Here is a 57,671-nt window from a genome sequence, read left to right as displayed (position 1 = left end):
ATAAGATTTTAGGACTGTTAGTAATACCACTTAATAAAATGTGCCTTAATAGATTATAATCACCAAAAACAGATAAGACACTGTAAATAATTTTTGCTAATCTAAAGTGAGTAATCAAATCCAAGAGCTCTTATTTCTCGATTTTAAGAGGAGTTTTAGAAAATCTTTCCGAAATTTGATTTAAAATTAATGTTAACCAACTTATGCAACTTGAAACAATCGAACTAACGTCTATTGTGCCAATTTTGGCCAAGACACATGCGGCTTCGGCAGAAATTCGAAGACTTAGCGATCAACAAAAAAAGGATATTCTCTATCGTTTGGCAGAGGTATTGGTTGCCAATACTCAACAAATTATTACAGAAAATGCCAAAGATTTGTTCCGCATGGACCCCGCAGACCCCAAGTACGATCGTTTGATGCTTACCGAAAAACGTATTGCTGATTTGGCCGAAAGTATGAAGGATGTCGCTAATCTAAACGACCCTACAGGCGAATTACTTTTGTCTAAAGAATTACAAAATGGCTTAAAAATTAAAAAAATAGCAGTTCCAATGGGCGTTGTTGGGGTAATTTTTGAATCTCGCCCGAACGTAACCGTTGATGTAACTGCACTTTGTATTCGCTCGGGTAATGCCGTAGTGTTGCGTGGTGGTTCGGATGCTTTCGATACCAATACGTATTTGATAAGTCTTATTCATGAAGTTTTACGTGAATTTGGTGTCAACACAGATGCGATTACGCTATTGCCAACCGACCGTGCATTTGTCAAAGAATTGCTAACAGCTACTCGATTTGTAGATTTAATCATTCCACGTGGCTCTGAATCGTTGATTCAGTTTGTGCGTCAAAATTCTTTGGTACCAACTATCGAAACAGGTGCAGGGGTATGTCATACTTATGTGGAAAAAACAGCTGATTTAGCTAAAGCAACCGAAATTGTGGTTAATGCCAAAGTATCTCGTCCTTCGGTATGTAACTCTTTAGATACCGTTTTAGTCGATGAAGCGGTTGCTGAAACATTTTTGCCAAGCTTAATAGAAGGTTTTAATAAATGGAATGTAGAAGTTTTTGCTGATAGCATAGCTTATAAAATCTTAGCTGAGGCTGGTTTCAAATCTTTACAAGAAGCAACAGAGGCAGATTTTGGTCGTGAATTTTTAGATTATAAATGTTCAATTAAAGTCGTTTCAGGCTTAGAAGAGGCTTTAAATCATATTAGCAAACATTCTTCTCGTCACTCAGAAGCAATTCTTTCGCAAGATACAGAACTCTGTCAGCGTTTTGTGCAAGAAGTCGATGCGGCGGCAGTCTATACCAACGCCTCTACACGTTTTACCGATGGAGGACAGTTTGGACTAGGTGCCGAAATAGGCATTTCGACTCAGAAACTTCACGCCAGAGGTCCATTTGCGCTCGAAAAACTCGTTACCGAAAAATGGATTGTAGAAGGGGATGGTCAGGTGAGATGGTAACTATGAAGATCGATTAATTTTGAATATAGTTTTGGTAAAAATACCTCCTTGAAAATAATATAATCGATAAGATACTGTATTGTTTTCGGAGGTATTTTTATTTTCATAAGTTTCTTGTATGCCCGCTGATTAGCTTATTTGATTATCTTCAGCGACAAAGGTTTTAGCTGCCATATCATGTAAAGCTTGTCTTGTCTTATTAACAAATACTACAATAAAAACTAATGGCATCATGTAACAAACACCTTTGACTAGACCCCTGATAATGAGTTGCTTGTTGTTATCTACCATTGTTCCATCTTGATTGACAAGTTTTAATTTCAAGAGTTTTTTCCCTAAACCTCGTTTATCAAAAATAAAGTCGTTGAGCACAAAGAAAATAAGAGAAACCGCAAGTCCAACTAATGAAAATATACTATTTTTACCAGAAAAGCTTTCAATAATAATAATCTGAATGATTGTTAAAAGCGCTGAATCTATAAAAAATGCTCCCACACGTTTTTTTAAACTTGCGTATGGAATTTCCACAAATGACGTTCCAAATAAATCAGTATTTCCGTAATTGAGAGATGAACTATTCGTGTTTTCTTCATATTGAGATTGCGTAGGCAAACCAAAAAACTTCAGAATCGTATTATGAGAGAAAAATGATATTATCGATAAAATAGCAATAACCAAACAAAATGTACCTTCCTTAATTGCCATCGACAAACTCATACTACTTTCTCCTCTTTCTAAAACAATGACATCAGATGATATTTTAATATTTTCTCGTTTGAAGATATTCAGTACATCATCAGGAATAGAAGCATCGGTGAATCTACCTTCTATTGAAAATTTGCTTGAAGAAAGCTCTTTTTCATAGTCATTACTAGGCTTCTTATCGTTAATCACGAGTTTTGCTACTAAATTGTCGCGTTTCTTGGTGGAGATAATGTTTCCTGTAGAATCTACAAGAAAACTATTTTGAACAGTATCACCTTCTGCAATGGATTCTTCTATATCTTCTTCTGAAACACTAATATCTTTTGATGGGTAAACTGGATAGAAGATTTCTAAAGAACTATTTTTTTTTTGGACCTCGACTACCGAATTAGAAGGTGTTATGGCATCTGTTATTTTAATATAACGAGGAAGCGATTCTTTAGGTGTTTTGAGAAGTTGAGGAATCGTCATTTTAACGGATTCGCTACTATCATTTGATAAATTGAAGATAATATCAGGAATGATAAAAAGAGAAAGAACTCCTAATGACACTGTAGCTCCAATTCCGCGATAAATAACATCTATATTTTTTAGATAAAAAATGAATTTAATAAAGTTGATTTTCATAATAGAATTGTGAATTGTAGATAAGGGTTTGATTTAATTATTTGTTTTTACAAGAAACATAAAATGCAAATATACAAGTAATTATAAAATTAAATACTATAGACTAAATATGCTTATGGGGATTTTATAGTGCCTTAAATGCGGTATTACTAGTAATAAATAAGACTGGCTAAGTAGTCCTTTTGCATAGATATAACCCTCAACTTTACGATACTTCTTCCAAAAGATGTGTATCCCTTTTTGATTCCCTCGTTTGTCAAATCGTCTTACAATTCCTAACTTGCATCTATGGAAAACTTCGTAGTCTCGGCTCGGAAATATCGCCCTGCTTTGTTTGATTCCGTAGTGGGTCAATCTCATATTACAACTACTCTCAAAAATGCTATCCGAACCAATCACTTGGCTCAGGCTTTTTTGTTTTGTGGCCCTCGTGGTGTTGGTAAAACTACCTGTGCGAGGATTCTTGCAAAAACCATTAACTGTCAAAACCTTACGCATGATGCGGAGGCTTGTGGCGAGTGTGAATCGTGTAAAAGCTTTCAAAATAACGCATCTTTCAATATTCACGAGCTAGATGCGGCTTCAAATAACTCCGTCGACGATATTCGTAATCTAATCGACCAAGTGCGCTATCCACCTCAGTCTGGACGATATAAAATTTATATTATCGATGAGGTTCACATGCTCTCAACAAGTGCTTTTAATGCCTTTTTGAAGACGCTGGAAGAGCCTCCTGCGTATGCCATTTTTATATTAGCAACTACCGAAAAGCATAAAATTCTCCCTACGATTTTGTCGAGATGTCAAATTTTTGACTTCAATCGTATTCAAATCGGAGATATGACGCAACATTTGGCCAATATTGCTGCTAAAGAAGGAATCATTGCTGAGTGGAGCGCACTCGAATTGATTTCGCAAAAAGCCGATGGTGGTTTGCGTGATGCTCTTTCGATGTTTGACCTCAATGTGACGTTTTCTAAAGACAATACTTTACATTATGCCGAAGTACTAGAAAACTTACACATTTTGGATTATGACTATTATTTCAAAATGACTGACGCTCTCATGGAGTCGAAGGTAGCTGAGGCGTATCTACTTTTTGACGAAATCTTAAAGAAAGGATTCGATGGGCATCAGTTTGTCGTAGGACTATTAGAACATTTCCGAAATCTCTTAGTTTGTAAAGACCCCGTAACAGTAAAATTATTACAGGTGTCAGAGAGTGTTCAACAAAAATATTTAGAGCAGTCGGCTAAAGCTAATTTTTCGTTTTTGGCATCAGGATTGAGTATTGGTTCTCAATGTGATTTGAATTATAAATCAGCCAAAAATCAAAAATTACACGTAGAAATCACTTTACTTAAATTGGCGCATATTCCGCATGTGCTCAATTTGAGTGCACTCCCTGCTGTGGAGGGTGGGGCTGCGGGAAAGCCTAGTACCGATAGTCCTGCTGTAGCGCAGCAGCCTATCAGTTCGCCTGTATCTACGTCTCAGGTTACAAACGCTGTTCCTGCTCAATCGAGTGGTACTCCAGCAGAACCTGATCCAACCAACACTCTACCTGTAGGAAGTATTCCTAAAGTCAATCTTGGAGGACTGAAAAGTACAGCTAATCTGGGAAAATCGGCTGTATCAACAGCCAAGGCACCTTCAGCGCCAATGCCAGTATTGGAAGAGACACAAGTAGTCCAAAATAAGGCTTTTACCAAAGAACAACTTAAAGTACAATGGGATTCGTTTGTGAAATGGCTCGAATCTCGTGAGCGTTTTAGTGAGTTTGTAATCCTCAATCGTGATTTTACGCTAGAAGGAACTACGATTCATTTGGCTGTTGATAATGAAATTCAGGTAGAACTATTGACCACAGCATTACGTACAGAAGTACTTACCCATTTGCGTAAAGCTATGCAAAATAGTACGATTCACATTGAGGTTTCGATTTTGAAAGAAGAAGAGAAACCTATGATTTATACTCAAGCCGAGAAGTTTAAGTTTCTAGCTAATAAAAACCCAGCCCTCAACGATTTGCGAAATGCCTTAGGTTTGGATTATGATTATTAAGGATTAATACAATAAATTACTAGTTCAAGACTTAGTCTTGGACTAATTTTTTTAAACAGTTTAGAAACTGGAACAAACGATAGTCCGATACTAAGTATCGGACTATACAATTTTTTAAAGGATAAGAAACAGAATAGCGCTACAGTACAAATTGATTACACTCTTCTGATGATAAGTCTATTCTAATAACTGATATACTGTTAACTAATAACTTCCTTTTATTTCTATCTGAGTCGTTCTAAGAATTACCTGCAAACAACAACCATCACATCACTAATTTCCTATTTTTTCTTTTTTTTGAAAAAAAAACTAATCAAATAGTTGTTTAACTAAAATTTTAGTTTTAACTTCAAATCATTAAATCAAGAGTACTCAAACAACAGGTATCTAATATAAGTAATAAAGCAAAAGAAAATATCTTTTGGCTGTCGGGTATTAGCGATGAGCCTTTGGTGGTTTTAGCTAAGGATAAATTGATTAGTTTCGATTTCCTTAATTCCAAAATGTTATTTTGAATTTTGCATGCCAACTTATACACTACAATTATGCAAGAAATAGACAAAGAGTTAACTCGAGCCGAAGAGCAGATTATGCAGGTGCTTTGGCAAATCGAAAAAGGCTTTGTGAAAGATATTCTAGACTATCTGCCAGAGCCTAAGCCTGCTTACAACACCGTTTCAACGATTGTTAGAATTCTTCAGGAAAAAGGCTTTGTGAGCCATAAGGCCTATGGCAAATCACATGAGTATTTTCCTGTCGTGAGCAAAGAGCAATATAGCACTTTTGCAACCGAAAAATTGGTTGAAGGCTATTTCGAAAACTCCTTTTCAAGTTTATTTTCTTTCTTCTCTAAAAAAGGAAAAATAGACGTAAAAGAAGCCGACGAGATTTTGAATTTGATCAATAGCATGAAAAAATAGAAGTTGAGATTATCACAACACTAAGGTTTCGACACTTAGGCCACAAGCATAATAGTCGAAACCTGATAACCAAACACTAGCTATGGCCGAAATTTCTACATCCGACAAAGGGGGCTCGCGTCGCTCCCGACAATCTACCCGTGTCGATATGACACCGATGGTTGACCTAGGTTTTTTGTTGATTACGTTTTTTATGTTGACTACTACCTTATTAAAACCCGTTACAATGCAGTTGAGTATGCCTGATAAAACCACAGATAATGCTTCTGATATTCGGGAAAGCGAAACGTTAACCGTGATTTTGGACAAAGAAAATAAGGTGTATTATTATCAGGGTATCCCGACTGACCCCAACATTGCGCTTAAATCAACTGATTTTTCGTACAAAGGAATCCGTCAAGTATTATTTAATTACAAAACTAAAATTGGAAGAAACTTCACGGTGGTGATTAAGGCAACCGACCAAGCTCATTACCGAAACATGGTAGATTTGTTAGACGAACTGGCTATTACCAATAATAAACAGTATGCCATCGTTAATACATTGACAACCAACGAACAGAATTTATTATCGCTTCAATCTCGACCATCAATTTAACATTAACTGCGTATGAACTGGCTGCACTATTTACTCCAAGTGAATCTGTATCTGATTCTATTTTATGGATTTTATCATATTGTCTTGCGTAAAGAGACTTTCTTTGATCTCAACAGAGCGTATTTGTTGGCAACCTCTGCTTTGGCGTTTTTTATCCCGATGTTACAGTTTACTTGGGTACGTGAGCAATTGGTGAGTGATAGTGTATATCATACCATGAAGTATATCTACGATCCACAAATGTATTATACTCCAACTGAGACTTTTGTGCAACAAGGCTGGGCTTGGGGAGATATGATTGCCGTCGTATATATAACAGGCGTTCTTATTGGTATTGGTCGAATGGGACTTCAAATGGCTTATTTGGGAAATTTACTTCGTGGAAAATCTCAAAAGAAGAACGTTAATAAAAGTGCATTTTCCTTTTTCAACTTCTTATTTGTAAGCAAGGATATGCCCATGCGAGATGTGATTATGCGACACGAGCAGGTTCATATTCGTCAATTGCATTCGGCAGATATTATGTTGTTTGAGCTGTTAGCGATATTTAATTGGTTCAACCCCGTTATTTATTTATACAAAAAAGCAGTTCGCTATATCCACGAGTTTATTGCTGATGAAATCACAAGTCAATGGGAGGAATCTAAGGAGGAATATGCGATGTTGTTATTTCACGAGCAATTTGGCGTACAGACTGTCCCTTTAACCAACAACTTTTTTAATGATTCTATGCTCAAGCAACGTATCCAAATGTTGATGAAAGATCGTTCTGAAAATGATGTTCAGTGGAAATATCTGTTGGTATTACCTTTGTTGGGAGCTATGCTGATTTTGGCATCATCTAATTTGAGAGGTTCAGAAATGGAACAACGTCTCAATGTAAAATGGAGAGCTATTGTAGAAAAAGGAGGGCAGGCTGTTGTACCAAGTAAATCTGGTAGACAAGTATTGGCCGAGTCAGGAATCAGTATTTCAAGTGCGACGATTATCAGTCCAGCTTTGGCTGAAGAACTACAAATGGAAGCCGATTCTATTATGAATGGCGTTGACCATCAGCCAGAGTTTAATGGCGGAATGCCTGCTTTTGTGGACTACTTGCGTGCCAATTTGAAATATCCAGAAGAAGCCCAAAAAGCAAATATGGAGGGAAAAACATATATCCAATTTGTGGTAAATAAAGACGGCTCAACTGAAGGTTTTAAAGTAGTGAAATCTGCTGGAGAATCCCTTGATAATGAAGCTATAAGGGTATTGAAGTCTGCGCCAAAATGGATTCCAGGTACGCATCAGGGCAAATTAGTAAGATGTACTTTTATCGTACCTATTTCATTCAAAAAAGCATAAACATAGTAAGTTGTTTTACACCAATATAAGCTTTAGGTCATAGGCTGTATGCATTAAGCAATCAATTATACGATAAACTTAACTTACAGCTTATTGCCTAATGCAACCTGAGTACAACTTTACCTCTTTTGAGGTATTTTTTTACTAAATTATAACTAAATAATTAGTTCTACTGTTGTGAAAGTGTATAAGCTGTCAATAACTAGTTCGAGACTTTATCTCGGACTAGCTATTGCTTCAGTTTTCAAACTGTTAAGAAAATGAGTCCAGTACAAAGTCTTGAACTAGGCATTTCGAATAAAGGAATTTTCATATTCATAAAATCAGAAATCTGTAATAGTTGGGAAAGTACTAATTCTACATATTGTCTTTAAGATAAAATTGATGTAGTGGCAACTGCAAGAGTTGCCACTACATCAAAAAATGCTAATGATAAGCATTCTTTTGAACAAAAGAAAATCCTTCATACAACCCTAATTCTACATTCACAATTCAATCATTCATAATTCGCCATTACCCCAACCTCTCATGAGGTGATTTTTTTCAATATAATAACTAAAAATTTAGTTTTAAATTCTTTTAAACTTCTCAATATCATGAACAGTAACTCATCAAATCAACAACACGAGACCTTAGATGATATTATCTTCGAAGGTCGTAATAAGCTCTATGGCGCTTATTTTCTAAGACAAGAGTACAAACAGATTATCAAAAGGGCTACTTTGATTGGAGTAGGGGCATTTGGGCTGGCATTATCGACTCCTTTTATTTGGGCATCACAGAACTCACGGGATAAACGTGAGGTAGAAATCACCTTACAGGATGTAAAACTACCACCTGCGGAGGAAAAGAAAATAGAGTTACCAGAGCCCCCCAAACCTGAAACACCTGTTGAACCTGTCAAACAAATTAAGTATCTGGCACCTGAAATTGTCACCGATGAGAGAGAAATCGAATTGCCTCCAACACAAGAGGAGCTAGCCGAAAGTAAGGCTACGATTGGTACTGAAAATGTGGACGGAGCCGAAATCGAAATGCCTCCAGTCGACCCTGACCTTGTCAATACTAAGCCTGCCATAGAAGCGCCAGTACACGTCGAAAAAACTGAGGAGAAAGAGTTTATAGTCGTTGAACAAATGCCTGCGTACAAAGGTGGAATGAGAGCTTTAAGTGATTTTTTGAGCAAAAATCTGAAATTCCCTTTTCAAGCCCAGCGTGCGGGTATTAGTGGAAAAGTATATGTTTCCTTTATAATTTCAGGCGACGGAAGCATCTCTCAACTATCTGTAGCTAAAGGAATTGGGTTTGGATGCGACGAAGAAGCACTAAGAGTGGTGTCGAAAATGCCTAACTGGATTCCAGGAAAACAGTCGGGAAGACCTGTCTCGGTTCGGTTTACTTTACCGATTACTTTTCAGATTATGGAGGAATAGTTCTAATTTGAAAATGTATGAGTTTTACACCTATAAAATGTCAGTTCTATACTGTTTTTAGTAGATAGATTAGTTAAATTATGATTATTTTAATATAATTATTAATTAATTATCTGGTTGTTAGGTTTTTATGAAAATATTTTTTGAATATTTGCGATAAATTTTTATCTTAGTTAAATAGATAAAGTACAATTTGAGTGTTTGGTAAAGACTATTTCACTCATTCGCAATAGAAAAAAGAAATCTAGCAATAACTCCTAAAAACTTATTATCATTATGGCAATTACAAAACAGTATTTGAAATCAAAACCAGTATGTAAAGTAACATTTGCAGTTCCTGCCGACGCAGTAAACGGTGCAAAAGCAGTGAACGTGGTAGGAGAGTTCAATAATTGGGATGCCTCGGCTACAGCCTTGAAAAAACAAAAAGATGGTACTTTTAAAGGTACGCTTGAATTAGAAGCTGGAAAAGAATTTCAATTCCGTTATTTATTTGATAGCGCTATTTGGGCAAACGAAACAGAAGCTGATAAGTTTGTTCCAAACGGTATCACTTCTGACGAGAATTCGGTAGTAGTATTGTAATTATTCGAGCAGTAAGAAGGCGTCTCTTACTGCTCGAGTTGTTTACAGGAATATACATAGTAAGTAAAGTAGTTTGCAGTCAAACTGTGTTGACCTATTTACTATACTTTGACAAAGATTTTTTTATTGTGCATGATCCAAAGTATGCCACACCATAAGCTTACGAGGATAATTGCTCCTGCAAGGGAAGCATTATAGGGGCTATCAAACCATGGAGTAATCCATGATTTGTATAACCAGACTTGAAGATTGACTTCTTCGCCTTCGGCATTCTGTAGTTTTATCATTCGTAAAATACGCGGAATCAGACCCGATAAGAAGAATACTGTGATAGCGTTGACACCGTATACCACGAATGGCTTGGTCCATCGTTGGTAGCCTTTGACATCAATAAGCCAGTACAATCCCACCCAAAAGCAAGTTGCCATACCAGCAGTCCAACACACGTATGAGCTTGTCCACAAGGACTTATTGATGGGAAATCCCGCACTATCCCAAGCCCATCCGACTAGCATGCCCATGCATCCTATTAGACAGAGATTGAGAAGTTTTTTACTAACTTCTTGATCTCTGTTTTGCATATAATACCCTGCCAACATACCTGAAATACCATTGCCAACGGCTGGTAAACTACTCAAAAGTCCTTCTGGGTCCCAAACTTTTGCTGCTTTATAAAGATGTGGAATACCCAATATCATGCGGTCAAAGTAAGCTCCAAGGTTAGTTTCAGCATACAAATTGGCAGCGCCAATGCCTGGCACAGGTACCATTGTCATAAGGATATAATACAAAATCAAAATACCAGCCAATACTCCTATTTGAGTACGAGGCTTGGTATAAAGAAAGAGGATAGAGCAAAAGAAAAACACAAGACTTATGCGTTGCAAAACGCCCATGATTCGCACTACTGATATATCAAATTTGGGAAAAAGAGATAGAAAAAGTCCTAAACCAAAGAGCTTTAAACTACGCTCCAATATCTTCAGAAGGGTCTTCGAATCGGGTTGTTTATCCTTAAATGCATAAGAAATAGAAACCCCCACGATAAAAAGGAAGAAAGGAAATACCAAATCGGTAGGAGTACAGCCATCCCAAGAGGCGTGTTCGAGAGGCCAATAGATATGTCCCCAATCGCCTGGGTTATTGACCAAAATCATCATGGCTACCGTGAGCCCTCGAAAGGTATCGAGCGAAAGTAATCGTTGTTTCATAAAATGTTGTTAGAAGTGCAATTCTAAGATAGTTGTTATTGAGTGATTTAGCGAGTTGTGATTTAGTGATTTTTGAAAAAAACTAATATACCATTATAAATAAGACATTAATTGAGAAGAAAATCACTCAACCACAACCCACTTAACACTCATTCACAATTTGTTAGGAGAAATTTCAACCTTCGAAATCTGTACCTCTGGCTTAAACTGTAATATCCATGCGAGCACTTCGTCCATCACGGTCATATTGAGAGAGTATTCGATAAATTGCCCTTTTTTGATAGCAACGACCAATTCGGCCTGTTTGAGCAGGTCGAGATGATGCGAAATACTGGGTTTCGACATATTGAATTGCTCGGCGATTTCACCAGCATTGAGGTCTTTGTCTTTGAGGAGCTCCAAAATTTCGCGACGTGTGGGGTCGTTAAGAGCTTTGAATAATGTATTCATAAAAAGGATAATTAACGACGTTTTTTAATCCACTCTACTATACCCTCGACCAATTGAGGTGCTAAAGGTAAATCTGGATTTTGATAATTTCGTTGTGATTCCTGAGGGTCTAGCGTACCTAGTTTTAGTACATGGTTCATTTGTGGAATCATCAAATAAGTAGACTTTGGAGCAGCTTGATGCAAAGCTTGTCCTTCTTTTTCGCCAACTTGAATATCGGCACTGCCTTGAACAATCAAAATAGGCGTTGTGATTTTAGTAATTTCCTGACTAGGATTATATCGCAGCCACGAAATCATATACGGCTGGATACTTGTGCGAAACAAGCTAAAAATCACCATGTTTTGCATGAGTTTAGGAATTGTTTTGCCTTGTTTGAGTGTTGCTAAATAATTTTTGACAGTATCTTTCACCGAATCAGGAATGGCTTGTGGACGAAGTTGCTCGTTGATTACCTCATCTATGCCTTGGGCAATACCAGATACCGAAATATAGCCATCCACTTTTCTTTTTTGTGCTAAAAGCATTCCTAATAGTGAACCTTCCGAATGTCCAAGAACAAGCACTTTACTAAATCGAGGATCTTTGCGAAGTGTATCCAAAAATTGAGCTGCATCGTCGGCACCTGTTTCAAAACGCATATCTATTTCTTTGACGGCCGTATTACTACTTTGTCCAATCCCTCGCTTGTCATATCTTAAGCTTGCTATTTGATTTTTTGCCAAGCCTTCTGCCAATAATTTATAAGATTGAGCCTTTACGCCCAAAGGATTATTGCCGTCACGGTCTGTGGGGCCAGAACCTGCAATAATTAATACGACTGGCATAGGTTTGGTGGCTTGAGGAATCAACAAAGTACCTTCAAGATTACCTTTGGTTTGAGATAAAACCACGATTTGTTCTTTATTTTGAGCAAAAAGGTTGAACTGTGTAAATGCAACCGTCAGCCATAGATAGATAAGTTTTTTTGTCATGATAGGAAAAAGCTTGAGCATTCGGGTTTTAGCTTACAGCCTTATTGTTAAGCTATGAATACTGAATTGAGGCTTGTTGATTTGTATGTAAGTGTTTGATTTTAAATTGTTTGTTGTTTGTTTGATATGCTTGCTCTGATTACTGGACAAAACGAGAAAGTCTGATTCAGGTGTATCGACTTTTTCACAGATTTTTTAAAAAAACAGTTTTAAACTGTTAAAAAAATGAGTCCAAGACCAAGTCTTGAACTAGTAACTTCAAATTTGTCCAGTAATCAGATGCTTGCTTATTTTATCAATCAGCGCCATATTTTTTTCGAAAAACGATTTTTGCATACCAAAAACTAATAATCATTTTCGAAAAATTAATCATCGAAAAAATAAAGACGAAAAGAAACCCTTTTAAAGGTACAAAACTAAAAACAATCAAAGTTAATCCTGTCACAATACTTAAGCGAGCCAGAAATCGCAAGGTTTTTTTGCCAACATATTCATCATCTGCGTATACACTTATACCTCGGAAGGCAAAGGCACTATCCCAAGGGAGTCGGTTGATTTGATTGCCGTATATGAGGAGGTGAATCCCAATCGGAATTATTGATAAGGTTTGAAGACTTGAGGGTTGGTCTATGAACCAAAGCATTCCTGATAGAGAAAGAAGGTGAACTATACAGGAAGAAATAAAGATAACTTTATGAATTTTTACTTCTATTTCATTCGGTTCATTCGAAAATATAGATGCCATAGAAAATATAATTCCGAGTATTGTTCCTAAAGAATACCCAAGTATATGAGAAGAATTATCAGGAATTTTTTCTAACAAATACCAATACAAATAACTAGATAGAATTAAGTTTGCAACAAGAAGTAATTTTTCGGAAATCGTAAAGTATTTCATCTTTAGTAAAATGTATGCTGATAGTGAATGATTTATTAAAGGAGCTCTATTTTATTGAACAAGTAGCTTATTGATTTTCTACTACGGCTACTCATCCATCAACTGAGTAAAGGCATAAAGTAAGACAAACGCAGAGATATAATACGTTATACCGAAGATAATCAACGCTGGAAGAGGCGTTAAAAAAATAAACAGAATGAGTCCCCAGAAACCTAAGCCTACTCGCATTTTACCTTCTAAACGGTGAGACTTTTGGAGTTTCTCTTCCCCATAAGGTTGCATCCAAAAGTCAAAACTATTAGCATCGAAATGGTATAGAGATTTGAAGTTGCCATATAAAATCAAATTTGTACAGGCTATTAATCCCACAATTTGAAGTTGGTCAATATCTTTTTTTAACATATAAATCCATGCTGACATGACTATCAAAAAATTGATGCTTCGAATAAATCGAATGATTTGGAAGTTTCTTTCTGGGACTTCTTCAATAGAATATTTTCGAAAATTAAGGGTGTAATTCAGAATTCCACCTATAACAAAAGGAATGTACAGATACCAATCATAGGTTTTTATGAGAGAAGAGTCATAATCAATGCCGAACGGAATGAGGTGTATTCCAACTAATAATCCCTCAAATAAGTGAGATTTTTGCATAGAATTTACTTGTTTAAATATTTAGATAAATATCTAAATATTGTTTTGAATATCCAAAAAGAATAGAAGGAAAATTTATGAATAAGTAGTGTTCTGTGATTATAATCATCACACTTACATTTTCAAATTATCAAATCTTCAAATTGTAAGAATCCCCCCAAAGCCCCGTCAGAATACAATAAGTTTTTCTGTATATTAGAACCCTCAACTATTTAACGCCCTTTTACCATGCAAAGACGTGATTTTACCAAAAATCTATTAGCAGCTTCTGCCGTAAGTACGCTTTCGAGCGGTGTTTTAGAAGCAAAAAATACTTCGGCTCAACCTGCTTTCAAACTCAAATATGCACCTCATTTTGGAATGTTCGAAAATTCCGCAGGCAAGGATCCTATCGATCAACTTAAATTTATGCATGAAATGGGTTTTCGTGCGCTTGAGGATAATGGTATGATGGACAGACCTGTAGAAGTACAAACAAAAGTGGGAGATACCATGGCAAAGCTAGGAATGACCATGGGAGTTTTTGTGGTAAACTTTGATAACTGGCCTCTACAAACCTCTTTGGCTTCGGGTAAAAAAGAATGGCGTGATAAGTTTTTGCAAAGATGTAAAGAAGCTGTAGAAGTTGCCAAACGTGTAAATGCCAAATGGATGACCGTGGTGCCAGGGAATTACGACCGTAGTATTCCCATCGGAATCCAGACTGGACATGTAATTGAGTCATTGCGTATGGCAAGCGCCATATTCGAACCGCATGGCTTGGTGATGGTGTTGGAGGCATTGAGCGATACCCCAGATTTGTTTTTAAGAAATTCGGACCAAACTTATATGATTTGTAAGGCTGTCAATAGCCCATCGTGTAAGTTTTTGTTTGATATGTGGCACATGCAACGTAACGAAGGACATATCATTTATAACATTGACCAAACGTGGGATGAAATCGGTTATTTCCAAATTGGCGACGAGCCTGGGCGTAAGGAACCAACCACAGGTGAGATGAATTACAAGAATATCTTCAAACATATTAATGCAAAGTCACAAGCTTCAGGACGAGACTTTGTTTTTGGCATGGAACACGGCAATTCAGTAAAAGGCAAAGAAGGTGAAATCAAATTGATTGAGGCTTATCGGGCTTCTGATTTGTAAGAGGCAATCTTGTTGTTGATAAAACTTAATGCCTTAGAGAAACAGAAGTTTGATTCTATTTTTCTAAGGCATTAATTTTTTATTTTTACTACAGTTTCAAAACTGTAGTAAAAATAAGTCCAAGACTAAATCTTGAACTAGTAAGAAAATGAATTGATAGTAGCACTAAAGTACAAATACAAAAGCGAGAGTAACACCATTATTTACACTATTGAAGGCTAAAATTTATCTTATCAATTTTATCTTTATTTACTTTTAATTCTCCATTTACAAAAACTAACAAACCTTTTCCTCTACCGTATTTTGTACCAAATTTATCGTAAAGTATGGTTAACGTTTTTCCCTTATATTGTATTCCATCCAAGCAGAACCAATCCCACGTTTTATCGGGTAATAAAGGGCTTATTTCTACAGTATTATCCAGCTGAGGCTTTAATCCGATTAAATCAGAGATAAGGATGTCACAATAAGAAGAATGATTATAGTCCTTACCTCTTTCTATGCCTCCTTTGTTAGCTGACCAAGTTCCATTCTCCCATTTTTCAAGTTTTGTACGAGAAATCCAATCTCCTGTATATGGATTTATGTTTTCATCAATCCAAGGTACAATTTTACCATTTTTTAGAACTAGTCTTTGCGAATAGCTGTATTTTACGAATTGGTTAAAGAAATCATCTTTACTAACAATTTTTTGAGGATAATTATTTATCACATTGGCTAGTGCTTTAAGAGTAATTGATGTAGCGAAAGGCCACACTGGTCCGTTCCACTGACATTCGTGACCTAAATAAGAAATAGCAAATTTTGAATGATTTTGTTCTGCTGAGGTTAATCCATAAGGACTATTAAATCCATTATTAGCCTTAATCAATTCCCAAGCTATTTCAAATCCTTTATTTTTAGGAGGAAGATTTACATACCAAGGAGTATAGCCCTGTAATTCACGAACAGTTACAAACTCACCATCTTTTTCTGAACGAGTTTTATAAAATTTTACTTTCTTATCCCAAAGACCATTATTAACTAGTGTTTGCAAGCTATCAGCTTTAATCAAAAACTCTTTTGATAATTTTATATTTCCATTGATTTTGGCAAATTCAGCTATTGCAATAGCCTCAGCATACATGTAAGAATTTATAGTTGGTCTTTTACCACTTCCACTTATTTGCATTTCCATACCATCTCGGTCATCGTATGTACTAAATAGACCATCAGGATTTTTTCCAATAAAATGACCATTTTTAATCCAACCTGTTTCCCATACCTGATAATTTTTAACCAAATTAGGTAGTAGGTTTAACACTGTTGAATCATTAGTCACTTTAAAATATTCCATAAATGCGTTGGCTGCCCAGAAACTATACATTCGAGGATCTCCTTCTGTAAACCAAAAATTGGCGTAACTATTCAAGTATTTGTTGGATTTTAACCAACGTCCTTCATAAAAATGAAGTGAAGCTGCACAAGCAATGGTATTATATTTTCCAGCCCAGTAGACTTTAGGTAAAAATTCGGTAATCACATAACCATTTGGCGATTTTTGAATATGCTTTCGGTAGGTCCACCATCTAAAATAGTAGGTTAATTCAATATTTTTATCTGGGCACTCGAAAAATGGAATATTTGATTTTAAGAATGACCAAGCTGAATCATTGGGAATTAATTGTTTATATAGCTCATTATCATTTCGATTAAATTCATCTATATAATGTTTAAAACTTGTATCTTTTAATACATAATTATGTTGAGCATAGCTTTTTACACTTGTAATGATAAAGAGGAAAATAAGAAATAGGGCTTTATTCATAGGTTTTGCATTTAGTGTTTACATGAATTAGTTTTGATTGCAATCAATATCAATAGAATCTATGCCATCAATACAATTTTAAAAACGATATTAATCTTAAGAAGAAGATGAAATTTAACTCGTTTGGTTTTGTACTATATTGAAAGGATTATACGGCACAATATAAAGCTATTATCTGTTCTGATTTAATGATATATTTTAAGTTTTTGATATACAATTTTACCGTGGATTATACAAATTATCTCTATTGCGTTGCTAAACAGGAGAGTAAAAGAAAAATTATATGTTTCTTAAGTAAGCAATATATAATACGAATTGATGGTTTACGGAATTTGATGAGACAAGCTAAATCTTCAAAAAAATTAATGCCTTAGAAAAATAGAATCAAACTTCTGTTTTTCTAAGGCATTAATTTTTTATTCCTTACTTCAGTTTCAAAACTGTAGTAAAAATGAGTCCAAGACTAAATCTTGAACTAGTAAGATTGCGTCTCTACTGCTGAATATTAATTTAAAAATAATCACTCATACACTTTTCAAAACTCAGCACTCCAAACTCAGCACTCAAAGCTCCTATTTAGTTTGCTTTTACACGGTTAGATTCCGATTCGGAGCCTGTTTGACGTGAACGGCTTGCTTTTAATTTCTGATTACCAAAGCTATAGCTAAATCCTAATCGAAGGTTTTGCGATGCTTCACGGCTGAAATATTTGAGGTTAATGTCTTGATATTCAATAAGTCCTCTTGTTTTTTCAGTGTAAAATACGTCGTTCATAGCCAATGAAATCTTGCCTTTTCCTTCCAATACTTTGTACTGTAAACCGATCGTTAATGCTCCTAATGGGTTTAAAGTTAAAAACTCTTGTTGCGAACGAGTCATATACCAACCGCCCATTTCCATGCTGAGTTTGTTGGTAAATTTGGCGTTAATGTTAAAATACGCCAACCAGTTTACGCGAGACTGATCAAAGGTGCCACCTAGATAATTGGCATTATAGGCATTGTATATCAATTGATTACCGCCATATCCAGAAATGTTCTTTCCAATTTTGATAGGGAAGTTTAGTTCTACAAAGTAGTTTTTGTAAGTCGCTAAGTTTTCGGCAGTGGTATAAGTACGCTTTGTCGCAGGGTCTTGCTTAGGCGCATTATCCACAATGACATCGTTGGTGTTGTTGTAGCCAAGCGCAAAGAATGGCTGTCCATCAAATGTCAACTGTAACTTGATTTCGTTGGTCAATTGTGGTTTCAACAATGGATTTCCTCTTGTAAAAGTCAGAGAGTCAATCTGGAATTCAAATGGGTTTTGTTGTTGATAACTCGGGCGGTCGATACGACGGGTAAATGAGGTCGTAACGGCCAAGCTTTTGTTTAGTTTATGCGTCAAGAAAATACTTGGGAAAAACTGCCAATAGTTACGTTCCAACACATTTTTGTTTTCGACCTGACTAAAACCTGTTGCAACGGTTTGTTCGGTACGCAAACCTGTTTGAAGTTCCCATTTTTTACCAAAACTGGTATTGTAATTGACATAAAGCGCATTGATGTTTTCTTTATAATTGAAAACATTGCTTCGTTTGGTATCCAACACCTGTTCACGATAAAAACGCAAATCGTTGTCAATCGTCGCAAAACTCATTTTACCACCAGCTTCCAACTTGCTATCCTTCGAAATAGGATGCGTATAGTCCAATTTCGCTGTCATAAATTGAACAGGGTTATCCACACTCTGTGAGTTATTACGACGTAGACCGTTATCCAAAATCGTAATCAAGTTCTGATTTTTGAGTTTGTATTGCACATAATCCAAATCCACATTGAGTTCACGACCTGTACTATCAAAAGTATGTTTCCAGTTGAGGTTATAACCAATATTATTACGAGTCGTAGGTTGGTCGTTAAGGGTTTCGAACTGACTAGTCTGTTGTTTAGTTTCTGTCGAAAATACTTTTGTAATAGCTGTACTGTTGTTGCTACCCGAACGGTCAAAACCTGTGAGTAATATCCCTATAGTGTTTTTCTTATCTAAATAATAATCAGCACCTAGACGTGCATTATGAACTTTGGCATCGCCAGGATTCATCATGATATTCGAGAACTCATCTTTACCAATTACACGGTCAATTTGGGTGAGTTGAAAAAACGTTCTGTCAGAATACGTATAGCTTCCAAATACGTTCCACTTGCCTTTGCGGTGATTGAGCGAAAAGTTGGGAGAATATCCGCCAAAAAAGTCATTTTTACTACGATTTACGACCGTATTATCAACCATTGCACCTCTAAAGTTGAGGGCAATCGAGCCGTTTGTGCCAAGATTAGCATTGCGTTTCATAATAATATTAATCACGGCACCACCTGCGGCATCATATTTGGCAGAAGGGTTTTTGATTACCTCGATTTTTTCGATGCTATTACTTGGCAAGTCTTTCAATACCTGATTCATATCGGTGTACTGCGACGGTTTTCCATCAATCATAATAGATACCGAAGCTTTACCAGCAATCGTGATGCGGTCTTGAGCAATAATTAGCCCAGGTACTTTTTGTAAAACCTCAATGGCAGTACTTCCCACGGAGGCAGGACTATTAGCCACATTTACGACTAGTTTGTCTGCTCTTTGTTCTAAAAAAGGCTTTTGTGCGGTTACTGTTACCTCATCTAAGGTCTTTGAACTCGTTTTTAACGTAATCGTTTCGATTGTAACAGGTGATTGGTCGACCGAGAAAACAGCACTGAAGGCTTTTTGATAACCCATCATCGAAATACTAATAAGATAGCGACCTTTATTAACTGATTCGAAATGATAGACTCCAGAAGCGTCAGTCAAATTGGCTTTTACCATACTCGAATCTTTGGCTGAAAGTAACGCGACGGTAGCAAATTCGGCAGCTTGATTTTTTTCGTCAAAGACTTTACCTGAAATTTTTTGTTGAGCCAAAGCTCCAAATCCACAAAAGATAGATAGTAGTAGTGTTTGTAATAATTTCATTGGTTTAAATTTGTTAAAAGCACTTAGCCAAGCCCACTTGTAGGTTTAAAGAAGTTTGAATTAAAAAGTCTATGGCTACTAACGGAAAACGCTTGACGATGCGGCGAAATTTTAGCACAAAAGTTCAATAGAAATTGAAGATCCGACGTAGCCAATTACGGCCATTGAACCTTGTACAAATGCTTTATAAAAGCACTTCAATCGCCAAATTGCCAACCCGATGTTGCGGTTATTTTAGGTAATTAAATGTATTTTCAAGTTGAAATTTTGGACTTCTTTTCAAAAAATCCATGAAGAAAGCTGTATGGGTTCCTCCCATTAAAATGAAAATTCTATCATCTTTCGTCATTGGGATTTGATTTAGATTAGAAAACATTACTAAATTTCTATGGTAAAATTTGCCAGCTTCGTCTGCGCCTTGAGCATGATTTTTACTTGAATTGTATAATAACAAATCAGCATTAAAGTTGATAAGACTTTCCAAATATTGAGGATGATTATTCAGTTTGAATAAATCATAAAAAGGAATTCCTTTTTCGGGATTTTTTGAGTCATTTTCATCACTCAGTATAGAATATTTGCTTAAAGTAGTAGTATCTACACTGTTTACAACATTAATATTGTAGTTGTACTTTTCTTTAAAGTCGATTCCATAAATCTTTTTTGCTCCGCTAAGTCTTCCAACTTCATAAGCTAACAATTCTATTTCGTCTGGATTTACAAACTTTTTCGTTGGGTTTTTTAGATAATCTGAATACGCGATTTGTCTCAAACTATCATTTTTAGGTAAATCTTCAATAACAATTATTGTTGGTTTAAATTCAGCTAACATCTTAGCTAATTTTTTAATTTCTTGCTGATTCTTTTTGTTGTTTTCATCAAAATCCGTTGCGTTTGCATCAGAAGTTTCACCCATGTGAAAAGTTCCAACATTTAATACAGGTATTGCATCATCAAATTTAGTCTTGTATATAATTTTCTTTTCGTAAGGTACATTTTGTGCAAAAATATTTACTGTTGTCACAAAGAATAAGAATGTTAAAATCTGTTTCATTTTATGTAGGTTTGTTTTATAATCGCCGCTAACAGTTACTAGATGCAACACAACGAAGTTAGGTTGCACACACCAATAAAAAATTTGCTTCGTGAAGAATGGAACGATAAATGGATAGGGGGCAAAATTTATCTGCTTTAGGCTATATGCTGTAAGCAAAAGAGGTCCTGTCTGGTGGGGTTACTTAAATAGCAGTTTCTACTCAATTTATGAACTCAATTCTTGAATAATTGTTTATTCTATAGAACTTATAGATTAAATTTCTAATTTTAAAAAAAATAAGTTTCTAACGATAGATAAAAGGAGTAAATATTCGTTTACAGTCTATTCGTAAGAGTAATAAAAATTACACGACAACTAAAATCTAAAATATGAAATTACATAAAATTATAGCCTCAGCGGCTTTAGCTATAGCAAGCTTTGGCATTACAAAAGCACAAGTAGCTCCTAAGCAAGGTGTTTGGAGAGGTACTTTTAGTTTGTTTGAAGGAAAAGAATCGCCTTTCAATTTTGAGTTAAAAGGCAAAGACGCCTATTTGTTGAATGCTTCTGAGCGATTTGAACTAAAAGGAGTTACACAAAAAGGAGATTCATTATTTATTCCAGTAGAGGTTTTTGATGCTGTATTAGCAGCCAAAATCGAAAGTCCAACTACTTTATCGGGGGTATTCAAAAAAGGTACTACTCGTATTCCATTCAAAGCATCTCAAGGTAGTCGCTACCGTTTCTTCGAAAAAGTAGCACCTTCAAAAGCAAGTTTAGCGGGTAAATGGGAAGTGTATATGGGCACTGCTACAACGCCAGTAATTGGAGTATTTGAGCAAAAAGGTCAAAAAATTACAGGAACGTTCTTGTCAAAAACAGGAGATTATCGCTATTATGAAGGCGATATCAAAGGTGATGAGTTCTATCTTTCGGCCTTTAGCGGCTCGAGTCCAGCGTTGATTATTGGTAAAATCGAAGGAAATACCATTACTGGTCAAAGCATTGGAGCTACAAGTGCACGACCATTGAAAGGGACAAAGAATGACCAAATAGAATTACCAGATGCGTATTCATTGACGAAAGTAAAGGATGGGAAACAATTTGATTTTACTTTTCCAGATGCTTTTACAGGGCAAAATACCTCATTGAGTGATGCCAAATACAAAGGAAAAGTGGTGATTGTAACCATTTTGGGTAGTTGGTGTCCAAACTGTATCGATGAAGCTTCATATATGGCGCCATGGTACAAAGCCAACAAAAATCGTGGTGTAGAAATTATAGGTTTGTCTTTTGAGCGTAAAAACGATCCAGCTTTTGCCAAAACTCGTTTGGAAGCTTTGAAAAAACGTTTTGACATCCAATATGATATCTTGTTTGCAGGTTTGGCAGACACTCAATACGCTTCGTCAGTATTACCAGCTTTGTCTGAGATTATTTCTTTTCCAACTACGATTATTGTAGATAAGTCTGGAAAAGTCGCTAAAATTCATACAGGATATTCAGGTCCAGCAACAGGAAAATATTATGATGATTTTGTCAAAGAATTTAATCATGAAATTGATGAATTATTGAAGCAAGATTTGTCGACAGGAAAATAGGGAGGAGTTAGGATGGCAGCGTTTTGAATTATAGATTCTAACTTCACCAGTATGACAACATTGGTCATTTTGTATTGAGTGAGTTGTGCATGAGTGATTGTTCTAAAATTTGTATTCAGCTAGTGGCAGAGACGCAATGCTTTGCGTCTTAAGCCGAATCAGACATCACATAAGCGTATCAAAAAAAGCGGTCGAAAATTGATTTTCGACCGCTTTTTTAATGAATAATTATCAGCATTTTGATCATGCTTTAGACCGTATGTAACAGGTATAAATGTTTTAGAGATACTTTTAAACTTTTAGCCTACTGTATAAATTTAGCGTCTAAAGCAGATAAAATTATCTACTGTTTTTTATCTAAAATTGCACCTACACCTGCACCAGCGCCAGCGCCTAGTGCTCCGCCAATGACAGCTCCAGCTGCTCTATTTCGTTTATTGACAATTGCACCAGTTACAGCACCTACACCAGCCCCAATTAAAGCTCCTTTGGCAACTTTTGACATTTTACTTTTTTTCTTGGTTACGGTTGGCGTACTAGCCGTATTTGTCGACGAGCTACTTGAGCTAGAAGTCTTTTCAACTTTGGCAGGACTACTATTATTAGCACCAGAAACGGCAGCACTCGTACTTTGAGCACTTTCACCAGTCGATTGCGTAACTTGTGTTGTTGGTGTTGCTTTTTGCATGGAGTCAATCACCATTTGTTTTACTTCTTGCGCTTGAGCGACCATTTTCATCGAGTCAATGGCAGCTTGTTTGGCTAATTCAATAGCAGCTTTATCATCTGTTTTTTGTTGGCAAGAAGCCAAGCCAAGAATGGCTGTTGCGAAGATTAAAATTAGCTTTTTCATAAATTTTACGTGTTAGTATAAAGCAATTAGTGAATGATATGTTGTTTTAAAATAATTGCTTCATAAATGTTTGACAGTACAAAGTTGAAAGCAGAAAAATCTGTTTCTTTGACATATTAACGTAAATACTACCCGTTTGGGTTTGTTCCTAATGGGTAATTGAGTGAGTGGTCAAATTTTGATTGGAGGATTTTCACCTATCAAATTGAGTGATTTGTGATTGAGTGCATGAGTGATTCTGTTAAAATTTATATGCTAGCCTAGCGGTAGAGACGCAATGATTGCGTCTCAATATTTGCGTCTAAAGCCAAGTAAAATCTTGCATAACAGCATTAAAAAAGCGGTCGAAAAAATATTTTTCGACCGCTTTTTTGATAAATACTTAGCGCATAATCCCAATCCTAAAAATTCGGGATGACACTCATGTTTTACTAAAATATTGAGTGAATAACCTTTAGATGAAAAGCATTGCATCTCTACACCTGAATCACACATTTTCAAATCTTCACATTTTCAAATCCTCCCATCCTCACATTTTCAAATCAAAAACTATTTCTTTTTCAAAGTCATTAAGAACTCTACTAAATCGACCAATTCTTGTTGAGACATACCGTCCGCTAAACCTGTCGGCATCATCGAGTTGCTTTGCATTTTTATGGATTTAATAGCGCTAGTCTTAAGGTTTTGAACAAGACCTCCAGGCATTTTTAAGACAACATCAGTTTCAGTTTTTGAAGCAACAATTCCCACTAGCTGAGTGCCATCTTTGAGTTTGATATCCCAGCCTTCGTAGCCAAAGCTAATACCTGCATCTGGATGTAAAATGGCAAGATATTGACCTTCCTTGGCTAGCTTACTGCCTATTTCTGAAAGCTTGGGTCCAAAATCCATTCCTTCGCCATTGACCTGATGACATACCGAACAGTTGTTGGCAAATACCTGCGCACCATTTTTGGGATTACCTGTCAACGCAATTAGTTCAGAAATAGGAGGGAGCTTTTTGCTAGTGGCGTTCGTTGTACCTAAATATTGGGCAGCCTCTACACGTATCGAACGACGCCACGCACGGCTTACGCCTTCTACTGCCACAGGTATCAAGTCTTTCTTAATCTTTTTAGCTTTCAACAACTCCAAGATAAGGTCTTCACCATTGCCACTACCGCCCAAATAACGAGTCGCTTCACGATGGATATTGGCGCTATATTTGGGATTGAACATGGCATCTTGTAGTAATGTCAACTGCGTTTTTCCCCCATTCCAACGAATCGCACCAAGAATCTTAATGGCTAAATCTTCTTGTTTGGGATTATTAATGATATTTTTAGCCAATAGAACCCCTTGTGGAGATTTGAATAGAGCATTCCCCGCATCGCCAACTTTTTCACCTTTGCCAATCATGCTAATCAGACGCTCGTTGCCTTCAGGCAATGTGTATTTATCTTGTAATTGAACAAACTCTTTGTCGTCCAGATTATTCATGAGTTGTACTAAGGCATTTTTGGCAATCGGAGACGTTTTAACAAATTCTGCATCGAGATGACCTAATGCCAAACGATTAATCTGGTTTTGCTCTTGAGAATTACCATTCAACATGCCTAAAAGCGCCGAAGATTTTTCGGAACCTTTTACAAAATCAAAAGCACGGAAATAACGCAAACGTTCTTTTAAGGCTATACTTGGGTCTGTAGCCAAAGAAGCCAATAGTTTTACAGATTGATTACTTCTCGAGCGCCAAATAATATCTTTTCCTGAGGCGGAGTTAGCAGGGTTTTGATTTTGAGATAAATAGGCACTAAAGCAAGCATCCCAATTGTCCTCAGCACCAATACCCAAAGCCTCCAAATACCAACGGTCTTTACCATCGTGTTGCGAAGCCAAAGTTGCCCACAACTGACTAGCTTTAGGGTTTTTTTGTCCATACAGCGCTATCGCACATTCTCTACGTACTTGAGGGTCGGTGTCTTTTGCTAATTTTTCTACATAGTCTAAAATGTCTAATTTACCTTGGCGAACTGCACGCAATCCAGCGATACGAATATCTGGATTAGCGTCCTGAATAGCTAAATCAGTGTATTTTTTGGCATCAACCAATTTAACTAATGCCCAAAAAGCTCTAGCACGAACTCTTGGATTGTCGTTTTTCCAGTAAGAGGCCAATGCATTTTCAGCGCTTTTTCCCATTTTGCTTAAAGCTTCCCAAGCGAGGTAGCGAGTCGCAATATTGGGACTTTGTAATGCCTTGGCAGCTCCTTCGGGAGTCGCAAAATCTTGCTTAGGGACAGAATAGGGAGTTTGAGGAGGTGCAATACGATAAATGCGTCCACGGGTTAAGTCGCCTGCTTGGTGTCCTCCAACGCCTGGGTCATACCAGTCAGCCACAATGAGTGAGCCATCAGGTGCGACACATACATCGGCAGGGCGGAACCATTGGTCAGTTTCATTTTTCATGATATTCACAATTTGCGCCGAATATCCTGCCCCTTTTTTCGTCACAGGGTAAGAGCGCACGACGTTGTGTCCTGGCTCGCAGTGAATCATTTGACCATAAAACTGTTTGGGTAACAAATCGCCTTCATATAGAACCATTCCTGTAGGTGAGCCTGAGCCTGTTTGTAATAGGTTTGGCACTGTACCGGGGTCGTTCAAATGCCAGTGGCGCAAAGGTATTTCCTCTTCCATATTGGTGCGAGGATACCCCCACGAAGCACGCGTCATTTGATCTTTATAGCCATAGTTACCATATTCCATGACAAAATTGATACGCACCCCTTTGTTGCCATCATCATCGTTGTCCGATTGCCACAGTGTTCCATACGAATCAACTGCTACTTCGTAGTTGTTTCTAAAATTCTGAGCTAAACACTCTACCTCTGACCCATCCAGATTACAACGGAATAGCATTCCTTCTTGGAAGTTTTTTCGAGAAATTTCTCTTCCGAATTGATCTTTAACCAAATTGCCCTTCGCATCTTTGAGTTGACGACCTTCATTTCCAAAGTTAAAATAGAGCTTTCCATCTGGTCCAAATACGAAAGTATGTACGCCATGGTCGTGTTGCTCGCCCTCAATTCCTTGGAATAGAATTTCCTTTTTGTCTGCTTTATCATCGCCATCGGTATCGGTAAACTTCCAAACGTAAGGACTTTGAGACACTATCACTACGTTGTTGAGCACAGAGATACCCAACGGCGCATTAATTTCTGGACCTTGATAAAACACCTTACTTATATCTGCTTTGCCATCCCCATTGGTATCTTCCAAAATCACAATTCTATCACCTTCTTTATGAGTAGGGTTGCCCGTGATAGAAGGTCTATAATTGTAAGCTTCTAAAACCCATACACGACCTTTGGCATCTACATCAATATCAGTTGGGTTGATGAGCATGGGTTCGGTGGCAAAAGTACTTACAGTGAGACCATCTACCATTTTAACGCCTTTGAGGGCATTGTCTGGTAAACGTTTCTGATTTTCGGTCAAGAGAGAATCCACATAGTGATTGATAAATCGACTTTTGGGTGAAAACTGATAAGCAGTGCCCAAAAGCACACCTCCAAGCAAGACTGTAGGAATCAGTATTTTAGATTTTTGGGAAAGTTTGTTTAGCATAAGTTTTGGAAGAAAGGGCTTTGTAAATTAGTACATATAAGAGAATAGGCACAAAGGCACAAAGTGATTAAGGGTAAATTTTGAAAACACGGTAAAGTAAGTGAGCAAAATTAGATTTAAGTTATGTGTTTAGGCACTAGACAAAGAGTGTTAAAATGTTTTTAGTAACCACAGAAATACTTTTTCCAAAAGCCCACGGCAGAAAGCTGATACCTGAAAGCCTTAAGCAATAGGTAAGCACAATTTAACACTCTTTGCCTGTTGCCTAAAACCTATTTCTAATTCTACAACTCACTAATTACTCAAATACGTGTCCTTTTTACACAATCTCAAATATAAAAGTAATTTATTGGATTAAATCTATTTTAAATAGGATACTATGATAAAAGTAAAAAGGGAGAAACATTATTTTATGTGTCTTTACATGGGTTTTGACCAAGAAAAAAGGCTACTGGAAACAGTAGCCTTCAAAATCTAAATTTCTTCATCCTTAATGACTCCTAAATTAATGAGCCAGAGATAAGCCACAAAAAGATATTCGTAGTAGGTAATAAAATTGCTGACCTTATGTAGGCTCGTAACTAGTATGATATTAAAAGCGCCCATTAACATCAACAAGCCCGTAATAGACAAAGGAAGCCATTTTCTGTTTTTGAGAAAACCCATCGAGTAACATTGAGAAAGTGGGATGATAATCGTAAAACAAAACAATAAACCTATCCAGCCTACAGTTGCTCCTGTAGCAAAATAATAAACGGTCGAAGCTATTCCGCCAACTAATCCTATTCCTACGATTTCAGAAGCCCTTTTTTCAGTAGGAGATAAGGCCAAATTCCCGAATTTATTCAATCTTAAAAATAAATTTCCGAGCGGTTCTATAATCCAACTCACATAAAATACCACAACTACTAATAGATAAATAGGCAATATCCATGGATATTGGTCACTCAAATCGCCAAGATAGTTGGCGCCCATCATCAATCCAATGATAATGGCTAACTGTACCAGTCCATTGTGTTTGGATAAGAAAAAGCTAAAAGCCAGAAACTGACGATAAATCCAGTTTTGAGACTTGATACTTTCTATCATTCCATGACGGGCAAATTTCATGTTTGGATCAAGGCGTAAGGCTTCTGCAAAATGAGTTTTGGCTTGTTCTACTTCCTGATTTTGTAACAAGGCCCAACCAATATTGGCATGACTAAAAGCGTCATTGGGATTATTGTATAGAGTTTCTTCCATACTGTCTTGTAACAACTCGGTATGTCCTAATTGATTGAGACAAATGGTTTGATAGTTGAGGCAAGCATTATTGTCTGGTTCTAATTCAAGCCCCTTATGAACATACTTGAGTGCTTCGTTCCAAGATTTTCTTTGTATAAAAATCGCAGACAATACTGCCCAAAATTCGGCAACAAAAGGATTTAATTGGATGGCTTGACGAATGTAGTCTTCGGCTACAGCAAGCTGGTCTTTTTGTAAAGCCATCGTTGCCTTCAAGTAAACGCCAAGTGCTGATTTGGGATGATAGTGACAAATTTCGTCGGTAAAAAAATTAGCAGAAGTATAATCTGATAAAGCTAAATAACAGAGAACCAATTCTGCCAGAACAAATTCGTGGGTTGGTTCCAAATCTAGCGCTTTGGTTAATTCAGCTATAGCCTCCTGTGGCTTATTGGAAGTACGCAGTCGAACGCCTTGTTCCAGATAATGCTCGGCAGTATTCATTGCAAATAGTGTGTCTGATGGTTTATGGTAAATATAGGACGGTGTAAAAGGAAGTATTGAACTTTCTCACAAATCCACTTTTTACTTTATATAAAACTAAAGTTGATAGAAAATTAGTACAGAAATAGGAAAACAAATTGGTGTTCTGTAGGCTGTCAGCTTACAGAACTATACTTTTCTCTACAAGGCTATTGTACCTTTATGACTCTTTTACCACTCCAACTTTCCTGTCTTTTTATATTGCTCTAAGGCTTTTTTGATTTCTTGAATTCTATGGTCAGGGTCGGGGTGACTACTTTGGAACTCCGATGGGCGATTGGGTCCTGCGGCTTGTTTCAGCACTTCCATCACATCTACCATTTGCATCGGATCATAGCCAGCTTCGAGCATATATTTTACGCCGAATTTATCTGCTTCAAGTTCGTCGCTACGACCGTATTTGAGGGTAATCATTTTGCCAACATACTGAGCAATAGCAGCCGAATTATTGTGACTATAAGGGTCGGAGGTAGCCGTCACTGCCGCCGAAAGTAATCCACTAGTAAGTTCGTCTTTAGCCATTTGTTGTGCCGAATGGCGACCAATCACATGGCCTACCTCATGTCCCAATACGCCTGCTAATTGGTCTTCAGTTGTGAGTTTTTTCAACAAACCGTAGGTAATAAAAATCTGACCTCCTGGCAAAGCAAAAGCGTTGATGGTATTAGGGTCGGCCAAAAGATAGAAGTTAAATTGATAAGGAGATTTTGAGGCTTCGGAGTTGTTGACCACCTTGCTCCCAACTGTTTTGACCAAATCTTGAAGTTTTTGATTTTGATATAAGCCACCAAACTCAGCAGCCATTTGTGGTGCCGATTGCAAGCCCATCGCAATTTCCTGCTGTGGAGTCATGGTTACGGCTTGTCTTTTACCTGTTACAGGATTGACTTGCATTTTTGAGAAGTACGAAAAAATCGAAACTACGGCTAGTATCAAACCAACCAATAATCTTGAGCGGAGGTTACCTAGATTCATGTTTATGAAGATTTTTTAAGAGGCAATAACCATCAAGCTAAAGTGCTAAATAGGGTTTTGGGATACTCTTTGTGCAATAGCTAAATGATAAAATTTATATGTTTTTGCTGGCTAAAAGTAATAGCGTAATGTAATTGCTGGAAAATTAAGAAACTCTCCACTGCTTTCAAAATAATGACGAATCCTTTGGACAAAGTAACATTTTTTGTCTTCTTAAATCTAGAAGCTGTTAAATAATGTTAAATCTTTATACGCTATGCTTGAAATAGTCGTTGAAATACAGAAATTTGAGTTTAGGCTATGGTATAAGCTTACAACTTGATTTGTGCTGGAGTAATATTCCACACAAAAACACTTTAAAGTCTGTAAATACCTACTCATTACAAGTAAATTGCCTAAGAACTTAACTTTCAAACTCAAAACTTTTTTGTAAATTTGCATTCTTATGCGAAAACATTTTTTATTATTCATATTTTTTGCCTTCATCTTAGCCTCATGTGGTAAATTCGAGAAAATCAGAAAACTTACTGATGAAAAGAAAAAATACGCAGCGGCTATCGAATATTACAAAAAAGGCGAGTACGACAAAGCTGGAATTTTGTTTGAAGAAATTCTTCCTTCCTTGACTGGTACCGACCAGCAGGAATTGGTGACTTTCTATCAAGCCTATTGTGATTATCACACAGGTAACTTTGAGATGGCAAACTTCCGTTTCAAACGTTTTGCCGAAACCTTTGCTCGTAGTGAGTATGTAGAAGAAGCGGTTTATATGTCAGCCTATGCGTTGTTCAAAAACTCTCCCTCTTACAACCTCGACCAAAGTGGTACATTGTCTGCTATCAATGAGCTTCAGAGCTTTATCAATAACAACCCAGATAGTAAGTTTCGTACCGAAGCATCAGATTTGATTAAGGATTTGCGTAAAAAATTAGAGCGTAAAGCTTACGAAAAAGCGAAATTGTATCACAAAACATCGCCTTTCAATATAGCATCCTTGAAATCGTCGGTAATTGAAATTGCTAACTTTCAAAAAGATTATCCAGATTCAGAGTTTAGCGAAGAGTTATATTATCTAAAAGTAGTATCGCAATATGACTTGGCAGTGAGTACTATCGAAACCAAGCAGTTGGAACGCTATAAAGATGTGGTGAAGTTTTATCAGGAATTGATAGATAAATACCCTGAAAGTAGCTATCTGAAAAAAGCAGAAAAGCTTTACGATATTAGCATGAAAGCTTCAGATCGTTTGGCAAAACTAGAAGAAGAATACAGAAAGGCACGCGAAAAAGAGAAATCAAATACTACGAAAGTAGGCGCAGCCGAAAACCAAAAATAATTTTTGAACCCTTTATGGGGAACGAGAGTTAATATATTGTTCAATTCAGTCAGAATTAAAATAGCATCAATAATATGGCAACCAATCCATCAATCATCACTAGAGATGTAGATAAACTTGCAATTAAAGCAGGTGGTAACACTTATGAGGCAGTAGCAATTATCTCAAAACGTGCTAGACAAATTGCCCTCAAAACTAAAGAAGAATTGAACGCTAAATTAGCGGACTTTGCTTCTTCAGTAGACAACTTGGAAGAGATTTTCGAAAACCGTGAGCAAATCGAAATTTCTAAGTTTTATGAAAGATTGCCAAAGCCTACATCTTTAGCTATCGACGAGTTTACAGAAGACAAATTTACTTTCCGTCTTCCTGGTCAAACTAGCCAAACTGAAGAATAAGATTGACAACAACGACTTTGTAGTCTTGTTTCAATAACAATATTTTTCTTAAAAGGGTCAGATGTATTGCATCTGACCCTTTTATTTTGTTGTAAATTGCTTTCGAAAACAACAATTCTCTAAAGAATCTCAAATGATACTCAATAATAAAAAAATCCTTTTGGGGGTTTCGGGTAGTATTGCGGCTTATAAAATCGCTTTTTTGACTAGACTTTTGGTAAAAGAAGGAGCAGAGGTAAAAATTGTGATGACACAGGCAGCCAAAGAATTTATTACACCTTTGACCCTAGCAACACTTTCAAAAAATCCAGTTGTTTCAGAGTTTGTCAAAGACTCGACTGGCACATGGAATAATCACGTGGATTTGGGCTTGTGGGCCGACGTAATGCTGATTGCGCCTGCTACAGCACATACTTTATCAAAATGTGCCAATGGTATTTGTGACGATTTATTGACTGCTGTTTATCTATCAGCTAAATGTCCCGTGTATTTTGCACCTGCCATGGACTTAGACATGTATCAGCATCCAAGTACTTTACACAATCTCGAAAAACTCCAAGAATATGGCAATACCATCGTTCAGGCAGGTTTTGGAGAGTTGGCTTCTGGGCTTGTAGGTGAAGGGCGTATGGCAGAGCCTGAGCAATTGGTTGAGAATTTGAAGAAATTTTTTGCGTATCAACCAAGTTTGGCACAAAAAAAGGTATTAATTACCGCAGGGCCAACACAGGAAGATATTGACCCCGTTCGATATATTAGTAATCACTCTACAGGTAAAATGGGCTATGCTATTGCCAATCAGTTTGCTAAAGCTGGAGCAGAGGTGATTTTGGTGAGTGGCCCTACTAATCAGCCATTGCCAGATACTCATATTCATTTGGTCAAAGTACGCTCAGCTCAACAGATGTTTGAGGCTACTCAAACCCATTTTTATGATGCTGATATTGTTGTCTTGGCAGCCGCAGTTGCAGATTATACACCTGCAACTGTAGCAGATAAAAAAATAAAAAAGAAAGAAGCTTCGTTTAATATTGAATTGACTAAAACTGTAGACATAGCCAAAACACTAGGTGCTGAAAAGCAAGAGCATCAAATTTTGGTTGGTTTCGCCCTAGAAACCGATAATGAGATGGAAAATGCTATCGGAAAGCTCAAGTCTAAGAATTTGGATATGATTGTGTTAAATTCTTTACAAAATAAAGGAGCAGGTTTTGGTCATGATACCAACCAAGTAACCATTATTACCAAAGATGGGACTTTGCATGAATTTAGTCTCAAAAGCAAAACGGATGTTGCCTCCGATATAGTGAATGCAATTCAGCAATTGAGTTTGTAGATATCATTTTTACCGTATAAACTAATAACGTATTTATGAAATCATTACTAAAAATGGTACTGATAGGATTTTGGGGGATGCTGGGTGTACACACTACGCAAGCCCAAGAGTTGAGCTGTACAGTGTCTATTAATACCGACCAGATTCAGGTCAATGAGCAACGTGGTGCTACACAGATATACAACGAGATTCAATCGGTAATACAGGAATTTATGAATAACCGTCGTTGGACAAATGATAATTTCTTGCCTGAAGAAAAGATTAAATGTTCGCTCAATATCATTATTACACGTGCAAGTGCAAGCGGTGATTATGAGGCCAATGCTCGCTTTCAGGTAATACGTCCTGTGTATGGTACAACCTACGAAACCGTAATCCTAAATTATGTAGATAAAAGCTTTAATTTTAAGTACTTATCTGGCACGCCATTGTATTACAATGACAACAACTATACCGATAATTTGACGCATCTTTTAGCTTTTTATTCGTACGTAGCATTGACCTTTGATTATGATACTTTTAGTAAATTTGGAGGAGATAAATATGCACAAAAGCTACTCAATGTTGTAAACCTTGCACAAAATGCAGGCGGCTCGTGGGCTCCTTCTACCGATGTAAGAAGTCGCTATTTTTTAGCAGAAAATTTACTAAATCAGCAATTACTGCCTATTCGTGAAGGATACTATAATTATCATCGTTTGGCTTTGGATAATTTTGGATCAAACCCCGTTGAGGCTCGAAAACAAATAACAACATACCTTAACTCAATCAAGCAGGTAAATGCCAATAAGCCAGGGCAATTACTTAGTCGATTGATTTTTGAAGCCAAGTCGCCAGAGCTGATAAATCTTTATAGCGAAGCGCCAAGTGAAGAACGCAAAAAAGTAAGTGCTCTTTTGTCTTCTTTGGATCCCATTAATTCAGACCAATACCGTAAGCTAACCAAATAAGCCTATTTCTGGAATCTGGAAAATATCATAAGCCTGCCCTGTAGGGGTGGGCTTATTGTTTTATAGGGTCATTGTTGTAAATTTCGAGTCAAATTCAATTCCTCAAATCCCCTTTTCTATGAAAAATAATATAAGTTTGGCATCGCTTGCCCTCTTGGTTGGCGTAGGTTTAAGTAGTTTTAATGCGCCTCTTTCTCTTTCTGACGTTGCCAATTGGCAATTTTCACCATTTACCAAAGTCGATGCAGTGAACCCTGTATTGACACCTTCCAACAAACAAGTTTTTACTTGTCCTATTCTCAAAAAAGAGGTCAAATGGGAAGAAAAAGATGTATTTAACCCTGCGGCTGTGGTGCGCGATGGCAAGGTATATTTGGTATATCGTGCCGAAGATAAAATCGGCAAATTTGCAGGAACTTCTCGTTTAGGATTAGCTATTTCTTCAGATGGTTTACATTTCAAAAAAGAAGCAAAACCTATTTTTTACCCTGAAAATGATGCCCAAAAATCTCTCGAATGGGAGGGAGGTTGCGAGGATCCTCGTATTGTGGAAAGTGCTCAAGGACAATATATCATGACTTATACTTCGTACGACGGAAAAACTGCCAGATTGATGTTGGCTACCTCGAAGGATTTGCGCAAATGGACCAAGCATGGATTGGTATTCAAGGCTCCAAAACATCATAATACTTGGTCGAAATCAGGAGCAATTGTAGTTGACAAGGTAGGCGACAAAATGATTGCTAAGAAAATCAATGGTAAATATTGGATGTATTGGGGCGATACTGACTTGTTTATGGCAACGTCAACAGACTTACTCAATTGGATGCCAGTCGAAGATGCGAAAGGGCAATTGGTGTCTGTGTTAAAACCAAGAAAAGGATATTTTGATAGCAAATTGGTAGAACCAGGACCTTATGCTTTGTTTACTACAAAAGGTATTGTTCTACTTTATAATAGCGCCAACAATGGTCAAACTGGCGATAAATCTTTGCCAGATATGACTTATAGCGCAGGTCAGGCGTTATTTGATGCAAGTAATCCAGCTGTATTGAAAGACCGTTCTAAAAAATACTTTATGACACCAAACAAGCCTTATGAAATGACAGGTCAGGTGAATAACGTATGTTTTGTAGAAGGAATGGTATCTTTCAAAAATCAATGGTTTTTGTACTATGGTACCGCCGATTCAAAAATTGCAGTAGCTACAAGCCAAGGAATTCCGTCTTTACATTGAGTGAATTGAGATTGAGAGAATGCACATCATTTATTTCGGATTTCTGATATTGGATTTCGGAAGCATAGCCTACTTTTTGACTAATAGGTAAAAAGTAGTTATTGGTTAATAGTCTGATTACAGGACAAAATTGAAGTCTCTAGTTCAAAACTTCGTCTTGGACTTACTTTTTTTAGACAGTTTTAAACTGTATTAATAAATTTAAGTGACCAAGTCCGCCCCTTTCTCATTTTGTCCAGTAATCAGATTAATAGTATACTGTTGTTCAATCACTCAACCACTCAATTCATTTGAAAATGAGAAAAATTCCCCAATCAAATATCCCAAATCCACCCTCAGAAAACTCCTTCCTGTTCTACTCGCATACAATTCTCGTTATTCTTCATTAACTTGTAGTGTATTTTAAGCCCATTCACGACTATGATTTCTTCCAAGATTCGTTTGCTCGTTTATTTTATCATTTTATGGATTAGTATAGGCACAAGTTATTCGCAAGTCTGGCATCCTGTGAGCTCAAATATTACCTTCAAAATCAAGATGCTCGGAGCGGAAGTAATCGGGAAAATGTCAGGTTTTCAAGGTGCCATCCATTTTGACCCCGAACATTTGGCACAATCATCTATCTATGGATCGGTAGAAGCAAATACTATAGATACTGATAATAGTTTAAGAAACAGGCATTTGAAAGAAAAAGAAGGTTTTTTTGAAGTAGTTAAGTACCCGACTATTAGTATGAAGTCACTCAAAATAGAAGCTAATGGAGAGAGTTTTGTAGGTACTTTTGCTTTGACGATGAAAGGAATTACTAAAAATATCCGACTTCCATTTTCTTTTATCAATGAAGGAGAAAACGCTATCTTTAAAGGCTCAACCATCATCAACCGTAGAGATTGGGAAGTAGGTGGCGGAACACTAGGAATGAGCGACAATGTAGATATTTCGATAGTATTGAATGTGAAAAAGTAAAGAGTATTAGGGGCAAAGGCAACGGGTACAAAGGCACAAAGTGTTTAATTAAGTAGGAGATAAGTATTATTTTACAAAATACACTTTGTGCCTGTTGCCTTATTACCTTATCCCTTTTTAAAGATAAATTGATTAATTAGACGACCTAGAGGGTCACTGAACTATTAAAAATGTTACCACAAACAAACGTAGAAGTTCTTACGCAACTTACTGACTTGCTTGGTCAGATGAGTGATGAACAGTATAAAAAACCTCTCAAACAACTTCACGATAACTCTATTGGGCAACATGTGCGTCATATTGTGGAGTTTTATCAGTGCTTACTCAAAGGCTATATTTCTGGAACGGTTAACTACGATAACCGAGAAAGAAAAGTCCAAATCGAGACGGATAGATACTTTACCTTACAGGTGCTTGGGGCTATTATTGGTAAACTTACTTTTTGGGAAGAAGACAAAATGCTCATGCTAGCAACAAGCTATGATGGAGAGGAACTTTTGGAGATTCCGACGAGTTTTAATCGTGAGTTGGTATATCTTATCGAGCATACCATTCATCATTTAGCCATTATCAAAATCGGATTGAATGAGGCTTTCCCAACGATCGAAATTCCCGAAAACTTTGGCGTTGCCTATTCAACTATTCGTTTTAAAGAAAAATAAGTTTCAGAGGCTTAGGGGCTATTGAATTGCCCATCGCCTAAAGCTACTATTACAACCATGTGCGTTTTGACATTTGTGCCGAAAGGGGAACAAAATTTTATTCTGACTAACAACCGTGACGAGGCAACTGCCCGTCCGAAAGCTATACCACCACAAGCCTATCAAATCGGCAATACAAGCGTTTTTATGCCTAAAGATGCTCTTGCAGGTGGTACGTGGATTGCTACTTCCGACAATTTTACTTTATGTTTATTGAATGGGGCATTCGAAAACCATATTCACCAACCTCCTTATCGACAAAGCAGAGGGACGATTATTCCTGCTTTTTTCGAAAAACAAAATCTATCTTCCTTTATAAAAGAATTCCTTTTTGAGGGTATCGAAAACTTTACTTTGATTGTGATAGAACATCAAAAAGAGCTTTTTCTCACCGAAATCAGATGGGATGGTCATCAATTATTTGTTACAGAAAAAGATGCCCAGAAGTCTCATATCTGGTCGTCGGCAACGCTGTATAATGCCCAAATTCGTCATGAAAGAGAACATTGGTTTGAGCAATTATTAAATCAATATCCAATAGGAATAAGTCCAGAGATACTATTAGATTTTCATCAAAATGGAGGTAATGGCGATATTCAAAATGATATGCGAATGAACCGCAATAATACACTGATGACCCAATGTATTATGCAAGTGGTAAAAGATGCCAACGAAGTACAATATCAATATATAGATTTTCTGTAATTACTTTTCTCTCAAGTAAAAAGAAGTTATCAGTTAACAGTATATCAGTTATCGGAACAAGTTCATAATCAAAAGGATACGGTCATTATGTGTCACAGATATATTATTAATTTTTCCTGTTATTTACGCAGATTTATACGATAATTTTGGGGAGTGATTATAAGAAAAATCACTCATTCACTCAATCTCAATTCACTCAATATATAACGCCCAACTCATCACTTCCTGAAGTGTTCTTTGATAACTTTCCATAAAACTTTGGTTGGAACGGGCTTGATTCCTAGCTTTTGTTGCTGAATAGAAATATTTGCAATAATGCGCCAGTGATAAGCCAAATCTTTGTAAGCTTTCAGAAGCTTGTATTCGGGGTCGTAAATATGCCCAGGCTCGGCACTTACCCCGTTAAGCTCCATCACTCGGATATACTGCCCTTTGTACAAATCCTGAATCGAGCGTACACGCATATCAAATCTGCCGTAATGAAAACCCTCGATAGGCTTGGCAATTTTATTAAAAACCTCATGCAGTTGTACATTGATTAATTCATTGCCATTTAGAAATTTAGTGCCTCTACAATGATTTCCGATGGGTTCTAGCAAAATTCGTTCATGACGCTGTGGAATTTTATAAAAATCCATTCCCAATCGCTTTTTCATAGTTTCCAACTGAAAACGTGCGCGAGTACTTTGTTGCATCAAAGTTTCGATGCTTGATTCACCATCGCCAATAACCGATAGAAATTCTTTTTTTACGACCGAAGTCACATAGCCCCGTTCCTCGTTTGGCATACGATAATACAATACGCCTAACTCAATATCATAGCTGACATATTCCTGAATAATAAAGTCGATAGGATGGCCGTCAAAATAGTTTTTGAGCGCTTTTTCATCTACAATTTTTTCTACCTCTGTACCTCTTTCTCCCACATTTGGCTTACAAATAAGCGGATATTCTAACATTTTGATTTGCTCTAATACAAAGTCAAAAGAACATCCTTTGGTGATAAAAATCGTTTGAGGAAGATACTGCGCAGGGATTTGCTTTAGAATATCTATTTTGGATTCCCCAAAAAAACCACCATAATCAATGCACGGGTCAGCATTGGTAAAAAAGGTCAATGATTTTGTTCGAAAAGCCTGATAAAGCCAATAGGGGATGAGTGGTATATAAAAAGCCCACCATGTCCAATATTCGTAAGTAAAGATTTTGATGAGCCATAATGGCCATTGTATTTTTTTATGAGTCATTTTTTTATGAGTGAACAGTTACAGAGGCACAAAGGCACAGAGTGTTTTTTTTAGTGAACAGTTACTAAGGCACAGAGTGTGTTTAGTTTTTTGTAAAGTGAACAGTTACAGAGGCACAGAGGCACAAAGTGTGTTTAGTTTTTTGTAAAGTGAACAGTTACTCAGGCACAGAGGCGCAAAGTGTTTTAGTTTTTTGTAGTGAATAGTTACAAAGGGTAAAGGTGTAATGTATTGATAGTTAGGATTTTATTTTCATGATTAGCAATTCATTACTCACAATTCACCATTCACCATTCACAGCTCACTCAATAACTTCCCACCTTGTGCGATAGCCATAATGATAAAAATATATGCCATCCATTTCTGAACGGTTTCTTGTTGAATTTTAGCAAAAATTTGGTCTTTGTATTTCAAGGCTAGTTGACTGTAAAAATAGTTTAACAGAAAAGCTCCGACAGATGCCCCAACAGCAAAAGCAATTTTATGTGGATAAGTCTGTACTTTTAGCCATGAAAACGTTTGATAATTAATCAATACAATCATCCAAAACGGCAATAATTGTGGATTGAAAATAGATAGCATTAAGCCTTTCCAAAAATGTGCTTTTGAGGGCGTTTTTCCCAAATCTTCCGCATGTGTTTGAGGTTTACTTACCCATGTAAAATAGGCTAATATCAATAACAAAGGAACTACTCCCCATTGCAAATAGGTCAGTAACCACGGATAATACTGAAAAATCACTAATCCTTCTGCCGCCAATAAACTGTAAACAAACTCAGGAATGCATCCACCTACATTCATTTTTAACGCACCTTTGGGATTATCATTCAGACTTAATTGTACCACCGACATATTGAGCGGTCCGGGCTGAAGCGAACCCATAAAGCTAATAATCATGGTACAGAGAAAGATGAGCATGTTTTATTGAGTGATTTAGTGAATGGTGATTTAGTGATTTGTGAATATTTTTTTATTTGTAGGCACGCAATGCCTTGTTTATCAAACCAAGGATGTAAATGGAATATATTTACAATTTACTCAATCCTCTTTTTTATCATTGATATTTGATTTATTAGACGCAAAGCATCCTCTGTGCCTGACCCCTTTGAACCTAAAATCAAAAAATCCTCCCCTAAACCCTCAACCCTATCCCCTAAAACCACTTTGTGCCTTTTTGCCTAATCCCTGTCCCCTCATTGCCTAACCCCTATCCCCTCTAAAAAACAAATCTACAGCAAAAGCATAGTTTAAGAAAGTCGGCGAGCCGACCAAAATGATTTTTACTGTAAATTGCATTATGTTATTGCAAGAAAACACCCTAGATTTCCAAGAGGAAAACACCGTCTTCGCCGATGTAATCGTGCCTGTAGCGGTGCCAAATTTGTTTACATACCGAGTCCCTCGTGATTTTGCCCAGCATATTCGGGTAGGAGCAAGGGTAATTGTGCAATTTGGAAAATCTAAAGTAGTAACTGCTGTTATTGCTCGTTTACATCATCAGCCACCCCAAAAATATCAAGCCAAATATATTCTTGAATTATTGGACGATGCACCTCTGGTCACGCCACAACAGATAGAGCTATTTCAGTGGATTGCAGATTATTATATGTGTCACGTGGGCGAGGTGCTCAATGTGGCGTTACCGTCTGGACTCAAAATCTCCAGCTTGTCGAAAGTACAATTTAATCCAGAATTTGACCGCCCAGAACTTTTGACAGAGCGTGAGGGGGTAATTATAGAAGAACTCAAAAAACATCAGTCGCTTACCTACGACGAACTTGCCCGTTTTGCCGATGTCAAAAATGTGTATCACCTTATTAAGGCTTTGGTACAAAAGCAAGCCATTATTGTTTTTGAGGAAGTCAAAGAAAAATATACGCCCAAAATCATTCGAAAAGTACGTCTCAACCACTTTTATGAGGAGGCTGGATATTTGACAGCCTTGTTGGGTGAGCTTGAAAAAACGCCCAAACAGTTAGAAGTGATTTTGCAATACTTGCGTTATGTACCCGTATTGCGCACTCCAGCACTCAATGCCAAAGGCTTAGAAAAAAGTACGCTAACCAAAGCCGAAATTTCGGATAGTTCTTTGAATACTTTATTGAAAAATGGTATTCTCGAACAATTTGATGTAATCGTAAGTCGATTTGAGGAAGATGTTGACTTTGTGGAAGCTCCAACGCCTGAATTGTCTGAAGCACAAAAGCGAGCAATGGCAGAAATCATGCAATCTTTCGAAGAAAAAGATACCGTTTTATTGCATGGAATTACGGGTAGTGGCAAAACAGAGGTATATATCAACCTCATAGAGCAAGTATTGGCAGGTGGTTCGCAAGTCCTTTATCTATTGCCTGAAATTGCCCTAACGACACAGATTGTAGTTCGCTTGCGCAAGGTGTTTGGGGATAAAATGGGGATATACCACTCTAAATTTTCAGATAATGAGCGAGTAGAAGTTTGGAAAGGAGTTATTTCTGGCAAATTCCAGTTTGTAATTGGCGTACGTTCTGCGGTGTTTTTGCCTTTCGATAACTTAGGACTCATTATCGTTGATGAAGAGCATGAAACATCTTATAAGCAATTTGACCCTGCGCCACGTTATCATGCTCGTGATGTAGCGGTGGTGATAGCGCATAAGCAAAAAGCCAAAGTATTGCTAGGCTCAGCTACGCCTGCCATCGAGACGTATTACAATGCCTTGACAGGTCGCTATGGTTTGGTAACGATGAAACAACGTTTTGGCAATGCCCAGCTACCCGATATTCGATTAATTGATGTGAAGTATGCTCGTAAAAATAAGGAGGTCAAGGGTGATTTTTCAAACATGATGTTGGATGCCATTCGACTGAATTTTGAGCAAAAAGAACAAACGATTTTGTTTCAAAACCGTCGTGGGTATTCACCTTATATACAGTGTGATGACTGTGATACAATAGTGTCTTGTCCAAATTGCGACGTAAGCTTGACGTATCATTATCGTGAACAAGAGTTGCGTTGCCATTATTGTGGTTATCATGAGTCGATGCACCGCACTTGTCAGGCTTGTGGTTCGGTCAAATTGCGAACGAGAGGTTATGGTACTGAAAAAATCGAAGAAGAATTACAGTTACTTTTCCCCGAAGCCAAAATCGCTCGTATGGACTTAGATACGACACGTACCAAAACGGCTTTTCAAACTTTGATTAATGAAGTAGAAAAAGGAGCAGTCGATATATTGGTTGGTACACAGATGGTATCGAAAGGATTGGATTTTGAAAAAGTGAGTTTAGTCTGCATTTTTGATGCCGACAAAATGATTAATTTCCCAGACTTTAGGGCTACAGAAAAAGCTTTTCAGATGCTGACCCAAGTAGCAGGTAGAGCAGGTCGCAGGTCGATTCGAGGAAATGTATTAATACAAACGAACAATACTAAACAGCCGATTTTGCAGCAAATCATTGAAAGTGATTATGAGGGAATGTATTCGCAGGAAATAGCAGAGCGCGAAGCCTTTCGTTATCCGCCTTTTACTAGATTGATTAAGATTATTGTGAAACATACCGAAGATGCAACGGCCGACAAAGCTGCCAAGGATTTAGGGGCTAAACTCGTAGAAAAACTCAGTGCAGCAAGGGTTTTAGGTCCAGAAAGACCGCTTGTAGAACGAGTTCGTAATCAGTTTATTTATGAAATTATGATTAAACTCGAAAAGAACTTACCTCTCAAAGCAGTGAAAAATTATATCTCTGAACAAATCGAAGCAATCTCGGTTGGAAAAGAATATAAGGGTAGCAGTATTATCATCGATGTGGATTGTGGATAGGCATTGCGCTTTTGGTTATCAGCTTTCAGGAAAGATACACAGTCAATGATGAATCTTTCCTGAACCTTCCAACAGATAAAATCCAAATAAGATATAAAGTTCGTATATCGCTAGGTGGATACCTGCTACTTAAACTTTGCTTCCTATATCATTATGAAAAATATCTTATTGCTTGTGATGGCTATTTCTTTGTTGGGCGGAATGGTCGTATTATCTTACTTTTTTACACCCTTGGCTTGGGGTGCAGGACTTCTATGGCTTTGTCTTACGTTACTTTGGCTTTGGAGTTTACGCATCAAAGACTCTAGCATCATAGATTCATTTTGGGGAATGGGTTTTGTGATTTTGGCATGGCTCTGGTACGGACTTTTACCCGATTCCAATCCACGGGCGCTAGTGTTATGCGTATTAGTCTCGATTTGGGGAATACGGTTGTCGACACATATAGCAGTCCGTAATCATGGAAAAGGAGAGGACTATCGCTATCAAGCTTTCCGCGAAGCACATGGAGATAAATATTGGTGGCGATCATATTTTAGGGTATATCTATTACAAGGCATATTGCTTTGGTTGATTTCGTTACCCCTCTTTTTTACCCAACATACACCTTTTACAGGCTGGACATGGGTCGATGCGTTGGGGGGCATCGTTTGGTTGGCAGGCTTTGTATTCGAAGCCCTTGGCGACTGGCAATTAGCTCAATTCAAAGCTAACCCACAAAACAAAGGCAAAGTATTTGATAGTGGTTTGTGGCAATACACACGCCATCCCAATTATTTTGGCGATGCCGTATTATGGTGGGGATATTTTGGTTTTGCTGTCGCAGCAGGAGCAGGCTGGACGGTCTTAAGCCCTCTATTAATGACTTTTCTCTTGATGAAAGTTTCAGGCGTAGCTCTACTCGAAGAAAGACTCGTAGAAACCAAACCCCAATACCTAGACTATATGAGTCAAACTCCAGCGTTTTTTCCTAAGTTTTGGAGATAGAGTTGTAAAATAAGGAAGGTGGGTGGGATATGGAAACTTTCAAAATCTCTAATTTTACATTCTAGTACTATCACTATATTTATAAAAACAAAAATAATTCTCGCTTTAATGAAGACTTTTGATTTAACCTATTTTGGAGTAATAAATATTACTCAATTGGAAAAGGACTATAGAACTAAGACAATCTATAGTAATAAGGCTCTAAACTTAGATATAAACTTTGAAAATGAAAGTATAGATGAAGAACAAGCGCTAGAAATAAATCATATACTAAATAATATTTCTGCAATTGATGAGGAAAATAGAAAACAGATTAATAAAGATTTTAAGAAAAAAGGAGAAACCCGTGATTATATAACTTTTTATTTAGAAGAGCTTTTTGAAGAAGAGTTACAAGAGATTATTGATTATAATGACAAATCTATTTCAAAAGAAAAACAATTACTAAATAAACTTATATTGATCAGAGTTGGATTATATCCAGATAATGCTTCTATAGGTTACTCTGTAGTTTTTGATTACTCGATTGAAATTGAAGGGGAGCCCTGTAATCAATTATTGGTAGTTAAGACTGATATAAAAGGAAAACTCGACCATATTACTTGGGAAAGTTAATCTTTATTTATACTCTGTAAACTATCTTTTTACCGTTTCAATTTCAGTGTTCCAAACTATCTCTTTCACTTGTCATTTCGTTTGACTTAGTCATACACTATGGAGATTTGAGAATTTTAACTTTACAGAAACATCTAATACACCATGCACCTTGAAGACTTCATAAAATTTGTTGATAAAACAATTGATGAGCTAATTCTTTATGCACAAATGCATGCTGGAAGGGACTATACAGACTATGAATTAGAGTTTTTGTGGCAAATATATGGTTCAAAAATAGTTAATGGTAAAGAAAATATCGTGTATGAAATAACGGATCAAGTTTTTATATCTCCTGATAAAATCTATCCCTGCGTAAATTTGATTATTGAACAACTTACTCCAGAAAAACGACTAAGAATTCTCGGACGTAGAGCTGGGTATGAGCCTAGAGAGTTTGGAATCGGATAGAGTGACAGACCTGGGCCTTTTATTTATGGTTTAGGGAAAGGAATTTTGACAGGACTTGTAGATTTCAATACTCCAGCATTTAGAAAGACATTGATAGATATGGGGCTTTTATTTGATAAACAAGCTTAAGAGGATGTAAGTCTTGAAATGCTGTTCAATTCAATGTAGAAATAGTCTACGTTTCAATTATCTAAAACACCTTCTCATGTACAAAACCCTCCAACAAATACTATGGAATCAGTTTGGTGCAAGCATTGATATGCTCATCAATGTTGTGTCAAGCTGTCCTGATGATTTTTTTACTACTCATAGACGTTTTTACTATATTGCTTTTCATAGTGCCATATTTCTGGATTACTATTCAACTATTCCTCCGAGTGATTTTTCTCCTATGCTTTCTTTTACTCAAAAGGATGAACAAGATAGACCAGAAGAGTCAATCGGGGATTTTATTCCTGACCGAGATTACAGTAAACAAGAAATCGTAAAATACCTTGAACATAGCAGAGAGAAGTGCAAACAGCTTGTGGAAGGTTTGACAGAGGAAGAATTACAGGAGAGATTCAAAGAAGGCGACGAGCCTGAGGATATGGATTATCCGATGTTGGAAATCATACTTTATAATCTCCGACATACCCAGCACCATACTGCACAACTCAATATGCTTTTACGCCAACATCTTGATATTCATACAGAATGGTCTTTTAGAGTAGGGGATATTCATAAAGCATGAATAACCTTAGGTGAAGGAGATTACAATTTTTAACTTAGCGTATATGATTGCCGAATGCTTAATAAACCAAAAACTCCTCAAACTATGAAAAGAAAATGTTGGCTCTACTTATGTTCTCTTCTTTTTGCCACAACCATTCATGCTCAAACTGTTTTTCATACGAAAGATATCGACAATTTTTTCCAAGCATTTGATAGTGTACAAACTACAACAGACCAAGAAAAGCAAATTGCTTTCGTGCAACAATTATACTTGGATAGAGGAAGTTTGGGTGTCAAATATGCCATTACTCATTCGGTTGATGGTGGCAAAATTGCTACAGCAAAACACTGGGTGGATTTAATGACGCAAAGCAAGGAAAACATTATCAGAATACGCCCTTATCTAAATAATCTTCCTTCTCAAATGAGAATCTTAGAACCTAAATTCAAGTACTTCAAAGAGCAGTATCCTGATTTTGTAGAAGGAAATGTATATTTTGTATTTGGGTTGGGTATGTTTGGAGGACGCCCTGAAGGAAATAATTTGTTTATTGGTTCTGAAGTAGTTGCGAGTGAAAAACCAGATTGGGCCGTAAGTATTGTACTGCATGAATATGTTCATACACTGCAAAAAAAATCAAACAATGCCCTTTTAGCGCATTGTTTGAATGAAGGGGCTTGTGATTTTATAGCAGAAGTGATTAATCAAAAAAACTTACGAGATTCTTATCCCAATGGGTATATTGATTTTGGTTATCAGCATGAAAAAGCTGTTTGGAAGGAGTTTAAAAAGTTTATTGCTTCTAATGAAAAAGGTAAGTTTTTTGATTGGCTTTGCGGTACCAAAGGGAGAAATATCAATGGTCTTCAAATGAAAGATTTAGGGTATTTTATGGGATACAAAATTTGTAAATCCTATTATGACCGTTCGACAGACAAAAAGCAAGCTATCAAGGATATTATTGAAATGGATGTTAGTACAGATGAAAAAGCTCGAGCTTTCTTACTTAAGTCTGGGTATGTTCCTAAAAGCGATTTAAAGTTGATTCAAAATATGTCGTTTACGAAAGTTATCGAGCATAAAAAAGGAGTCAAGTTAATCCAATATGGTTATAAGCTAGAAAAGAGTCAAGTTGTATTTACCTTCGAATTGCCTAAAAATATCGACAAATCTCAAGTGCAATACATCACAATAGCAGGAACATTTAATGGCTGGAATCCCCAAAATTTGGACTATAAAATGACGAATATTGCAAATAATATTTATCAGTTTTCACTACCGCTGTCTAAGCTGAAAGAAAAGAATCACGAGTTTAAGTTTGTGATTAATGGCGATAACTGGCAGTCAGTTCCTGAAAATGCTAAAAATACTCAGAATGGAAACTTAACCTTGGAGATACCCTAAACGCCATCATAACCCCACAACCTAATGAATCAATTGCTTTTTGTTCTCATCATAAGCTTTTTTACAGATTTGAGTAAACCTATTGCTTTTAAGTCAGAAAGCAACTTTAGCCCTGATACACTGAAATGGTATGACCAAGCTCGAAAACGAGAAATCCCTATTGCTATTTACCAATCCAAAACTGTTAAGAAAACTCCTAAGCAAAGACTGGTAATTTTTAGTCATGGTTATGGACAAAACAGAGGAGGAGATTACCTGATGTATTCTTACTTGACAGAGTTCTTGGCTTCAAAAGGATTCTTTGTCGTTAGTATTCAGCACGAGCTTGCTACAGATAGTTTGATACCCTCGACAGGTAAGCCTCAAATCGTGCGACGACCTTTTTGGGAACGTGGTGCCGACAATATTCTGTTTGTGATTAATGAACTTCAAAAGACGCATCCTGAACTAGATTATCATCAAATTACCTTGATCGGGCATTCTAATGGGGGAGATATGACGGCTTTGTTCCCGCAAAAATATCCTAATATAGTGCATAAGATTATAACCTTAGACAATAGAAGAATGGCATTGCCAAGAACGGCTAAGCCCCAAGTATATTCCCTACGATCGAGCGACCAACCAGCAGACGAAGGAGTTTTGCCGACGGAAGAAGAAAGAAAAAAGATTGGTGCCAGAATAATCACCTTAGCCAACACCAAACATAATGATATGGATGATGATGCCACAGATGAGCAACGCAAAGAGATTCAAAACTATTTAGTATCGTTTTTAAATGACTGAAAGTAATTTGTATGGCTATGAATAGAACCTCATAGAGAAGAGTAATCAGCGATTTTCTATGAGGCTAATTCAGCCAATTTACTTCATCATAAATATATTTTTTGTTGTATCAACAGACATATTCCGTATAATAGTTTTCCAGTATTTGATAGGATAATTATCAGTTTTTAAACCCTATTGTTCTATATTTGGATTAAGTAAAATGCATTGTATTTTAAGATTATAAAAAATTTAATCAACACTTATCAAAACTTAAACACAATACCTATGAAAAACCTATTATTAATCATCCTCTCTTCTTTTTTTGTGGCTTGTAGCACTATCGATGATGTACCGCTTTGTTATAATATTTCAGCTAATGTAGACTTTTCGGTAATTAATGCCCAAAATGAGGATTTACTAAATCCATCCAATCCCAACCGTTTGCCAGTCTCAGGCATTAAAATCCTCTTCGTTGTCAATGGGAAAAGCCAAGAAGTAAGTAATCCAATGGCAGATAATCCTTCAGGGTTTAGAATCTATAAACGTGATGATGAAGCTAGATATAGAATTGGCGTTAGTCTCAATCATGCAGAAACGGTAGAAAAACCAATCACCTATATTCAATGGAGTAATGCTGATATAGATACTCTAGAGGCTTCCTTTGAGAGAAATCCATGTGGCATAGCACAGCAAGTGATTTGGCTCAATGGCAAAAAAGTTTGGGAAGCTCGCAGCAGCACCTCAAGTCCCTATTTTGTGAAACAGATGTAAGTAGGTGGCAAAATTAAACCAATTTTACCTGCTTTAAGCTTTATGTCATAGGTTAAAAGTTAAAAAGTGCTTCTTATGAAATAATGGAGACATTTAGCATAATGCCTATGGCTTATAGCCCAAAGCTTAGTAATTCAATCTTATCTTACATTATTGCTTGATTCTAAATTAATGCTTAGGTTGCTTTTAAAATGAAAAACGAACATAACTGTATCAATAAAAACGACTTACTGGAACGAACCAAGCAAGATATTGTGCAATTTGGACTTCAGGTAATATCGGTTACCTCAACCGACTATTCACCTTCTTTTTCTTACAGTATTGGCTTGACTCAAACGTACCAACATCCAGAAATTATTTGTTTTGGATTGTCTAGCAGTTTAGGTCATGAAATAATCAATGACATCGCGTCTATGATTAAAAATGGAACAATATTCGAAGACGGAAAGATTTATACAGACATTTTTCAAGACAGTAAAGCTACTTTTTTAACTGTTGACCAAAGTAATTTGGAATACTACTTTGGTGCAGGGCTAAACTACTATCAAGGTGAGACGTTTACTGCTTTAGAGCTTATTTGGACTGACCGAAACGACTTATTCCCTTGGGAGGAAAATTTTGAAGAGGAGTTTTTGTACAAACAGCCTTTACTCGACAGAAACGTAGAATTCAAATTTAATGAACCTCACAATTTGAGCATTTTTACGACTCGTCAATGGCTCGAAGAACATAAACCGATTTTAAGGGTGGTACATGATCATGATGGAGATTGGCAGTTTTTGACGGGTGACCAAATGCCCGAAGACATACGGGTGGTAGCTCTTTCTGAGATAGTCCGCAGTGACCAGACCTTAAATGAGATTTTTGACCTAGAATACGGCGAAGAAGCCGAAAGAGCATCCGTTGGTGAAGAATGGGAAAGAAATTTACTAGAAGAGTATGAGGAGGAATAAAGATTTTCTTTAGGTTGTTCGTAAATATCCTTTTACTGAATTTCCACAAAATTCAGTAAAAGTAGCCTTATTCAAATAATTACATCGTCCAACATAGCTCTCCTATTTTCAAAACTCATGATTCTGGTTTAGATTTAGGGAAAATTCACACTATCAACAAATTGTGGTGTTTTTCACCCTCACTTACTTCAAAACTATCATGAGAAAAATTGTCCTATTACTGGCAATACTGCTTGGTATTGCTCCTGCCTTTTCCCAAGAAGTTCCTAAAATTTTACCGCTGAAAGAACGTGCTGTATTACAGGATGAATTGCTTGATGAACGTTTCAAAAGCGTATTGCCTAATCTGATGCGCAAAAATGGAATCGATATGTGGGTCATCATTGCCAGAGAATATAACGAAGATCCTGTTATCAAAACCATGTTGCCATCCACTTGGCTCAATGCTCGTCGCCGTACAATTTTGGTTATTTATGACAAAGGCGAATCACAAGGCCTTGAGGCTTTGGCTGTGGCTCGCTATAATGTGGGTACCATCTTTAAATCGGCTTGGCAACCCGAAAAAGAAGCGAATCAATGGAAGCGCCTGATTCAAATCATCGAAGAAAGAAAGCCTAAGAAAATCGCATTGGACGTGTCAGAGCAATATGCACATGCCGATGGTTTGAGCCATTCGGAACATGAAGCTTTGATGAGCAATATGCCTGCTGAATACAAAAATAAAGTCACTTCTGCCGAACGCCTCTGTGTAGGCTGGCTCGAAACTCGTACGCCACGTGAAATTGCGTTGTATGAGATGTTAGACAGAATCACTCATCAAATCATTGCAGAGGCATTTTCTGAAAAAGTCATTATTCCTGGCGTTACTACTACCGACGATGTGGTGTGGTATTTGCGTGAGCGAGTGGCAGACTTGAAGCTTGATACATGGTTTCACCCAACGGTAGACATTCAACGCCCCGACCCAGACAAAGTCAACTGGCCGTATGACCGTCGCCCCGACGTGGAGGTGATTATGCCGGGTGATTTATTGCATTGTGATTTTGGGATTACGTATTTGCGTCTTAATACCGATGTTCAAGAAATGGCGTATGTGTTGCGTCCAGACGAAAAACAAGTACCCGATTATTTGAATAAAGCGTTTTCAGCTGGCAATAGACTACAGGATATCATGACTGGCTTTTTTAAGGTGGGAATGACAGGGAACCAAATCTTGGCATTATCCTTACGCAAAGCCGAACAAGATGGTGTGGTTGCTCAGATTTATTCGCACCCAGTAGGGTATCATGGACACGCAGCTGGTCCTGCCATTGGTATGTGGGATATGCAAGGTGGTGTGCCTGGTACGGGAGAGTACTCCATTAATGAGAATACAGCCTATGCTGTCGAACTAAATGCCAAGGTAAAAATCCCTGAATGGGGCAATAAAGAGGTACGTGTAATGTTAGAAGAGCAGGGACTTTTTATCAATGGAAAAGTACACTATATCGATGGACGACAGAAAACTCTGCTGACCATTCCGAGGAGGCAAAAAGTAGAACATTTAGGGCAGTAATGTATAAGAAATAGGGCTTAGAAATAATTTTTTAAGCCCTATTTTATGATAAAAAATGAATCTTATTAAAAGGCGTTCGTATTCTATTTTATTTTTAATGTTTTATTTTGTTCATATAATTGGTTTATTCTTCGTTAAAAAAGGTGAAAAAATAAAAATGAAGAATTTTGACTGCTTAATAATGCTTGTGTTTTCGGAAAAACTCTGTAACTTACTTTTGATTCCGAGTTTACAATACTCTAAGTACTAACTGATGTTTTTACGATTAATACTGATAACCGTCTTTCTAAATCCATACTTAATTTTTTCACAACAAAAAAAGCTAGATAGCTTACTTTTGGTGTGGAAAAGGGATTCTGTTCGTATTACTCAAGCACCAGATTCAAATGCTGTTAAATTACTAAATTCGATAGGCTATGAATACATGCAAAGTGCATCAGCAAATACGATAAAACTCTCAAATACTGCTTTTATTCTTGCTGAAAAAATCAAATATGATAAAGGGCAAACAACGGCTCTTGCCAATCTTGCTCGATATTATTATGTCAAATGTGATTATGAACTTTCGTTAAGATATCTTCTAAAATCTTCAGCCATCAGTGACTACATTCATGATTTGGATGGTAAAGCTAGTATGACTAATCTTCTGGCGCTTATTTATCTTGCTCAAAAGAAATATATTCCAGCAAAAAAAGAACTATACACCGCCATTAGTCTGAATAAAAAGCTCAATAACACCCAACGGTTAGCAGCAAACTACTTCAATCTAGCTCTGGCGAGTAAAGATCTCAAGCAATCAGATAGTACTTATTACTATATTCAGTTATCCAAAAAACTTGCTATCAAAAATAATGATGAGCATCTTATTGCGATGAGTAACAATCGTTTAGGAGAGTTCTATTGTTCGAAAGGTCGTTCAGAGGAAGCTGTTTTTTATTATACGTCTGTCATTAAGAATCCAAAGTATCAGAATGATTGGGAGAATAGCTTTGCCTACACAGGTTTAGCCAAATGTTTATATTCAAAAAAGAAGTACAACGATGCCGTTTCGTATGCCCATAAAGGTTTAGAACTTGCCCAAAAAACCAATACGCTTTGGGATATCCACATGGCGCTTAAGGTACTTCATGAAGCTTATCACGCTGCAGGAAAAGATGCATTAGCCTACAGATATCAAACGTTAGAAAAACAGTATAGTGATAGTCTTTCTAACGAAAAAACAGAAATAGAGTTAACGAGCTTATCCCTCAAGCGTAAGCAGGCCGAAAATGATGCTCTGATGCGTAGAAATCAGGTAGTACAGCAAAAGGCCGCTAATAGCCAAATGCTGATGATATTAATCGCTTCGGTTTCGGCATCTTTATTTATTATTTTAGGATTAAATATTTGGAATACGCGTAAAAAACAGCGCTTGTATGATGATATTCAGGAAAAATCTGAACAGATTTTAGCCCAAAGCCACTTGATTGAAAAACAGAATGCAGAGCTTTTGGAGTCAAATAGAACAAAAAATAAGCTTTTTTCGATTATAGGTCATGATTTGCGCTCGCCTTTTGCTACCATTTTAGCAAGTTTTAGAATGTTTAAAACAGGTTATTTGGGTGAAGCTGAAAAGGAAATGATTTTAGATAAAATCTATGAACAGGTAAGTGCCACCTCCGAAATGATAGACCATTTGCTGACTTGGGCTAATAGTCAAAAAGAAGGTCTAAAAACCCAAAAGCAAGAGTTCTGTTTGAGTCAAAAAATGGAACAGATTATAGAGGTGTTTAGTAATACTGCCGAAAACAAACAAATCTCGCTTACACACGAGTATACTGAGCCTGTATATATCTATGCCGACCCAGACCAAGTACATATCCTTTTTCAGAATCTTGTAGCCAATGCCATCAAATTTACCAAGCCTCAAGGAAAGGTAGAAATACTATATCAAAAAAACTCAACCCATTTGTTTGTAATTGTGAAAGATAATGGGATTGGAATGTCACCAGAAAAACTCTCACAATTATTTACGATGACAGGTAAAGGGATATCAACGTATGGAACCAAATATGAAAAGGGGCTAGGGATAGGTTTAAGTCTTGTCAAACAGTTTGCTGATCTTAATGATGCTAGTATTTCGGTAAAAAGTGAGGAAAATATCGGTACAGAATTTATCGTATCATTTAATATTCCTATGCCAACAGAGGAAATAGTTTAATTCAACACTTCTTTCAGGTATAATAATTGCTCCTGTAAAAAGCTTCGTTTTTCTTCAAAAAACACCTTCCATTCCATTTTTTCAAAGATTTGTATAGCCGTAAAAAGACTATTCAGTGCTTTTGTGTCATATTCGGGATTGCTGAAATACACAAAAGTTCCATCCAAAAACGTTTGACACGATACTCGGTCTTCTGCTTCCCAATATGTCTGCCAACGCTCGACTTCGAGTAAGTGTTGAAGGGCTGATTTAAGCTGTTTTTCAATTGGTAGAAAATCTTCGAAATACTTTATGATTTCCTCAAATGGTGTATTCACATGAGTAAACTGTAAGGCACCATATATTTGTTGAACTAACTCATAATTTTGCTCATGTAGCTGTTGGGTTTCTAGGAGTAATGATAATGCTGCTTCATATTGTTGTCCTTGCCCCTGCGCCGTGGCACGTTGAAAACTAAGCGCCGAAACCCTTTGTTCATGTTCAAATAAGGTTTTTGTACCAGTTTCTAAGGCTTTTTGTAGCTCTTCGAGGAGGTTATTTATCTCCGATTGTGTTACTCTTTTATTGTCATATTCAATAAAATCTGGTAGCTCTGGCGACACAATCAGTATAAACACTCCAGAAGCGTTTAAATATTAAACGTTAGGGTGTTTTTTAATCTGTAAAAAATCTAAAAAAAAGTATATAAAATAAGCAAAAATATTTTTGATAAATAGCGCTAAAAGCCTCTTAATCAGAAATAGTAAATATTTCTATATAAATTGTTGCTGAAGTTTTTTATTTTCTCTAAAATTGAAATAATAAACTAACTTTTCATACAAAATGAATTATTTTTCTGCACTTAAGTTTAAGGTATTGCTAATTGCTTTAATCTTCAGTTTTAACGGCCTTTTGGCTCAGAAATCACCGATCAAATTTGGTGATATTCCCACATCAGACCTCGAAGCCAAAGTTTACTCGATTGATTCTTCTGCCTCTGCAGTGATTCTTTGTGACTATGCAACCTTGACTTATGCCTACTATTCTTCTGGTCTAAAGACCATGTTTACCCACCATCGTCGAATCAAGATTTTAAAAAAATCTGGTTATGATTGGGCTACCTTCGAGACAATAACACGAGGGGGAAATCAAGAATCTATTTCAGGAATCAAAGGGGCAACGTACCGTTTGGTGGGTGGTAAAGTTCAGGTTGACAAATTGGAAAAAACAGCCATTTTTGAGAACAAATCTGACAAAAACTTTACTTCCCACAAGTTTACACTACCCAATGTTCAGGAAGGTAGCGTAGTTGAGTTTACGTATCAAATCCAATCCAACTATGATACCGAAATTCCTACGTGGCGTTTTCAGCATTCGATTCCTACGCTTTGGAGCGAGTATTGGGTAAATGCTCCTAATTTCTATATGTTTAGATTACATACGCAAGGGTATGAGCCTTTCGTCATTTCCAAACAAGAGCAATCGAGCCTCATGCTTGAAGGTTCAAGTTATGCAAGTACGGAATATCATTTAGCCGTAAAAGATGCCCCTGCTATCAAAGAAGAGCCTTACACAACTACCATAGAGGACTTTACTGCTAAAATACAGTTCGAAATCGCGGCGTATGTACCACCTAATGGCATTAGTAAAAACTTTTCATTGACTTGGGAAAATTTGGATGCAGCATTATTGGGCTATGACTCGTTTGGTAAACTTGCCAAACCTGATGGCGCCGTCAGAGATATTGTACCTTTCCTAAAACGGACAGATTCAGATACTTTGGCGCATTTAAACAAAGTGCTTGATTACGTTCAAAAAGCAGTACTCTGGAATGGGGATGCAAGTATGTATGGCTCTAATACTCGTAAAAAGGTATTGGAAAGTAAGCTAGGAAACTCCGCAGACTTAAATCTTTTGCTAGTAGCTATTTTGAAAGAACTCAAATATGAAGCCCAACCCCTGATTTTGAGTACCCGTAATCATGGTATGGTCAATGAGACACAGGTGTTAGAAAAGCGCTTTAACTATGTGGTAGCTGGCGTTTTGATGCCTAATCAGCAATGGTTGTTATTAGATGCCACCGACCCTATGTGTAAAGCAGGTAGCGTGCCATTTCGTTGTCTTAATCAACAAGGAAGAATCGTAGCTTCGGGTACTGGAGAATGGGTTGAAATTACCCCGAAAGAAAAATATACTGCCGCTCAAAGCGTATTGGTCACCGTAAAAGCCAATGGCGATGCTGAGATAAAGGGAGATTTACTTTTTCAAGGGTATGCAGCTATGGCTATGCGTAAAGTCTATCAGAAGGAAGGTGAAAAAGCTTTAGGTGAATACCTGAAAAAGGAATATCCCAACCTTCAAATCAAATCCTTTAAAGTGACAGGTCAGAGCAAATATGAAGATGCTTTTACTATTTCTATTGATGCCGAAGTGTCAGAAGCTGTCAATATCCTTGGCGAGCGTATGTATATCAAACCTAGCTTTGGCTTAATCGATACCGAAAATCCTTTTCATAATAAAGACCGCAAATTTCCTGTCAACTTTGGGTATTTGCAGGACGACCTTTCTACCATTATGATCAATCTTCCTGAAGGGTATGTGGTAGAAGAATTGCCCAAATCTGTAAAAGCTGTTACGCCCGACAAAATGGTCAATTATACATATCAAATATTTGCCAATGGGAGCCAGATTGCTTTTATGAACAAGCTATTTGTTAAGAAAACGTATTTCTATGCGGAGGAATATCATGATTTGAGACAAGTCTTTGATTTGATAGAACAACGTAACCTCCAACAGATTGTGTTGAAGAAGAAGTAATGAAATTATATAGCCTACCTTCTACGCGTTGTGGAAGGTAGGTGTTTGAATCTGACCGAGAACACTATGTAGTTATGAAAAAATTGCTTTTGCTGATTATATTACTCTTCCAAATAAATGTAATAAAAGCTCAGTCCTTTACGCATCTTCCTCCGTTTCGTCCTGTTACACTTGCGGATCTACAAAGTAATAAGTATGATAAAGATTCGAGTGCAGAGGCTTACTATATGCAAAACTTCGGACATACTTGGGTGTACGATGAGCTCGATCACTATGAAATTGCCTACCAAGTTTTTGTACGAATCAAAATATTAAAACCTAGTGCTTTCAAATTAGCTACCTACGAGCGATTTTTTGCTAAAGAAAATCGTCAACTGATCGATAGAATCAAGGATATCAAGGGTAAAACTTATAATCTGGTTGGTGGTCAAATCGAAGAAATAGAGCTTACAAGCAAAGATATTTTCAAGAGTAAAATTGATTCAGAAACTGAAAAGTTAAGCTTTGTCCTCCCAAAAGTACAAGTAGGCTCTATCATCGAGTACTCTTATGTCGTCCATTCTCCGATTCCTTTTAATCCTGAAGACTGGTTATTTCAGAAGGATCTTCCTACTGAGGTTAGTGAGTATTTTTTTGAATATCCCAAAAACTTTTCTTACCGAGCTATCGAACAAGCTACCGAAGGAAAATTTGACGTAGATACTTGTATTGTGAGCAAAAGAATGGTCTCTTGTCACTGGATTATGCATGATATTCCAGCTATAAGAAAAGAAGAGTTTGCCGCATCTACAGACGATTATGTACGTAAACTTCATTTTGAACTCATTGAATATATTATGCCTGGTATGTCAGAGCCTAAGAAATTAGCCTTCGATTGGCCAAGTTTTGATAACTATTTGTTGAGGTCAAAGCTTTTTGGAAAAAGTATAGTTTCAGTAGAGGCTGCTCAACCAATCCTCAATCAGTTCCTTGCAAAAAAGCTGGATACTTTAGCTTTAGCGAAGGAAGTTTATCATTACATCCGTGATAACTTTAGGCACTTGCCAGGTTATGAGCTAATACCCGATAACACAATTACAAGGGTGTTTGACCAAAAAGCTGGAACAGGAACAGAATTGAATTTACTGTTGATTTCCCTATTGAGACAAGTCGGTATCGACGCCTATCCACTCATCATCAACACGCGAGGCAATGGCCGTCCTTGGAAAGAATTTCCAGCCTTCAAGCGATTTGATTATACCTTGGTATATGCACAAATTCAAGGGAAATCGATATTTTTAGATGCATCAAATCGATTTTTGAAATGGGAGATGTTACCACAATATTGCATGGTAAGCGAAGGGCGATTAATCAAGCAAGATGACTGTAGATGGATACCCATCAAAAGCCCTGCAAAGGCTGTAACTTTAGTAAATGTTCAGGTAAATTTTGCGCAAAATACAGGTGAAATAGATACAGAAATTGACTATTCGGGCAACGATTACCAATCTGCTATATTTAGAATAGAATACCTGCTTTTAGGAAAAGAAAAATACATTGAAGCACTCAAAAAAAGGGCTGATGTGATAGAGAAACCCGTTGTTTCTTTGAGTGGGTTGGATTCGACTAATACAGAATCCCAAGCCTCAATCAGATTGAAGGGAATAATTTCGGAGGCATATCATGAATCAGATAAATTTCTTTATCTCAAAGCCTTACCTGTTGAAGGAATAAAGGAACATCCTCTGCCCAATCCATTGAGAAATTTTCCTGTAGATTTTACTTATCCTCAAGAAAAAATCATCACTTGTAGAATAAACATACCCGATAATTACAAAATCATTGAATTGCCAAAATCGGTACGTGCTTCGTTGCCTAACGATGGAGGTCGTTTTGTATTTACAGTACAAGCACAAAATGAAGGCAAAACGATAATTGTTTCAAGCCAATTGCAGTTTAAAAAGGCTATTTACGAAGTCGAGGCGTATCAGAGTATCCGTCAAATTTTTGATCTTGTATTGGGGAAGCATCGTGAACAAATCGTTCTCCAAAAACAACCCAAATAAACCTTAACACTAATGAA

General features: G+C 36.9%; 47 protein-coding genes (1 of these 47 cut by a window edge). 31 read left to right on the top strand and 16 right to left on the bottom strand.

Annotated elements, in window-relative coordinates:
* The first annotated feature begins 203 nt into the window (after positions 1 to 203).
* Entirely contained in the window at positions 204 to 1,475 is a 1,272-nt protein-coding gene (locus GVN22_RS07395; RefSeq protein WP_166550399.1) for a glutamate-5-semialdehyde dehydrogenase, read from the top strand.
* Positions 1,476 to 1,604: 129 nt separating this feature from the next.
* Here the strand turns inward: GVN22_RS07395 and GVN22_RS07390 are convergent, their stop codons facing one another.
* Positions 1,605 to 2,807 carry an RDD family protein gene (locus GVN22_RS07390; protein ID WP_166550398.1) on the bottom strand — a complete coding sequence of 401 codons (1,203 nt, stop codon included), beginning with the start codon at positions 2,805 to 2,807 and terminating at the stop codon, positions 1,605 to 1,607.
* A gap of 288 nt (positions 2,808 to 3,095) precedes the next feature.
* Here GVN22_RS07390 and GVN22_RS07385 point away from each other — a divergent pair, with 288 nt between their 5' ends.
* The 6 genes from GVN22_RS07385 (at position 3,096) to GVN22_RS07360 (ending at position 9,751) form a co-directional block, all read left to right on the top strand.
* Positions 3,096 to 4,871: a DNA polymerase III subunit gamma/tau gene (locus GVN22_RS07385; RefSeq protein ID WP_166550397.1), complete on the top strand. Its 1,776-nt coding sequence runs from the start codon at positions 3,096 to 3,098 to the stop codon at positions 4,869 to 4,871.
* Between the two features lie 545 nt (positions 4,872 to 5,416).
* Positions 5,417 to 5,791 (top strand): BlaI/MecI/CopY family transcriptional regulator, encoded by a 375-nt coding sequence (locus tag GVN22_RS07380; RefSeq protein ID WP_095161546.1) that lies wholly within the window; start codon positions 5,417 to 5,419, stop codon positions 5,789 to 5,791.
* A gap of 82 nt (positions 5,792 to 5,873) precedes the next feature.
* On the top strand, positions 5,874 to 6,389 hold the full coding sequence (locus GVN22_RS07375) for a biopolymer transporter ExbD (RefSeq protein ID WP_166550396.1): 516 nt from the start codon (positions 5,874 to 5,876) through the stop codon (positions 6,387 to 6,389).
* A gap of 12 nt (positions 6,390 to 6,401) precedes the next feature.
* On the top strand, positions 6,402 to 7,733 hold the full coding sequence (locus GVN22_RS07370) for a M56 family metallopeptidase (RefSeq protein ID WP_166550395.1): 1,332 nt from the start codon (positions 6,402 to 6,404) through the stop codon (positions 7,731 to 7,733).
* Positions 7,734 to 8,329: 596 nt separating this feature from the next.
* Entirely contained in the window at positions 8,330 to 9,166 is an 837-nt protein-coding gene (locus tag GVN22_RS07365) for an energy transducer TonB (protein ID WP_166550394.1), read from the top strand.
* 276 nt (positions 9,167 to 9,442) lie between these two features.
* Entirely contained in the window at positions 9,443 to 9,751 is a 309-nt protein-coding gene (locus GVN22_RS07360) for an isoamylase early set domain-containing protein (protein ID WP_166550393.1), read from the top strand.
* A 101-nt stretch (positions 9,752 to 9,852) separates the two neighbouring features.
* On the opposite strand, the gene GVN22_RS07355 is transcribed toward GVN22_RS07360, so the two are convergent.
* The 5 genes from GVN22_RS07355 to GVN22_RS07335 form a co-directional block, all read right to left on the bottom strand.
* Positions 9,853 to 10,962, bottom strand: coding sequence for an acyltransferase family protein (locus GVN22_RS07355; RefSeq protein ID WP_166550392.1), 1,110 nt, complete (start codon positions 10,960 to 10,962; stop codon positions 9,853 to 9,855).
* Between the two features lie 153 nt (positions 10,963 to 11,115).
* Complete coding sequence (locus GVN22_RS07350) at positions 11,116 to 11,412, bottom strand: autorepressor SdpR family transcription factor (RefSeq protein ID WP_166550391.1); 297 nt, start codon at positions 11,410 to 11,412, stop codon at positions 11,116 to 11,118.
* 11 nt (positions 11,413 to 11,423) lie between these two features.
* The gene (locus GVN22_RS07345) at positions 11,424 to 12,386 is read right to left on the bottom strand and encodes an alpha/beta hydrolase (RefSeq protein WP_166550390.1); all 963 of its coding nucleotides are present in this window, start codon (positions 12,384 to 12,386) and stop codon (positions 11,424 to 11,426) included.
* Positions 12,387 to 12,681: 295 nt separating this feature from the next.
* Entirely contained in the window at positions 12,682 to 13,284 is a 603-nt protein-coding gene (locus tag GVN22_RS07340) for a hypothetical protein (protein WP_166550389.1), read from the bottom strand.
* A gap of 87 nt (positions 13,285 to 13,371) precedes the next feature.
* Positions 13,372 to 13,938, bottom strand: coding sequence for a hypothetical protein (locus tag GVN22_RS07335; protein WP_166550388.1), 567 nt, complete (start codon positions 13,936 to 13,938; stop codon positions 13,372 to 13,374).
* A 228-nt stretch (positions 13,939 to 14,166) separates the two neighbouring features.
* Between GVN22_RS07335 and GVN22_RS07330 the strand changes: the two genes are divergently transcribed.
* Positions 14,167 to 15,084, top strand: a complete 918-nt coding sequence (locus GVN22_RS07330; protein ID WP_166550387.1) for a hydroxypyruvate isomerase family protein — start codon at positions 14,167 to 14,169, stop codon at positions 15,082 to 15,084.
* A gap of 208 nt (positions 15,085 to 15,292) precedes the next feature.
* Here the strand turns inward: GVN22_RS07330 and GVN22_RS07325 are convergent, their stop codons facing one another.
* From GVN22_RS07325 to GVN22_RS07315, 3 genes are all read right to left on the bottom strand, one after another.
* The gene (locus GVN22_RS07325) at positions 15,293 to 16,891 is read right to left on the bottom strand and encodes a glycosyl hydrolase family 65 protein (protein ID WP_166550386.1); all 1,599 of its coding nucleotides are present in this window, start codon (positions 16,889 to 16,891) and stop codon (positions 15,293 to 15,295) included.
* Between the two features lie 576 nt (positions 16,892 to 17,467).
* Positions 17,468 to 19,879 (bottom strand): TonB-dependent receptor domain-containing protein, encoded by a 2,412-nt coding sequence (locus GVN22_RS07320; protein WP_166550385.1) that lies wholly within the window; start codon positions 19,877 to 19,879, stop codon positions 17,468 to 17,470.
* 229 nt (positions 19,880 to 20,108) lie between these two features.
* A complete protein-coding gene (locus GVN22_RS07315; RefSeq protein ID WP_166550384.1) occupies positions 20,109 to 20,933 on the bottom strand; it encodes a DUF5694 domain-containing protein in 825 nt (274 codons plus the stop codon).
* Between the two features lie 371 nt (positions 20,934 to 21,304).
* Between GVN22_RS07315 and GVN22_RS07310 the strand changes: the two genes are divergently transcribed.
* Positions 21,305 to 22,516, top strand: a complete 1,212-nt coding sequence (locus GVN22_RS07310; RefSeq protein ID WP_166550383.1) for a peroxiredoxin — start codon at positions 21,305 to 21,307, stop codon at positions 22,514 to 22,516.
* Positions 22,517 to 22,859: 343 nt separating this feature from the next.
* Here GVN22_RS07310 and GVN22_RS07305 read toward each other — a convergent pair whose 3' ends face one another.
* The 4 genes from GVN22_RS07305 to GVN22_RS07290 all read right to left on the bottom strand — a co-directional run bounded on the left by GVN22_RS07305 (position 22,860) and on the right by GVN22_RS07290 (position 29,720).
* Positions 22,860 to 23,369, bottom strand: coding sequence for a glycine zipper family protein (locus tag GVN22_RS07305; protein WP_166550382.1), 510 nt, complete (start codon positions 23,367 to 23,369; stop codon positions 22,860 to 22,862).
* Positions 23,370 to 23,918: 549 nt separating this feature from the next.
* Positions 23,919 to 26,978, bottom strand: a complete 3,060-nt coding sequence (locus GVN22_RS07300; protein ID WP_166550381.1) for a PVC-type heme-binding CxxCH protein — start codon at positions 26,976 to 26,978, stop codon at positions 23,919 to 23,921.
* Between the two features lie 474 nt (positions 26,979 to 27,452).
* Positions 27,453 to 28,706, bottom strand: a complete 1,254-nt coding sequence (locus GVN22_RS07295; RefSeq protein ID WP_166550380.1) for a lipopolysaccharide assembly protein LapB — start codon at positions 28,704 to 28,706, stop codon at positions 27,453 to 27,455.
* 210 nt (positions 28,707 to 28,916) lie between these two features.
* Positions 28,917 to 29,720 (bottom strand): M48 family metalloprotease, encoded by an 804-nt coding sequence (locus GVN22_RS07290; protein ID WP_166550379.1) that lies wholly within the window; start codon positions 29,718 to 29,720, stop codon positions 28,917 to 28,919.
* A gap of 445 nt (positions 29,721 to 30,165) precedes the next feature.
* On the opposite strand from GVN22_RS07290, the gene GVN22_RS07285 reads away from it, so the two are divergent.
* The 8 genes from GVN22_RS07285 to GVN22_RS07250 all read left to right on the top strand — a co-directional run bounded on the left by GVN22_RS07285 (position 30,166) and on the right by GVN22_RS07250 (position 37,349).
* A complete protein-coding gene (locus GVN22_RS07285) occupies positions 30,166 to 31,056 on the top strand; it encodes an outer membrane protein assembly factor BamD (protein ID WP_166550378.1) in 891 nt (296 codons plus the stop codon).
* Positions 31,057 to 31,130: 74 nt separating this feature from the next.
* Entirely contained in the window at positions 31,131 to 31,454 is a 324-nt protein-coding gene (locus GVN22_RS07280; RefSeq protein WP_095161579.1) for a DNA-directed RNA polymerase subunit omega, read from the top strand.
* 133 nt (positions 31,455 to 31,587) lie between these two features.
* Positions 31,588 to 32,790 carry a bifunctional phosphopantothenoylcysteine decarboxylase/phosphopantothenate--cysteine ligase CoaBC gene (gene coaBC / locus GVN22_RS07275; protein ID WP_166550377.1) on the top strand — a complete coding sequence of 401 codons (1,203 nt, stop codon included), beginning with the start codon at positions 31,588 to 31,590 and terminating at the stop codon, positions 32,788 to 32,790.
* A gap of 35 nt (positions 32,791 to 32,825) precedes the next feature.
* A complete protein-coding gene (locus tag GVN22_RS07270; RefSeq protein ID WP_166550376.1) occupies positions 32,826 to 33,740 on the top strand; it encodes a DUF4835 family protein in 915 nt (304 codons plus the stop codon).
* 118 nt (positions 33,741 to 33,858) lie between these two features.
* On the top strand, positions 33,859 to 34,977 hold the full coding sequence (locus tag GVN22_RS07265) for a glycoside hydrolase family 130 protein (protein WP_166550375.1): 1,119 nt from the start codon (positions 33,859 to 33,861) through the stop codon (positions 34,975 to 34,977).
* Positions 34,978 to 35,397: 420 nt separating this feature from the next.
* Positions 35,398 to 35,943, top strand: coding sequence for a YceI family protein (locus GVN22_RS07260; RefSeq protein ID WP_166550374.1), 546 nt, complete (start codon positions 35,398 to 35,400; stop codon positions 35,941 to 35,943).
* Positions 35,944 to 36,113: 170 nt separating this feature from the next.
* On the top strand, positions 36,114 to 36,605 hold the full coding sequence (locus GVN22_RS07255) for a DinB family protein (protein ID WP_166550373.1): 492 nt from the start codon (positions 36,114 to 36,116) through the stop codon (positions 36,603 to 36,605).
* A gap of 57 nt (positions 36,606 to 36,662) precedes the next feature.
* Positions 36,663 to 37,349, top strand: coding sequence for an NRDE family protein (locus GVN22_RS07250; RefSeq protein ID WP_166550372.1), 687 nt, complete (start codon positions 36,663 to 36,665; stop codon positions 37,347 to 37,349).
* A 218-nt stretch (positions 37,350 to 37,567) separates the two neighbouring features.
* On the opposite strand, the gene GVN22_RS07245 is transcribed toward GVN22_RS07250, so the two are convergent.
* A complete protein-coding gene (locus GVN22_RS07245) occupies positions 37,568 to 38,596 on the bottom strand; it encodes a hypothetical protein (protein WP_205690809.1) in 1,029 nt (342 codons plus the stop codon).
* A gap of 294 nt (positions 38,597 to 38,890) precedes the next feature.
* A complete protein-coding gene (locus GVN22_RS07240) occupies positions 38,891 to 39,514 on the bottom strand; it encodes a LysE family translocator (RefSeq protein WP_166550371.1) in 624 nt (207 codons plus the stop codon).
* A 379-nt stretch (positions 39,515 to 39,893) separates the two neighbouring features.
* Between GVN22_RS07240 and priA the strand changes: the two genes are divergently transcribed.
* From priA to GVN22_RS07185, 11 genes are all read left to right on the top strand, one after another.
* Positions 39,894 to 42,398 carry a primosomal protein N' gene (gene priA / locus GVN22_RS07235; protein WP_166550370.1) on the top strand — a complete coding sequence of 835 codons (2,505 nt, stop codon included), beginning with the start codon at positions 39,894 to 39,896 and terminating at the stop codon, positions 42,396 to 42,398.
* A 153-nt stretch (positions 42,399 to 42,551) separates the two neighbouring features.
* A complete protein-coding gene (locus tag GVN22_RS07230) occupies positions 42,552 to 43,385 on the top strand; it encodes a DUF1295 domain-containing protein (RefSeq protein WP_205690808.1) in 834 nt (277 codons plus the stop codon).
* Between the two features lie 108 nt (positions 43,386 to 43,493).
* On the top strand, positions 43,494 to 44,000 hold the full coding sequence (locus tag GVN22_RS07225) for a DUF2004 domain-containing protein (protein ID WP_166550369.1): 507 nt from the start codon (positions 43,494 to 43,496) through the stop codon (positions 43,998 to 44,000).
* 144 nt (positions 44,001 to 44,144) lie between these two features.
* The gene (locus GVN22_RS07220) at positions 44,145 to 44,450 is read left to right on the top strand and encodes a hypothetical protein (RefSeq protein ID WP_166550368.1); all 306 of its coding nucleotides are present in this window, start codon (positions 44,145 to 44,147) and stop codon (positions 44,448 to 44,450) included.
* Between the two features lie 205 nt (positions 44,451 to 44,655).
* A complete protein-coding gene (locus GVN22_RS07215; protein WP_166550367.1) occupies positions 44,656 to 45,183 on the top strand; it encodes a DinB family protein in 528 nt (175 codons plus the stop codon).
* 84 nt (positions 45,184 to 45,267) lie between these two features.
* The gene (locus tag GVN22_RS07210; protein WP_166550366.1) at positions 45,268 to 46,569 is read left to right on the top strand and encodes a hypothetical protein; all 1,302 of its coding nucleotides are present in this window, start codon (positions 45,268 to 45,270) and stop codon (positions 46,567 to 46,569) included.
* Positions 46,570 to 46,593: 24 nt separating this feature from the next.
* Complete coding sequence (locus GVN22_RS07205; protein ID WP_166550365.1) at positions 46,594 to 47,352, top strand: alpha/beta fold hydrolase; 759 nt, start codon at positions 46,594 to 46,596, stop codon at positions 47,350 to 47,352.
* Positions 47,353 to 47,619: 267 nt separating this feature from the next.
* Complete coding sequence (locus tag GVN22_RS07200) at positions 47,620 to 48,105, top strand: hypothetical protein (protein ID WP_166550364.1); 486 nt, start codon at positions 47,620 to 47,622, stop codon at positions 48,103 to 48,105.
* 191 nt (positions 48,106 to 48,296) lie between these two features.
* Entirely contained in the window at positions 48,297 to 49,058 is a 762-nt protein-coding gene (locus GVN22_RS07195; protein WP_166550363.1) for a DUF4262 domain-containing protein, read from the top strand.
* A gap of 199 nt (positions 49,059 to 49,257) precedes the next feature.
* Positions 49,258 to 50,613, top strand: coding sequence for a M24 family metallopeptidase (locus GVN22_RS07190; RefSeq protein ID WP_166550362.1), 1,356 nt, complete (start codon positions 49,258 to 49,260; stop codon positions 50,611 to 50,613).
* 253 nt (positions 50,614 to 50,866) lie between these two features.
* Positions 50,867 to 52,813: an ATP-binding protein gene (locus tag GVN22_RS07185; RefSeq protein WP_166550361.1), complete on the top strand. Its 1,947-nt coding sequence runs from the start codon at positions 50,867 to 50,869 to the stop codon at positions 52,811 to 52,813.
* Here the strand turns inward: GVN22_RS07185 and GVN22_RS07180 are convergent.
* On the bottom strand, positions 52,810 to 53,430 hold the full coding sequence (locus GVN22_RS07180; protein ID WP_166550360.1) for a hypothetical protein: 621 nt from the start codon (positions 53,428 to 53,430) through the stop codon (positions 52,810 to 52,812). The two genes, GVN22_RS07185 and GVN22_RS07180, sit on opposite strands and share 4 nt — an antisense overlap.
* A 205-nt stretch (positions 53,431 to 53,635) precedes the next feature.
* On the opposite strand from GVN22_RS07180, the gene GVN22_RS07175 reads away from it, so the two are divergent.
* The 3 genes from GVN22_RS07175 to GVN22_RS07165 all read left to right on the top strand — a co-directional run.
* A complete protein-coding gene (locus tag GVN22_RS07175; protein ID WP_166550359.1) occupies positions 53,636 to 55,609 on the top strand; it encodes a DUF3857 domain-containing protein in 1,974 nt (657 codons plus the stop codon).
* 74 nt (positions 55,610 to 55,683) lie between these two features.
* Positions 55,684 to 57,654, top strand: coding sequence for a DUF3857 domain-containing protein (locus tag GVN22_RS07170; RefSeq protein WP_166550358.1), 1,971 nt, complete (start codon positions 55,684 to 55,686; stop codon positions 57,652 to 57,654).
* Positions 57,655 to 57,666: 12 nt separating this feature from the next.
* Positions 57,667 to 57,671 carry the beginning of a transglutaminase domain-containing protein gene (locus tag GVN22_RS07165; RefSeq protein WP_166550357.1) on the top strand. The gene runs 1,960 nt beyond the window's last position, so 5 of the gene's 1,965 nt are visible here — the first part of the coding sequence; it begins with the start codon at positions 57,667 to 57,669; its stop codon lies off the right edge, out of view.

The sequence above is a fragment of the Cellulophaga sp. BC115SP genome (assembly GCF_009905545.1).
GTDB classification, from domain to species: Bacteria; Bacteroidota; Bacteroidia; order Cytophagales; family Spirosomataceae; genus Flectobacillus; species Flectobacillus rivi.
Note: the sequence above shows the minus strand (reverse complement) of the source record. Positions and strands in the feature narration are given on the sequence as shown.

Coding starts and splice junctions, on each gene's coding strand:
- GVN22_RS07395 (WP_166550399.1), top strand. CDS start 204: ATGCAACTTGAAACAATCGAACTAACGTCTATTGTGCCAATTTTGGCC.
- GVN22_RS07390 (WP_166550398.1), bottom strand. CDS start 2,807: ATGAAAATCAACTTTATTAAATTCATTTTTTATCTAAAAAATATAGAT.
- GVN22_RS07385 (WP_166550397.1), top strand. CDS start 3,096: ATGGAAAACTTCGTAGTCTCGGCTCGGAAATATCGCCCTGCTTTGTTT.
- GVN22_RS07380 (WP_095161546.1), top strand. CDS start 5,417: ATGCAAGAAATAGACAAAGAGTTAACTCGAGCCGAAGAGCAGATTATG.
- GVN22_RS07375 (WP_166550396.1), top strand. CDS start 5,874: ATGGCCGAAATTTCTACATCCGACAAAGGGGGCTCGCGTCGCTCCCGA.
- GVN22_RS07370 (WP_166550395.1), top strand. CDS start 6,402: ATGAACTGGCTGCACTATTTACTCCAAGTGAATCTGTATCTGATTCTA.
- GVN22_RS07365 (WP_166550394.1), top strand. CDS start 8,330: ATGAACAGTAACTCATCAAATCAACAACACGAGACCTTAGATGATATT.
- GVN22_RS07360 (WP_166550393.1), top strand. CDS start 9,443: ATGGCAATTACAAAACAGTATTTGAAATCAAAACCAGTATGTAAAGTA.
- GVN22_RS07355 (WP_166550392.1), bottom strand. CDS start 10,962: ATGAAACAACGATTACTTTCGCTCGATACCTTTCGAGGGCTCACGGTA.
- GVN22_RS07350 (WP_166550391.1), bottom strand. CDS start 11,412: ATGAATACATTATTCAAAGCTCTTAACGACCCCACACGTCGCGAAATT.
- GVN22_RS07345 (WP_166550390.1), bottom strand. CDS start 12,386: ATGACAAAAAAACTTATCTATCTATGGCTGACGGTTGCATTTACACAG.
- GVN22_RS07340 (WP_166550389.1), bottom strand. CDS start 13,284: ATGAAATACTTTACGATTTCCGAAAAATTACTTCTTGTTGCAAACTTA.
- GVN22_RS07335 (WP_166550388.1), bottom strand. CDS start 13,938: ATGCAAAAATCTCACTTATTTGAGGGATTATTAGTTGGAATACACCTC.
- GVN22_RS07330 (WP_166550387.1), top strand. CDS start 14,167: ATGCAAAGACGTGATTTTACCAAAAATCTATTAGCAGCTTCTGCCGTA.
- GVN22_RS07325 (WP_166550386.1), bottom strand. CDS start 16,891: ATGAATAAAGCCCTATTTCTTATTTTCCTCTTTATCATTACAAGTGTA.
- GVN22_RS07320 (WP_166550385.1), bottom strand. CDS start 19,879: ATGAAATTATTACAAACACTACTACTATCTATCTTTTGTGGATTTGGA.
- GVN22_RS07315 (WP_166550384.1), bottom strand. CDS start 20,933: ATGAAACAGATTTTAACATTCTTATTCTTTGTGACAACAGTAAATATT.
- GVN22_RS07310 (WP_166550383.1), top strand. CDS start 21,305: ATGAAATTACATAAAATTATAGCCTCAGCGGCTTTAGCTATAGCAAGC.
- GVN22_RS07305 (WP_166550382.1), bottom strand. CDS start 23,369: ATGAAAAAGCTAATTTTAATCTTCGCAACAGCCATTCTTGGCTTGGCT.
- GVN22_RS07300 (WP_166550381.1), bottom strand. CDS start 26,978: ATGCTAAACAAACTTTCCCAAAAATCTAAAATACTGATTCCTACAGTC.
- GVN22_RS07295 (WP_166550380.1), bottom strand. CDS start 28,706: ATGAATACTGCCGAGCATTATCTGGAACAAGGCGTTCGACTGCGTACT.
- GVN22_RS07290 (WP_166550379.1), bottom strand. CDS start 29,720: ATGAATCTAGGTAACCTCCGCTCAAGATTATTGGTTGGTTTGATACTA.
- GVN22_RS07285 (WP_166550378.1), top strand. CDS start 30,166: ATGCGAAAACATTTTTTATTATTCATATTTTTTGCCTTCATCTTAGCC.
- GVN22_RS07280 (WP_095161579.1), top strand. CDS start 31,131: ATGGCAACCAATCCATCAATCATCACTAGAGATGTAGATAAACTTGCA.
- coaBC (WP_166550377.1), top strand. CDS start 31,588: ATGATACTCAATAATAAAAAAATCCTTTTGGGGGTTTCGGGTAGTATT.
- GVN22_RS07270 (WP_166550376.1), top strand. CDS start 32,826: ATGAAATCATTACTAAAAATGGTACTGATAGGATTTTGGGGGATGCTG.
- GVN22_RS07265 (WP_166550375.1), top strand. CDS start 33,859: ATGAAAAATAATATAAGTTTGGCATCGCTTGCCCTCTTGGTTGGCGTA.
- GVN22_RS07260 (WP_166550374.1), top strand. CDS start 35,398: ATGATTTCTTCCAAGATTCGTTTGCTCGTTTATTTTATCATTTTATGG.
- GVN22_RS07255 (WP_166550373.1), top strand. CDS start 36,114: ATGTTACCACAAACAAACGTAGAAGTTCTTACGCAACTTACTGACTTG.
- GVN22_RS07250 (WP_166550372.1), top strand. CDS start 36,663: ATGTGCGTTTTGACATTTGTGCCGAAAGGGGAACAAAATTTTATTCTG.
- GVN22_RS07245 (WP_205690809.1), bottom strand. CDS start 38,596: ATGACTCATAAAAAAATACAATGGCCATTATGGCTCATCAAAATCTTT.
- GVN22_RS07240 (WP_166550371.1), bottom strand. CDS start 39,514: ATGCTCATCTTTCTCTGTACCATGATTATTAGCTTTATGGGTTCGCTT.
- priA (WP_166550370.1), top strand. CDS start 39,894: ATGTTATTGCAAGAAAACACCCTAGATTTCCAAGAGGAAAACACCGTC.
- GVN22_RS07230 (WP_205690808.1), top strand. CDS start 42,552: ATGAAAAATATCTTATTGCTTGTGATGGCTATTTCTTTGTTGGGCGGA.
- GVN22_RS07225 (WP_166550369.1), top strand. CDS start 43,494: ATGAAGACTTTTGATTTAACCTATTTTGGAGTAATAAATATTACTCAA.
- GVN22_RS07220 (WP_166550368.1), top strand. CDS start 44,145: ATGCACCTTGAAGACTTCATAAAATTTGTTGATAAAACAATTGATGAG.
- GVN22_RS07215 (WP_166550367.1), top strand. CDS start 44,656: ATGTACAAAACCCTCCAACAAATACTATGGAATCAGTTTGGTGCAAGC.
- GVN22_RS07210 (WP_166550366.1), top strand. CDS start 45,268: ATGAAAAGAAAATGTTGGCTCTACTTATGTTCTCTTCTTTTTGCCACA.
- GVN22_RS07205 (WP_166550365.1), top strand. CDS start 46,594: ATGAATCAATTGCTTTTTGTTCTCATCATAAGCTTTTTTACAGATTTG.
- GVN22_RS07200 (WP_166550364.1), top strand. CDS start 47,620: ATGAAAAACCTATTATTAATCATCCTCTCTTCTTTTTTTGTGGCTTGT.
- GVN22_RS07195 (WP_166550363.1), top strand. CDS start 48,297: ATGAAAAACGAACATAACTGTATCAATAAAAACGACTTACTGGAACGA.
- GVN22_RS07190 (WP_166550362.1), top strand. CDS start 49,258: ATGAGAAAAATTGTCCTATTACTGGCAATACTGCTTGGTATTGCTCCT.
- GVN22_RS07185 (WP_166550361.1), top strand. CDS start 50,867: ATGTTTTTACGATTAATACTGATAACCGTCTTTCTAAATCCATACTTA.
- GVN22_RS07175 (WP_166550359.1), top strand. CDS start 53,636: ATGAATTATTTTTCTGCACTTAAGTTTAAGGTATTGCTAATTGCTTTA.
- GVN22_RS07170 (WP_166550358.1), top strand. CDS start 55,684: ATGAAAAAATTGCTTTTGCTGATTATATTACTCTTCCAAATAAATGTA.